This window comes from Rhodanobacter ginsenosidimutans (assembly GCF_042655685.1).
Taxonomy (GTDB): Bacteria; Pseudomonadota; Gammaproteobacteria; order Xanthomonadales; family Rhodanobacteraceae; genus Rhodanobacter; species Rhodanobacter ginsenosidimutans.
In genome coordinates this window covers 559,069-616,739 of record NZ_JBHSMM010000002.1, presented here as the reverse complement: position 1 = coordinate 616,739, position 57,671 = coordinate 559,069, and the positions used below count along the sequence as shown (strand labels likewise).

The following is a 57,671-nucleotide window of genomic DNA, read 5'->3' as shown; positions in this document are numbered from 1 at the left end:
CATGGACGGCGTGGCTTGGTATCGCACCAGCTTCACCCTCGATGCGGCTGAAGCCGCGCATGGCGTGCAGCTGGGCCTGGGCAAGTTCGACGACACCGCGCAGGCATGGGTCAACGGCAAGCGCGTTACCGCGGAAAGCGACGAATGGAACGTCGCCCGCGTCTACCACGTGGCACCGGCGCTGCTGCATGCGGGGCGCAACACCATCGCGTTGCAGGTCACCGATGAAGGCGGTTACGGCGGCATCTATGGCGACGCCGACATGCTCTACGTGCAGGCGCAAGGCGGCAAGCGCCACCCGCTGGCCGGCGACTGGCAGTTCCGCCCGGTACCGGCGACGGTGACCATCACCACGCTGGACGACAAGAACCAGCTGGCCACGCTGCTCTACAACAAGATGATCCACCCGCTGATCCGCTACCCGCTGCGCGGCGTGCTGTGGTACCAGGGCGAGGCGAACGCCGGCCCCGGCGATGCGAGCCGTTATCGCGACCAGTTCGCCACCATGATCAAGGCGTGGCGCGCGGACTGGCAGCAACCGCGGCTGCCGTTCCTGTGGGTGCAACTGGCCAACTGGATTTCCGGCCAGGACACCGCGCAATCGAGTCCGTGGGCACAACTGCGCGCCTCGCAATCGGCTGCGTTGAGCCTGCCGGCCACGGGGCAGGCGGTGACCATCGACATCGGCAATCCCGACGACATCCACCCGGTCGACAAGCAGGACGTCGGCCATCGGCTGGCGCTGGCGGCGCGGCACGTGGTGTACGGCGACACGCTGGTGTATGCCGGGCCGCGCTACACCGCGATCCGCATCGATGGCCCGCGCGCCATCCTCTCGTTCGACACGCAAGGCAGCACGCTGGCCGCGCGCGGCGGCAAGCTGGGCGGCTTTCAGGTGGCCGGCGCCGATCGCCAGTTCCACCCCGCCCAGGCACTCATCGAGGGCGACACCGTGGTGGTATCCAGCGCCGACGTCAGCGTGCCGATCGCCGTGCGCTACGGCTGGAGCGACAACCCGGTGCACGCCACCCTGATCAATCGCGACGGCCTGCCGGCCTCGCCCTTTGAAACCCGACCCTGGTGAAACCATGATCATTTCCGCACGCCGATCCCTTCGTCACCTGCTGCTGCCGCTGCTCTGCATGGGCGTGGCCACGCTGGGCCTCGCCAGCCCGGTGCAGGCGGCGTCCACGCCGTTGCCGCGCGTGGTCACCGCCGATGGCCGCCACCAGCTGCAGGTGGATGGCAAGCCGTACCTGATCCTCGGCGCACAGGTGAACAACTCCAGCGGCTGGCCGCAGATGCTGCCGGCGGTGTGGCCGGCGATCGAGGCGCTGCACGCCAACACGGTGCAGGTGCCGATCGGCTGGGGCCAGGTGGAACCGACCCGGGGCCAGTTCGATTTCAGCTTCCTCGACACGCTGGTGACGCAGGCGCGCGAGCACGATGTGCGGCTGGTGCTGCTGTGGTTCGCCACCTGGAAAAACAACGGCCCGAACTACGCGCCCTCGTGGGTGAAGCTGGACAACAAGCGCTACCCGCGCGTGGTGAAGAAGGACGGCTCCACGCTGGGCTCGCTGTCGCCGCTGGGCACCGCCACGCTGGAGGCCGATCGCAACGCCTTCGTGGCGCTGATGAAGCACCTGCGCCAGATCGATGGCGACCGCCACACGGTGATCATGGTGCAGGTGGAAAACGAGTCGGGCACCTACGGCAGTGATCGCGATTACTCGGCCGCGGGCGACAAGCTGCTGCAGTCACCGGTGCCCGCCGCGGTGCTGAAGAAGACCGGCAAATCGGCCGGCAGCTGGAGCCAGGTGTTCGGCAAGGATGCGGCGGAATACTCCTACGCCTGGGCCATCGCGCACTACATCGAGCAAGTGGCGGCCGCGGGCAAGGCCGTCTACAACCTGCCGATGTACGCCAACGCGGCGCTGCGTGATCCGTTCAACCCCGGTCCGCCCGGCGGCTATTCCAGCGGTGGCCCCACCGACAACGTGATCGATATCTGGCGCGCCGCTGCGCCCTCGCTGGCTTTCGTGTCACCCGACATCTACATGCGCGAGTACAAGAAATACACCACCGTGCTCGATCGCTACAGCCGCCCCCACAACGCGTTGTTCGTGGCCGAGACCGGCAACGACACGGCCTATGCGCGCTACGTGTTCGCCACGCTGGGCCACCAGGGCATCGGCTTCTCGCCGTTCGGCATGGATTACACCAAGTACTCCAACTGGCCGCTGGGCGCCAAGGCGATCACGCCGGAAACCATCCAGCCGTTCGCCGCCAACTACGAGCTGCTGGCGCCGCTGGCCGGGCTGATCGCCAAGCAGAGTTTCGAGGGCAAGGTGTGGGGTGCTTCCGAGCCGGATGACACCCACGAGGAAGCCCTGGACCTGGGCGACTGGCGCGTGCAGGTGAGCTACGGCCGGCCGCAGTTCGGCATGGACCCGCCCAAGGGCAACGAGCAGAAGCTGGGCGGCGTGGTGATCGTGCAACTGGCCGACAACGAATACCTGGTGGCCGGCTATCACGCGCGGGTGAACTTCATGCCGCCCAAGGGCCACGACGGCCAGCATTTCCTGCTGGAAAAAGTGCAGGAAGGCCGCTACGACGAAAACGGCCAGTGGCATTTCATCCGCGAATGGAACGGCGACCAGACCGACTACGGCCTCAACCTCACCAGCCAGCCGCAGGTGTTGCGGGTGAAGTTGGCGACGTATTGAGCCCTGATCCGATGTCGCTTCCTGACATGCTGCCTAGCCCTCCACCGTTCGCGCTGAGCGTAGCCCGCGCAGCGGGCGGAGTCGAAGCGCCGCCAAGCGCGAGCAATCCATCGCCGGCGTGCCCTTCGACTCCGGCCTTCGGCCTACGCTCAGGGCGAACGGATTGAAGTCACCCACCACTCTCAACCGATTCACCGATTGGAGACTGACATGTACCGCATTCCCCTGAACCCGCTGGTCGGATGCCTGCTGATCGGACTCCTGTCCGGCTGCAGCAGCAACGCCGCGCCATCCGCTGACAGCAGCGCCGCATCGACCAAGGCCGCGTTCCAGCAGATCGCCGACGGCGTCATCGTGGACGTGGGCGCCGACGAGAAAGTGCGATTGCAGGTGGTGGACGATTCGATCATCCACGTCACCGCCGTACCCACCGGCGGCTTCGACCTGCCCAAGAGCCTGATGGCGCTGAAGACCGGTGGCGACAAGCAGTTCACCGTCGCCACCGATGCCGGCCACGTGCTGCTGAAAACGCCCAAGGTCACTGCTGAAGTGGCGACAAAAACCGGTGCGGTGCGCTTCCTCGACGCCAGCGGCAAGGTGATCCTGGCCGAGCAGCCGGACGGGCGCAGCTTCACGCCGGTGAAGGTGGACGGCAAGCCGTTCTACGCCGTGCGCCAGGAATTCGCCTCGCCCGACGACGAAGCGTTCTACGGTCTGGGCCAGCACCAGAAGGGCACGATGAACTACAAGGGCAAGGACGTGGAGCTGGCCCAGCACAACATCGACATCGCCATTCCGTTCGTGGTCTCCAGCCGCAACTACGGCGTGCTGTGGGACAACAACTCGATCACCCGTTTCGGCGACCCGCGCCCGTACCAGATGATCGACAAGCAGCTGAAGGTGTTCGACGCGGACGGCAGACCCGGCGGCCTCACCGCCAACTATTACGTGGACGGCAAGCTCAAGCTCAGCCGGGTCGAATCGCAGATCAATTACGAATACAACAAGGATCTGAAGAACTGGCCCAAGTCGCTGCAAGGTGTCGATTTCCAGGGCAACCCCCTCCCCGGCGGACCGGGTCAGACGGTGGAATGGAAAGGTTCGCTGGGCTCCGACGTGGCTGGCCTGCACAAGTTCCGGCTGTACGCCAGCGGCTATTTCAAGCTGTACATCGACGACAAGCTGGTGCTGGATGACTGGCGCCAGAACTGGAACCCCTGGTACCGCGACTTCACCGTGGCAATGAAACCCGGCGAGAAACACGCCATCCGCCTCGACTGGACGCCGCAATCGGGCTACATCGCGCTCGATCACCTGGACCCGCTGCCCGCTGCCGAGCAGAGCGAGCTGTCGCTGTTCTCCGAGCTGGGCCACGCGATCAATTACTACTTCATCGGCGGCGACAACCTCGACGACGTGATCGCCGGCTACCGCGACGTCACCGGCAAGGCGGTGATGCTGCCGCGCTGGGCGTATGGCTTCTGGCAGAGCCGCGAGCACTATGCCTCCAGCGATGATCTGATCAGCACGGTGAAGGAATATCGCAAGCTGGGCCTGCCGCTCGACAACATCGTGCAGGACTGGTTCTACTGGAAAGAGGACGCCTGGGGCTCGCAGCAGTTCGACCCCGCGCGCTATCCCGACCCGCAGAAACTGGTCGACACGCTGCACGGCCTGCATGCGCACTTCATGATCTCGGTGTGGCCGAAGTTCTACCCCACCACGGCCAATTACAAGGAGCTCGACGCCAAGGGCTACATGTACAAGCGCAATGTCGAGCTGGGCCAGAAGGACTGGGTCGGCAAGGGTTACCTCAACTCGTTCTACGACCCGTACAGCGAAGAGGCACGCGCGATCTACTGGCGCCAGATCAACGACAACCTGGGCAAGCTGGGCATGGACGCGTGGTGGATGGACGCCACCGAGCCGGACATCCAGTCCAACATCAGCATCGACGAGCGCAAGCTGCGCATGGGCCCGACCGCACAGGGGCCGGGTGCCGCGTTCTTCAACTCGTACCCGTTGATGACCACCACCGCGGTGTACCAGGGCAGCCGCAAGTCGTACCCGGACCAGCGCGTGTTCATCCTCACCCGCTCGGCGTTTGCCGGTCAGCAGCGCAACGGCGCGGCCAGTTGGAGCGGCGACGTGGTGTCGCGCTGGAGCAACCTGCTCGACCAGATTTCCGCAGGCGTCAACTTCTCGCTGTCGGGCATCCCCAACTGGACCACCGACATTGGCGGCTTCGCGCTGGAGCCGCGCTACGAAAAGCCGAACGCGAAGGATCTGCAGGAATGGCGCGAACTCAACGTGCGCTGGTTCCAGTTCGGCGCGTTCAGCCCGCTGTTCCGCTCGCACGGCCAGGCGCCGCTGCGTGAGATCTACAACATCGCCCCGGTCGGTTCGGACGTCTACAACACGCTGGCCTGGTACGACAAGCTGCGCTATCGCCTGATGCCGTACATCTACACGCTGGCGGCCGATACGTATTTCAAGGACGGCACCATCATGCGTGGCCTGGTGATGGATTTCCCGAATGATGCCAAGGTGCGCGAGATCAACGACGAGTACCTGTTCGGTCCGTCGTTCCTGGTGGCGCCCGTCACCGAATACCAGGCGCGTAGCCGCGACGTCTACCTGCCCCAGGGCAGCAACTGGTACGACTTCTACACGGGTAAACAGTACGAGGGTGGCCAGACGATCAAGGCGGAGGCGCCGCTGGATCGGATGCCGTTGTTCGTGCGCGCCGGCGCCATCGTGCCGGTGGGCCCGGCCATCCAGTACACCAACGAGAAGCCCGACGCGCCGATCACGCTGTTCGTCTACACCGGCGCCAACGGCACGTTCTCGATGTACAAGGACCAGGGCACCACTTACGACTACGAGCACGGCGCGTTCGCCCGCGTGCCGTTCAGCTATGACGAGGCCAGTGCTACGCTGACCATCGGCAAGCGCGAAGGCAGCTATCCGGGCATGCCCGCGCAGCGCACGTTCAACATCCGCTGGATATCCGGCCCCACGCCCACCGCCACCGATTTCGAGGCGAAGGCGGCGCAGAGCGTGAACTACGACGGCACCGCCATCACCGTACACAAGGACGCGTCGAAACAATGAACGAAAGTACGCCACGGCCGCGCTTGATCGGCCTCGACTGGGGCACCACCGGCCTGCGCGCCTACCTGATGGGCGAGGGTGGCCGCGTGCTGGAATCCCGCGAGCGTCCGTGGGGCATCCAGCACCTGCCTGTCGGCGGTTTCGATGCGGCACTGGACGGCATCGTGGCCGACTGGCCCGACCTGCCGGTGCTGGCCTCCGGCATGGTCGGCAGCCGTGGTGGCTGGCGTGAAGTGCCCTACGTGGAGCTGCCCGCCACCATCGACGCGGTGGTGGTGGCGCTGGGTTCCGTCGACAGCGTCAGCGGCCGTCGCGTGCATCTGGTGCCGGGTCTGCGCAATACGGTCGTCGCCGACGTGATGCGCGGCGAGGAGACGGAGATCTTCGGCGCGCTTGCCCTGCAGCCGGTGCTGGCGGGACGCTCGGCGCTGTTGCTGCCGGGCACCCACAGCAAATGGGTCAACGTGCTGCACGGGCGCGTGGTGGATTTCGCCACGGCGATGACCGGCGAGCTGTACACGGCGCTGCGTCACCACAGCATTCTGGGTGCGGGCCTCGGCGAGGACGACACGCCGTTCGACCAGGACGCCTTTCTGCGTGGCGCGCAAAGCGCGCGCGACAGCGGCGCGGCGGGTGCGCTGAGCCGGCTGTTTTCCAGCCGCGTGCTGGTGCTCACCGGCGAGCTGGCATTGCCGGCCGTACCCGATTACCTCTCCGGCCTGCTGATCGGCGAGGAGTTGCGCAGCGCGATCGCCGCCGGCCGCGTCAACACCTCCACCCCGCTGCAACTTATCGGCAACCCCGCCCTGTGCCGGCGCTACGCGGTGGCCGCCTCCTGCTTCGAACTGGGCATGGCGTTGCCGCCGCGCGGCGCCGCCGCGCTGGGTCTGTGGCAGATCGCGCGCGCCGCGGGGTTGATGCCGCCGTACGTCGAGTCTAGCCAGGCAGGCTGGTCGTGAAAGCTGTTCCTTCTCCCGCTTGCGGGAGAAGGTGCCCGAAGGGCGGAAGAGGGCGCGCGCACCGCACGCGCGATAGAAGAAACCCCCAGCACGTGGCTTTCTTCGCAAGTTTGGAGTGATCACATGCTCATACCCAACCCGCCCGCGCGCCGCCGTGGCAAGGCGCGCGTCTACTTGATGCTGGCGGTCGTCGCCGTCGTGCTTGGCTTGTTTTCCGGTGCGTCGCTCGCCGCCCAGAACCTGCAGCTGCACTACGACGCGCCGGCCAACACCTTCAACGAAGCGCTGCCGCTGGGCAACGGGCGCATGGGGGTGATGGTCTATGGCGGCGTGCAGCAAGCGCGCTATTCGCTCAGCGAAATCACCATGTTTTCCGGCTCGCGCTACGACGGCGCCGATCGCAAGGATGCGGTGAACTACCTGCCGAAGATCCGCCAATTGCTGCTGGAAGGCCGCAACGTCGACGCCGAGCAACTGACCAACCAGCACTTCACCTGGAGCGGCGAGGGCGCCAACGCGCACTACGGCACCTATCAGGGCTTGGGCACGCTGACACTGGATTTCGCCGCGAACGCGGCACCGGTCAGCGATTACCGCCGCCGCCTGGACATCCTCAGCGCCACCAGCGAAGTGCGCTACACGCAAGACGGCGTGCGCTACCGGCGCGAGATGTTCGTCAGCGCACCCGACCAGGTGATGGTGCTGCACCTCAACGCCGATCGTACCGGTGCCTTGAACTTCGTGGCGAAGCTCGATCGTGCCGAACGCGCCACGGTTGAGGGTGACGGCGCGAATGGCCTGCTGATGCACGGCGAACTGGACAGCGGTGGCAGCGGCAAGGGCCTGACTTTCGCGGCGCGGGTGCGGGTGATCGCACCCGGCGCCAGCGTGCATGCGGATGCGCACGGCATACGCGTCGAACACGGCACCGACGTCACCGTGCTGATCAGCGAAGCCACCGACTACGACGGTTTCGCCGGACGCCACACGGCCGATCCCGTCGCCGCCAGCGCCACCGATCTGCAGCGGGTGGCGAATCGCTCCGTGGCGCAACTACATGCGGTGCACGTGGCCGATTTCCGTTCATGGTTCGACCGCTTCTCGCTGCAACTGGGCAGCGTCGACAGCGCGCGCGAAGCGATGTCCACGCGGGCGCGGCTCGATGCCTACGGCGATGGTGGCGACCCCGGTTTCGCCGCGCTGTATTTCCAATACGCGCGCTACCTGCTGATTTCCTCGTCTCGCCCCGGCGGGTTGCCCGCCAACCTGCAGGGACTGTGGGCCGAAGGCACCAGCACGCCGTGGAATGGCGACTACCACACCAACGTCAACATCGAGATGAACTACTGGCCGGCCGAACCCACCGGCCTGGGCGAGCTGGTGCAGCCGCTGTTCGCGCTGACCGCCTCGCTGCAACAGCCCGGCGCCAAAACCGCGCAGCGCTATTACGGCGCGCGCGGCTGGGTGGTGCACACGCTGACCAACCTGTGGGGCTTCACCGCGCCCGGCGCCGAGGCCAGCTGGGGCGTGTGGCAGGGCGCGCCCGCGTGGCTGGGCTTCCACATCTGGGATCACTACCGCTACACCGGCGACCGCGATTTCCTGCGCCGCTACTACCCCGTACTGCGCGGCGCCGCGCAGTTCTACGCCGACGTGCTGATCGAAGAGCCAAGCCATCACTGGCTGGTGACTGCACCCTCCAGCTCGCCGGAAAACACCGTCTACATGGACGACGGCCGCAAGGCCGCGATCGTGATGGGCCCGACGATGGACGAGCAGCTGATCCGCTTCCTGTTCGGCGCGGTGATCGAGGCCTCACAGGATCTGCATGTCGACACTGATTTCCGCCGCGAGCTGGAAACCAAACGGGCGCGACTGGCGCCGATCCAGATCAGCCTCGACGGTCGCATCCAGGAATACCTGAAACCCTATCGCGAGGTGGAGGTGCACCACCGCCACGTATCGCACCTGTGGGGCCTGTTCCCCGGCAACCAGATCGACCTCGCCGAAACCCCAAAACTTGCCGCCGCGGCAGCGCGCTCGCTGGACGTGCGCGGCGACGACTCCACCGGCTGGTCGGAAGCCTACAAGGTGAACCTGTGGGCGCACCTGGGCGACGGCAACCGCGCGCTGCACCTGCTGGATGTGTTGTTCAAGCCGGCGTCGCGCGACACGCGGCTGGGCCACGAATGGGCCGGCACCTACCCGAACCTGTTCAACGCCGGCCCACCGTTCCAGATCGACGGCAACTTCGGAGCCACCTCGGGCATGGTGGAAATGCTGATGCAAAGCGAGCCCGGCCAGCTCGACCTGCTACCCGCCTTGCCCGATGCGTGGTCGCAAGGCGAAGTGCGCGGCCTGCACGCGCGCGGCGGTTTCGTGATCGACATGCGCTGGGCGAAAGGCAAGCTGGTCGAAGCCAGCGTGCGCTCACTGCGTGGTGGCGATTGCGTGGTGCGCTATGGCAAGCGGCAAGTGTCGCTGTCGACGAAAGCCGGCCAGACCTACAAGCTTCATCCCGCCGATTTCCTGTAGGCCCGCGACTCCTGTAGGAGCGACTTCAGTCGCGACCGGGCTACGAGGCACACCCGGGTCGCGGCTGAAGCCGCTCCTACATGGGATGTCGGGAATCAGGCGCGCCCGTAAACATCGTCAAACCGCACGATGTCGTCTTCGCCCAGATAACTTCCCGACTGCACCTCGATCAACTCCAGCGGCAGCTTGCCGGGATTGCGCAATCGATGCTTGCTGCCCAGCGGAATATAGGTGCTCTGGTTTTCGCCCAGCAGAAACACCTTGTCGTCGCAAGTGACCTCGGCCGTGCCGGAAACCACGATCCAGTGTTCGGCGCGGTGGTGGTGTTTCTGCAGGCTGAGGCTGGCGCCGGGCTTGACCACGATGCGCTTCACCTGGAAGCGTTCGCCTTCCTCCAGCGAGTCGTACTTGCCCCACGGACGATGCACCACGCGGTGCAGCGAATGCTCGCTGCGACCGGCGGCCTTCAACTTCTCGACGATCTTCTTCACATCCTGCGCGGCATCGCGATGCGCCACCAGGGTGGCATCCGGCGTGGTCACCACGATCAGATCGTCCACACCGACGGTGGCCAGAAGGTGGCGGTCATGCGAGCGCAACAGCGAGTTGCGGGTATCGATCGCCAGCGTGTCGCCGTCGTGGGCATTGCCTTGCGCATCGTGCACCGAGGTCTGCCACAGCGCCGACCACGAACCGATGTCGCTCCACGCGCAGCTGACCGGGATCACCGCCGCGCGGCGGGTTTTTTCCATTACCGCGTAATCGATTGAATCGTCCGGCACGCGAGCAAACGCATCACGGTCGACACGCACGAAATCCAGATCGACCGAGGCCTTCGCATGCGCCTCGCGCACCGCGGCCAGCATCGCCGGCGCATGCGCCGCCAGTTCTTCCAGGTAGCGCGACGCCTTGAACAGGAACATGCCCGAGTTCCAGTCGTAGCCGCCGTCGTCAACATAGGATTTCGCGGTGGCGAGATCCGGTTTCTCGACGAACTGATCCACGTGGTAACCGTCGCCGACCGCCTCGCCATGGCGGATGTAGCCGAAGCCGGTTTCCGGCCGGTCGGGGCGGATGCCGAACGTCACCAGCCAACCTTGCCGGGCCAGTGGCAACGCCTTTTCCACCGCCGCGGCAAACGCGGCGGTGTCGCCGATGAGATGGTCGGCCGGCAGCACCAGCAACACCGCGTCGGCATCGCGATCGATCGCCTGCAGCGCGCCCAGCGCAATCGCCGGCGCGGTGTTGCGTGCCAGTGGCTCCAGCACGATGGTGGCGTCGTCGATGCCGGCTTCCAGCAACTGGTCGGCGGCAAGGAAGCGGTGGTCGTCGCTGGCCACCACGATCGGCGCCGCCACTTGCGGCAACTGCCGCGTGCGCGCGATCGCCTGCTGAAACAGCGTGCCTTGGCCGGCCAGGGCCAGGAATTGCTTGGGCAGGTTCTTGCGCGACACCGGCCAAAGCCGGGTACCGCTGCCGCCGCTGAGAATGAGGGGAATCAACATTCGGTGATCATAATGCCAACCCGGGCTGGCGCACCGCCTGTAGGAGCGACTTCAGTCGCGATGCTCCTGCCCTGAGGTCCGGCACAAGAGCATCGCGGCTGAAGCCGCTCCCACAGTCTTGCGGTGGGGCTTCACCCGCGCGCGGAGCGGGCCATTTCGCCGACCACATTACCCAGGCCATCGCGCCAGTCCGGCAACGTCAGGCCGAACCGCGTCTGCAGCAGTGTGTTGTCCAGCACCGACCATGCGGGCCGCGGGGCAGGGGTGGGGAATTCGCCACTGGCGATTGGCAGCACGTGCGGCGCGCGTGGCAGCAAGCCATGCGCCACGGCCTGTTCGAAAATCGCGGTGGCAAAGCCGTGCCAGGTGGTCGCGCCGCTGGCCACGAGGTGGTGCGTGCCGCGCAGCGTCTGGCGCTCGGTCGCGCTGGCCGGCTGCCAGCGTGCCAGCGCCGCCAGCGTGGCATTGACGATCAGGCCGGTATCGGTGGGCGCGCCATGCTGGTCGGCCACCACCCGCAACTCGTCGCGCTCCGCACCCAGACGCAGCATGGTGCGCAGGAAGTTGTGGCCATGCGCGGCGTACACCCACGCCGTGCGGAAGATCAGGTGATCGGTACCGCTGCGGCGCAGCGCTTCCTCGCCGGCCAGCTTGCTGCGGCCGTACGCGTTTACCGGCGCCGTCGGCGCATCCACCGCATAAGGCTGGGCCTGGCTGCCGTCGAAAACGTAGTCGGTGGAATAGTGGATTACCAGCGCGCCGTGGGCGGCGGCCCATTGCCCGAGCACGCCGACCGCCTCGCCATTGACGCGGGTGGCCAGCGCTTCTTCCTGCTCGGCGCGATCGACCGCGGTATAGGCGGCGGCGTTGACGATCACGTCCGGCTGCACGCGATCCAGCAGGGCGGGCAGCGATTCGGGCATCGACAGGTCGGCCACTTCGCCAGTGCCGCCGGCGGTCAACACACCGTCGCGGCTGGCGGAGACCAGATCGGTGCGAGCAGCCAGGGCCCCATGATCGAGGAAGGTACGGCCGAGCTGGCCGTTGGCACCCAGCAGCAGAGCCCTCACGGAGCGTAGACCGGTAGCCGCTCGGGTGGCACATCTTCGAGCAGCGGGGTCTTGCCGTCCTTGTCCGACAGCAGCGGCGTGCTGACCGGCCAGTCGATACCCAGCGCCGCATCGTTCCAGCGGATGCCGGCATCCGCCTTCGGTTCATACAGCGCGGTGCACTGATAGCTGAAGGTGGCGAACTCGGACAACACGCAGAAGCCGTGGGCAAAGCCTTCCGGCACCCAGAAATGACGGTGGTTCTCGGCGGTCAGCAGCACGCCCGCCGATTTGCCGAAATTGGGCGAGCCGCGGCGGATGTCCACCGCCACGTCGTACACCTCGCCCTCAAGCACGCTGACCAGCTTGCCCTGCGGATTCGGCCACTGGTAATGCAGCCCGCGCAACACGCCCTTGGCGGAACGCGAGACGTTGGATTGCACGAAACGGCGGTCGACGCCGGCGTCGCGGTACTTTGCCTCGTTGTAGCTCTCGTAGAAAAAGCCGCGGGCATCGCCGAACACCTGCGGTTCGAGGACAAGTGCGCCGGGCAGGGAGGTTTCGATCACTTTCATCGTGCCAGGCCCTGCGTCGGCAATTGCTGCAGGTATTGGCCGTAACCGGTCTTGGCCAGCGGTGCGGCCAGCGCCAGCAATTGATCGGTGTGGATCCAGCCGTTGAGATAGGCGATCTCCTCGGGGCAGCACACCTTGAGTCCTTGCCGATTCTCGATCGTCTGGATGTAGTTGCCCGCTTCCATCAGCGACTCGTGCGTGCCGGTATCGAGCCAGGCGAAGCCGCGGCCCAGTTGCTCCAGGTGCAGCGAGTTGTCGTCGAGGTAGCAGCGGTTGAGGTCGGTGATTTCCAGCTCGCCGCGCGGCGAGGGTTTCAGCGCCGCAGCGTAGTCGCAGACGCGCTCGTCGTAGAAATACAGGCCGGTCACCGCGTAGTGCGATTTCGGCTGGGCCGGCTTCTCCACCAGCCCGATCACCTTGCCGGCGGCATCGAACTCGGCCACCCCGTAGCGCTCCGGGTCCTTTACCCAATAACCGAACACCGTGGCGCCACGCTCGCGCGTCGCGGCGTGCTTGAGGCGGTCAGTAAAGCCGTGGCCATAGAAAATGTTGTCGCCCAGCACCAGGCAGCTCGGCTTGCCGTCGATGAAATCACGGCCGATGGTAAAGGCCTGGGCCAGCCCGTCCGGCGAGGGTTGCACGGCATAGCGAATGTCGATGCCCCACTGCGAACCGTCGCCGAGCAGGCGCTGGAACATTTCCTGCTCGTGCGGCGTGTTGATCACCAGCACTTCGCGAATACCGGCCAGCATCAGCGTGGCCAGCGGGTAGTAGATCATCGGCTTGTCGTACACCGGCAGCAGCTGCTTGCTGGTTGCGCGGGTGATCGGATGCAGCCGGGTACCGGAGCCGCCGGCCAGGATGATGCCTTTGGTGGTCGTCATGATCCGAGCCGCTCCATGCGATAGCTGCCGTCGAGCACGCGCTGGCTCCACGACTGGTTGGCGAGATACCAGTCCACCGTCTGCGCGATGCCGGTTTCGAAGGTTTGCGAGGGCCGCCAGCCCAGTTCGCCCTGCAGCTTGCTGGAGTCGATCGCATAGCGGCGATCGTGTCCGGGACGATCCTTCACATAGGTGATCAGCGATTCGCGCGCGCGCCCGTCGGCCAGCGGCTGGCGCGCGTCGAGCAGGGCGCAGATGGCTTTCACCACCTGGATGTTCTCGCGCTCGGCATTGCCGCCCACGTTGTAGGTTTCACCGACCCGGCCGGCGTCGAGAACGCGGCGGATGGCGCTGCAGTGATCGCCCACGAACAGCCAGTCGCGGATGTTCTTTCCGTCGCCGTACACCGGCAAGGCCTCACCGGCCAGCGCCTTCTGGATGATCAGCGGGATGAGCTTCTCGGGAAACTGGTATGGCCCGTAATTGTTCGAGCAGTTGGTGGTCAGCACCGGCAACCCGTAGGTGTGGTGGAACGCACGTACCAGGTGGTCGGAGGCCGCCTTGGAGGCGGAGTAGGGCGAGTTGGGCGCGTAAGCGGTCTGCTCGGTGAACTTGCCCTCGGCGCCCAGCGAGCCATAGACCTCGTCGGTCGACACGTGCAGGAAACGGAACGCGTCGCGCACCCCGTCGTCGAGGCCGCGCCAGTAGTCGCGGGCGGCTTCCAGCAAGGCCAGCGTGCCCACCACATTGGTCTGCACGAACTCGGCCGGGCCATCGATGGACCGGTCCACATGAGATTCGGCCGCAAAGTTGACGATGGCGTCGGGACGGTGTTCGGCCAGCAGTTTCGCCACCAGCTCCCGGTCACCAATGTCGCCCTGCACGAACACGTGGCGGGCGTTGCCGTCCAGCGAGGCCAGCGTGTCCGGGTTGCCGGCGTAGGTGAGCTTGTCCAGGTTGACGACGCGCAGGCCATCGGCGATGGCCTGCAGCACGAAGTTGGCGCCAATGAACCCGGCGCCGCCGGTGACAAGTAAGGTGGTGATCCTTGCGGATGAAGAAGTCATCAATACGTCCATGGTTCGACGGTGGATACGGCGACTTGCTTGCCGAGGGGATGGCAAATGATGCCTTTTCCCGCCTCGTCAACCAAGCGCGAAGGGTTGGGCGGCTTGGAACGGCGTTGAAAAGAGCGCAATTTTGCCGCCCCCTGGATGAACGTCGCGCATCCACACCAACCAGAACTACCCCCATAAGAAGGTAAGATGGCGGACTTCACAATGACGGGACCCGCCCCGCGGGTTGTTGAGGTCGATGAAAACTGGCACGAAGCAAAACGGACACGGCATGGGGACCCGGGCGATTCATGCCGGGCAGCACCCGGATCCTTCCACTGGCGCCATCATGACGCCGATCTACGCCACCTCGACCTACGTGCAGCAAAGCCCCGGCAAGCACAAGGGCTATGAGTACTCACGTTCGCAAAATCCGACCCGGATGGCCTACGAGCGCTGTGTGGCCGACCTCGAGGGCGGCGTAGCCGGCTTCGCGTTTGCATCCGGCCTGGCCGCGGCATCCACCGTGCTGGACCTGCTCGACTCGGGCAGCCACGTGATCGCGATGGACGACCTGTATGGCGGCAGCTATCGGTTGTTCGAGAAGGTGCGCCGCCGTTCGGCCGGGCTGGACTTCAGCTTCGTCGACCTGAACGACACCGCGGCGATGAAAGCCGCCCTGCAGCCAAACACGCGGATGATCTGGGCCGAGACGCCCACCAATCCCATGCTGAAGCTGGTCGACCTGGCCAAGGTGGCCGCATTCGCCAAGAAGCACGGTCTGATTCTGGTGGTCGACAATACGTTCTGCTCACCGATGGTCCAGCGCCCGCTGGAATACGGGGCGGACCTGGTGCTGCATTCAGCCACCAAGTACATCAATGGTCACTCCGACATGGTTGGCGGCATCGTGGTTGCCGGCAACAAGGATCTGGCCCAGCAGATGGGCTTTCTGCAGAATTCGGTGGGCGCCATCGCCGGTCCATTCGATGCTTTCCTGGCCATGCGTGGCCTGAAAACCCTCCACCTGCGCATGAAGGCGCACTGCGCCAGCGCGCTGGAGTTGGCGAAGTGGCTGGAAAAACACCCCGCGGTGGAGCGGGTGATCTATCCGGGCCTGAAGAGCCACCCGCAACACGCGCTGGCCAAGCGCCAGATGCACGGTTTCGGCGGCATCATCACCATCGAGGTCAAGGGCGGCCTGAGGAAGGCCAGGCGCATGCTGGAACGCTGCGAACTGTTTTCCCTGGCCGAATCCCTCGGTGGCGTCGAGAGCCTGATCGAGCATCCGGCAATCATGACCCACGCCTCGGTACCGGCCGCCAACCGCAAGCGGCTGGGCATCAGTGACGGGCTGATACGTCTGTCGGTGGGGGTGGAGGATATTGCTGATTTGCGCGCAGAGCTGGAGTACGCGCTGCGATGAGTTCGGCACCACAGCTGGGGCGCAGCGACGCCACGACGTTGCAGGATCGTCGGCGTTGGGAAAGCCCCTTTGCGTCGCTGATCCGTAATAAATCATTGGCTTGGGAACTCAGCAAGCGCGAGGTGCTGGGGCGTTACCGCGGTGCCAGTTTCGGATTGGCGTGGTCGGTCATCAGCCCCTTCATGATGTTGTGTGTCTATGCTTTTGCGTTCGGCACGGTAATGAAAAGTCGTTGGCCGCAAGAGGCGGGCGGGGACCATTCTTACGCGGTAATCCTGTTCGTCGGATTGATCGTCCACGGTTTCTTTGGCGAATGTGCGTCGCGTGCCACCACTCTTGTAGTGGGTAACCCCAACTTCGTGAAGCGGGTGGTATTCCCCCTCGACGTATTGCCATGGCCGATGATGTTTTCGGCGCTGTTCCACGCACTCATGAATGTCATTGTGCTCGCACTGCTCATGTTGGCCTTGGAACATCGGTTGCATCCGACGCTGCTGCTGCTGCCTCTGATCTTCATTCCGCTGCTGCTGTTGACGATGGGCTTGTGCTGGTTCCTGGCGTCGGTCGGTGTCTATTTTCGTGATATCAGCCAGGTAATGCCGGTATTTGTGACGGCCATGTTGTTTCTGTCGTCGGCAATCATTCCGGTCAGCATCCTGCCGCAGAATCTGCAGACGCTGTTTCATCTCAATCCGCTGACGTTCTTCATCGACGAGGCCCGTATGGTGGTGCTCATGGGCGAGTGGCCTAACTGGGGGGCGCTCGCGTTCGCGACGGTGGGTGGACTATTGGTGGCGTGGCTCGGGCATGCCTGGTTCGTGACGACGCAACGGGGGTTTGCCGATGTCCTCTGAGCCAGTCATTGAAGTGCGGGGCATGGGCAAGGTTTATCCGATATATAACAAGCCGCATCACCGACTGATGCAGATGCTGGTGGGTGGAAATCGACGCTGGTATCGCGAGTTCGAAGCCCTGCGCGACATCAATTTCACTGTTCAGCGCGGTGAGACGGTGGGCATTGTCGGTCGCAACGGCTCGGGCAAATCGACCTTGCTGCAGATTATTTGCGGCACTTTGGCGCCGTCGACCGGCGACGTTCGCGTGCGGGGGCGGGTTGCCGCATTGCTGGAACTTGGTGCGGGCTTCAATCCCGAGTTCACTGGCCGCGAAAACGTATATCTGAACGGGTCTGTGTTGGGCTTGTCGCGCAGCGAGATCGACAAGCGTTTTGACGAGATCACGGCATTTGCCGACATTGGTGATTTCATCGACCAACCCGTCAAGAACTACTCAAGCGGCATGGCCATGAGGTTGGCGTTTTCCGTGATGGCCCATGTCGATGCAGACATCCTGATTATCGATGAGGCGCTTGCGGTGGGTGATGCGTTCTTTACGCAGAAATGCATGCGTTACCTGCGCGAATTCAAGACGAAGGGCACCTTGCTTTTCGTCAGTCACGACAGTTCGGCAGTAACCGGGTTATGCGAGCGCGCCGTCTGGCTGGATCATGGGACGCAACAAGCGTGCGGTACGGCCAAGGAAGTGGTGCATGCGTATCTGGAGGCGTTCATGGCCGAGCGTCAGGGCGGAGCCTTGCGGCGCGAGACGGTTGGGGCTGCCAAACGAGTGCTGCCACCGCGACGCAAGGATGCCCGTCAGGAGCTGATTGACCGCTCCTCGCTTCGCAACGATATTCATATTTCACCGTTCCATCCTGAAGCCGGGAGCTTTGGCGAACTGAAGGCGCGCGTGACTGACGTGGCCATTCTTGACGAGAACGATGCGCAGTTGGCCTGGGTTGTTGGTGGTGAAAGTGTGGTGTTGGAGCTCACCGCCGAAGCGGATGAGCCGCTGGACAGTGTGATCGTGGGTTTCTATGTGAAAGACAGGCTCGGCCAGCTGCTGTTCGGCGACAACACCTATCTCAGTTATCTGGATGAAGGTTTTTCGGTGGCCGCCGGGGAAACCTTTCGTGCTCGATTCCACTTCGACATGCCACGCCTCCAGGCGGGCGATTATTTCATTACAGCCGGAGTCGCCGAGGGTAGCCAGGACGACCATGTCATCCAGAGCTGGGTTCATGAGGCTTTGATGTTCAAATCGCAGGGCACCCAGGCTCCCGCAGGCATTATTGGCCTGCCTATGCACGACATTACCCTTGACCGTGAATGATTTCATGAAACCATTTCGCCTTGACGATCATCCGGTCGCTTTTCTGCGGCCGCGGCTTTCGTTTCCATTCGCCTGGGCTGGACATATCCCGTTTGCGTATTTGCTGATCGACTTGCTGCGTCCACGCAGCCTGGTCGAGCTGGGTACCGATTCCGGCAATTCGTATCTGGCCTTCTGCCAGGCGATTCGTCACCTGGGTGCAGAAACCCATTGCACCGCAATCGATTCGTGGGAAGGCGATGCACATGCGCGAAAATACGCGGACGATGTGTATCTTGGCCTGAAGGCATATCACGACCCGCTGTATGGAAGTTTTTCGTATTTGAAGCGCGCGTTCTTCGAAGACGCAGTGGCTGATTTTGCTGATGGAAGTATCGATCTGCTTCATATTGATGGATTGCATTCCTATGAAGCCGTGCGGAATGATTTCGAGACCTGGCTCCCGAAGCTGAGCGACCGCGCCGTCGTGCTTTTTCATGACACCCAGGTGCGCGATCGCGGGTTCGGTGTTTACCGTCTGATCGAGGAGCTGGCCGAACACTACCCGACGTTCGACTTTGCCCACAGCAATGGATTGGGCGTAGTGCAGGTCGGCGCGCACGCGCCTGAGGAATTCAAGGCTTTCATGCAGGCTGCGCAGGCCGAACCCGAACGCATGCGTGAATGCTTCAGCCAGTTGGGTCAGACCATTGTCCATGCGGACGGTGGGGCGCCAACGCGCGTGGAGGTCACCACACCGGATCTGGTCTGCAGCCTTTTCTACCGGCAACGCGACGGACACTTCAGCGAAGAGCGGTTGCTCAGCGCGAAGCTTGATGTCACCACGGGCAAACGGGCGATCGAATTTCTGTTGCCATCGGGCGTGCGCCCGGACTTTATCCGGCTGGACCCAGGCGAAGCACCCGGCGTGTTTCGCCTGGGCGCGATCCGTCTGGCTATCGAAGGCGACGCTTCGCATGAGGTGGCGATGCCGGATATCCATGCCCGGCTGGGTTTTCTGCATTGCGACGTTTGCCCGGCGGAGGTGGCCAGCGAGCTGCGCATCGTCTCGCTTGAACGCGATCCCTACGTGGAGATCGAGATTGGCGATCTCGTGGCTGACCTGCCGTCGGCTGGCGCGCTGACCCTTCGTCTGGAGTTGACGATTGAGGTCGTGCTCAACGAGCCCGCTGCGTGGGAGTTGACTGCAACGCAGGCCAAGGCGTTAGGCGAGATCCGGCAAGCGGCTGCGGGGCAAATCGCCTTGCGTACCGTGGGTCGAAGCGTGGAACGGCTGGATCATGCCCAGCGGCACATGGCGCAGACCCTGGATGAGCGAATCATGCAGGGAGAGGCTGAATTGCAACGGCGGCTGAGCGCCATTGATCAGCATCTGACCGCTGTTGTCGGCCCTTTGCGACAAGGCTTGGCGGCACTGCAGAAACGTACGAACGATATCGATCAGCATGTGATTGTTGCTGTAGAGCCGCTGCTACAAGGGCTGGCCCGCCAGGAGGCGGTCTTGCGCAGCCTGCTTCAGCGGCGCAGTTTGCTGTCGCGGTTGCGCCTGCGGTTTTCGCGAACCGAGTTCCGGTTGATGCCCCTGCAGCACCTGGGTGCACTGGACCCCGCGGACAGGCGCTGGCAAGTGACGGGCAACGATCCGATGTTTGCCTGCGGGAGTGACAATTTTCCGCTTGCGCCGGGCTGGTACATGGTCAGTCTGGACATGCAGCAGCATGATGGCAGCCCCGTGCAGGCAGTGCTGTACCCGGACTACGGCCCCGGCGTACCGTCGGATATGCAAGGCATCAATCTGTCGTTCGTCAAACCGGGCCAGTCATCACATCGTGGTCTTGTGTGTTTTACCCATCCTCTGCATGGCTTGCGATTCGATCCGGCCACGTCTCCCTGTCAGTTGTCCGTGCGCCGACTCATCATCAAGCGTGTGAGCAAGTTGCGGGCGGGGTTGGCGTTGTTGCAGGCAACCCGAATTTCCACCAGTCAGCCGGGCGGGAAAGGGATCAGCCCGCGCATGGTGCTCAACAAGTTTCGTTCGGTCGGCTTCCGCGGCATGTGGAAGGCGCTCTACGCGTCATATACACGACCCGTCGGCATTGCGAATACGTATGACGCATGGTTGGAGAACTACGACAGCGTCACGCCACAGGCTGTCGAGCAGGCGCGTTCACTGAGTGCTGCCTGGGAATTCCAGCCGCTGGTTTCGGTTCTCGTGCCTGTTTACAACACCGAAGAGAAGTGGCTGCGCCGTTGCATCGAGAGTGTCCAGGCCCAGGCCTATCCGCATTGGGAGCTGTGTCTGGCGGACGACGCCTCCCCGGCATCGCATGTCATCCGGATATTGAATGAATATGCCGCAAAAGATGGCCGGATCCGGGTCGTGCGGCGCCCTCAGAATGGACATATCTCGGCCACCTCCAACAGCGCCCTGGCTTTAGCAACCGGCGAGTACGTTGCGCTGCTCGATCACGATGACGAGCTTCATCCGTTGGCCCTGTTCGAAGTGGTCAAGGCGTTGCAGTCTCATCGCTCGTGGAAGCTTGTCTACAGCGACGAAGACAAGATCGATCAGGATGGGCGACGTTACGACCCATACATGAAGCCGGACTGGAACTACGATCTGCTGCTTTCACAGAATTGCATCAGTCATCTCGGCATATACCAGCGCCAGCTCATGCTCGACGTGGGCGGTTTTCGTGAAGGTTACGAAGGTAGCCAGGACTGGGACCTTGCCCTGCGTTGTATCGAGCGGCTGACGCCGGCAGACATCGGGCATATCCCCCGCGTGCTCTACCACTGGCGTGCGATTCCGGGCTCCACCGCCGTGGCCGTTGACGAGAAGAGCTACGCGCGCACGGCCGGCATGAAGGCCATCGCCGAGCACCTTGAGCGTGTGAACGCCAACGCCGAGGTGAAGGAAATCGATGGGCGACCCGGAAATTTCCGTGTCAGTTACGCCTTGCCTGCACCGTCCCCAAAAATCAGCCTGATCATTCCAACTCGCGACGGGCTTCACTTGCTCCAGCGTTGCATCGATTCGATTCTCACGCTGACCACCTACGACAACTACGAAATCATCATCGTCGACAACCAGTCGAGTGATCCCGCCACGTTGCAGTACTTGCGCGACGTCGTGGCCGATCCTCGGGTGAGCGTGCTTGCGTACGATAAGCCGTTCAACTACTCGGCGCTGAACAATTACGCGGTTCGGCAGACCCGCGGTGAGCTTGTCGGGCTGGTCAACAACGACATCGAGGCGATTTCTCCTGATTGGCTGCAGGAGATGGCTGGGCATGCCATGAGGCCGGAGATCGGAGCCGTTGGCGCGATGCTGTACTACCCCAACGGCACCATCCAGCATGCCGGCGTCGTGCTTGGCGTGCATGGCGTGGCGGCACATGCGTACTGCGGCAAGCCACGTGGTTACCCCGGACAGATGGGGCGAGCCAGACTTGTCCAGAACATGAGCGCGGTGACCGCTGCTTGTCTGCTTATCCGGCGTGCGGTATTCGACGAAGTGAACGGCCTGGACGAGTCCTTGCAGGTGGCGTTCAACGATATTGACTTCTGCCTGCGCGTACAACAGCGGGGCTATCGCAATTTGTGGACCCCTTTTGCGGAGCTGTATCACCACGAATCGGCCACTCGCGGCTACGAAGATTCACCTGAAAAGAAGGCCCGCTTTGCGAGTGAGGTCGAATCGATGCAGCAGAAATGGCCGCGTGAACTGTCCGCTGATCCGGTTTACAGTCATAACCTTGCGCTAACGGGGACACCGTTCGAATTGGCGTTCCCCCCACGATCCATATCCACCAGCCAGGATCAAGTTCGGTAGCGGAAGCCGGCTTTCCCATGGCGCTGATCGCGCGTTGTTCCAATAAGCTGACCGGATGATTTACCGGGTATGGCGGGGAGTTCAAGTTGGTTGGGGCCGCTCACGAAAGACCTCCAGCTGATGGTATCGATCTTCAACTTCCTTCCGCGGCGCACCTCAACGGGCGCCATCAAATCCAGCGCCAAACAGTTTCTGACGACGGCGGGAGTAGTTATGGATCGTAGAGAAAAACTTCTGTGCGACATTGATGTTGCAGGGCGTGTTGGGGTGGAAATTGGCGCGCTCTGCAGGCCTCTCGTCACACGTCAGGATGGTCGTGTGTTCTATGTCGATCATGCCGATACCGCGACATTGCGTGAGAAATACCGAGTTGATCCCGATGTGGATCTGGATGCGCTGGTTGATGTCGACGCGGTGTGGGGAGAGCGGCCATTGGCCGAGGCGCTGGAAGAGCGCGTCGATTACGTAGTGGCATCCCACGTGGTCGAACATGTGCCCGATCTCATTTCATGGCTCGGTGAGCTGGCGTCCATTTTGAGGCCGGGTGGTGAGATACGGCTGGCAATTCCGGATCGGCGCTTCACGTTCGACTATCTGCGCAGGGAAACGCGATTGAACGATGTGGTCTATGCGCACATGATGCGCGCGCGCACGCCTTTGCCCCACATCGTGCTCGATTATGTGTTGAACGTAGTCAAGGTCGATGGAGGTGCAGCGTGGAGGGGCGCGTTGCAGGCCGAGACGCTTGAGCGTCACCATTCTCTGGCGCATGCCATGGCCTGCGCGGCACAGGCCATGGATGGCATCTACCACGACGTGCATTGTTGGGTTTTTACCCCATCCACCTTTGCCGATCTCATGGTCGATCTCGCGAGCCACGGGCTAGCCGTTTTTGAATGCACGCAATTTTTCGATACCGCATCAATGACCATCGAGTTCTTTGTTGGCCTAAGGCCCACGGCTGATCGAGATGCCGCAGTAATGAGCTGGAAGGCTATGCGAAAGGCTTGTGCCAAATAGGCGTGTTATTTGGTCAGCGCCCAACTTCAGTCAGTCAGGGCACCAAGGTCGCCCGCTTTGCTGCGACCGGCACGACACTCGCGCTGATCGCGAACGAGAGGAGTCAGGCCGCTATAACTTCCATATGCAGGGTGTTGCTGTCGAATCTGGAACGCCCCATCGGTGACGGATATAGTGCTTTAAAGCGCTCGCCCAAAGCTACCGGCGGAGGGCTCTTGCCGTTTCAATGGTCGTCTCCTCTAGCAATGACCGAGGGTGATTAGCGAACGTGCGAAGCGGTGCTTTGGCGAGCGGGTCACAAGATTGTGATCCTTCGTTTAGTTCATGAACTATTGGGGAACAAAAGATGCTGAAGTATCGGCCGGAGATCGACGGCCTGCGCGCGATTGCGGTATTGCTGGTCGTGATCTTCCACGCCGCGCCGGAGTTGGCGCCCGGCGGCTACGTCGGTGTCGACATATTTTTTGTCATCTCCGGCTTTCTGATTACCGGGATCATCTGGGAGGCGCTGGAGGCGAAGAAATTCTCTCTCGGATGGTTTTACAGCAGGCGAGTCAAGCGCATATTTCCTGCATTGTTCCTGGTTCTGCTGTTCGTGTGCGTGGTCGGCTGGTTCATGCTTCTTCCAGATGAATACGAACGTCTAGGCGAACACGTCACGGGCGGTGCCGCTTTCGTCTCGAACCTGTTGTTGTGGAGGGAGGCGGGTTACTTCGACGTCGTCGCAGAAACGAAACCTTTGCTGCATTTGTGGTCGCTGGGTATCGAAGAGCAGTTTTATATCGTATGGCCATTAGGCCTCTATGTACTGCACAGGCTGCGCCTGAACTTATATCCCGCGTTGCTAGTGGTCATCCTTCTCTCGTTTGCATTGAACGTGTACCAAGTTGGTAGTGATCCGGTAGCGGCTTTTTACTCGCCATTTGCCCGATTCTGGGAACTGGCACTCGGCGGCTTGCTGGCATGTCATGGCATGAAGCAGGCGGACGCGGTCACTTCGCGTGGGCTTGCTGAAGCCAAGGCATGGCTCGGGTTGCTATTGATCGCTGGTGCGGTCGTTCTGTTGAGGAAGGACAGCCAATTCCCCGGCTGGTGGGCTTTGATGCCGACTTTCGGCGCAGCACTGTTGATTTCGGCGGGATCGCAGTCCTGGATTTGCCGCAACGTGCTTTCGCTGCGCGGCATGGTGTTGGTGGGATTGATCAGCTATCCGCTCTATCTTTGGCATTGGCCGCTACTCGTTTTTTCGCGCATACACGAAAGTGGCCAACCATCCGTCGGCATTCGCTTATTCGCGGTGTTGTCGAGCGCCGTACTGGCATGGCTGACCTATCGTTTTGTCGAGAAGCCCATCCGCTTCGGTGCGGGAAGGAATAGCGTTTCGAGGGTCGTATTGGTTTGCGTGCCGCTCGCATTGATCCTTGTCGCCGGGATCGTGATCCATCTCAATAGAGGCTTCTCCTCCCGTTTTCCTAATGAAATACAAGCGTTGGCGAGCTTCAAATACGATCCGTCCATTCCATATCGGTCGCGTAGTTGTTTTCTGTTGGCTGTCCAGCCGGCATCCAGCTTGGCAACCTGCGCCGATGGGCCGAAGAGTGCGCCGAAGGACACAATGTTGTTATGGGGCGATTCGTATGCGGCGGCCCTGTACCCCGGATACAAGTATGTGCTGGCGGGTAAGAGCCGGCTTTTGCAAGTTACTGCCGTGGGTTGCCCACCAGCGGTCGGGTTTACTCCTGGTGGCCGGCGCTGCGAAGACATTGTCAATGAAGTCATGCGCCGGGTCGCTGCCGAAAAGGTGGGTCACGTGGTGATCGCTGCACGGTGGTCGGGTCAAGGCTGGCCTGGTATTGCACCGGAGGTTACTGCCGCGATTGCGGAGCTCCGCAAGCTGGGCGTGCAGCGTATTGATCTTGTCGGCCAATTGCCTGAGTGGAGCGATACCCTGCCGACCAGCCTGTTCGAGGCTTACCAGCGAGACAAGCAGTTCCACCAACGTATGACGTTCGGTTTGGCTGGCGGCGGCGAGGAGCTTGATGCCTCACTTAGGAAGTTTTCGGAGCAAGTCGGTGTCAATTACTTGTCCCCGCGCCAGGTTCTATGCAACAAGCAGGGCTGCCTTACCATGATCGGTGGTCGACTTGACGCGCTCACCAGTTTCGACCGTGGTCATTTAACCGTGCCGGCGTCGGAGTTCGTGGTCCAGCAGTTTGTGCGGTAAGTATTTCTCTGCGGTGCGCTGTATTTCGTGCGGTATCGCCCGCAGGTTCCCTTTTGCCGACCGTCACTAGCATTCGAAGCATTCCATGAATGGTGACAGGTCCGAGGGGACACCTGATCTGCAACAATCACGCATGCCGCCAACGACCGGTCGTTACAGATGGGGGCGTTGGCATGCATTCGAAGACAGAGAGGCCCAATGAATTCCATTTCCTGGTCAGGTATGCGTTTAGGCGCAAAGCTCTTGCCGATATTGGGCTACCTTGCTCTTGCGGTCACCGTGATCGGCACCAACCCCTTCGCGGGGGAGACCGTTGGGCCCTTCGACCTGCTCGTGGCACAAGCTGGCTGGACGGTGCCCGATGAGCCGGTGACAGTGCGGAGCCGGGAGCGCTCGGATGTGCTCGATAGCCTGCTACCGAGTTGGGTCTACCAACGGGATGAAATCCGCAAGGGGCATTTATCCGCCTGGAATCCGCTTCCGGCAGGAGGGCGGCCCGGCATTCAAGATCTCTCAAACGCGGAGTTGACTCCCGCGTTTGCAATATTTTCCATGGCGCCGAATGCGGCACTCGGCTTCTATCTGGCAACGCTTTTCAATCTGGCCATGGCGGGTTGGGGGGCTCATCTCTGGTTACGCCGTCGAGCAGCCCTGCTGCCGTCGATCTTCGGTGCCGTCACCATCATGCTTTGTGGCTTTCATACAGCATGGCTGTACTGGCCACATACCCTGACCTCCATCTGGATATGTTGGCTGCTTTGGTCGATTGACCGTTGGTGGAAGACCCCAAGTTATGGGCGTTTCATATTGATGGTGGGTTTCAGCGGCCTGCTTCTGCTTGGTGGGTTTCCATTCGTTGTCTTGCTCGGCGCGGGAAGCGCGGCGCTTTATCTTCTCTGCTTGTGTGTCGTGGACAAACAGCCCCGTGCGCTCATGCGCGTCGTTGGATTCGGCGTGGCCTGGATCGTGGCGATGTTGCTCTGCGCCATACCGCTCATTTCATTTCTTACCTGGTTCGCCGGATTTGACGTCAGCTATCGTTCCGGTGGTAGTTCGCTGCACTTGCCCGACGATGCCAGGTTTTTGCTGCCCCATTTCGCGAAGCTGATGCCACGCGTCGAATCCACCATGTATGTAGGTCTGCTTGGACTCGTGCTTGGCTTATTGGCGTTCGGTTTCATATTGTGGCGACGCGGTAAGGTCAGCGTCCTCGGGCTCTATTCACTGTTGCTGGGGGCTGTGGCAGCAACACTGGTGTTTGAAATTATTCCGGCTCCCTATCTGAGCTGGGTGCCCGGCTTGGCACACAATCCTTGGTCCCGAAGCATCATTATTCTCGATATTGCGTTGGCTGTTGCTTCGGCGTTTCTCCTCAATGAAATGTTGACGAGAATACGGTGGAAGCTTCTCGTTCAGTCCATATTCGTTTCCTTGATTGCTTACCAGGCAGTGGATCTGGCGTCACTCTTTCGACAGTTCAACGGTCCTGTCCCGGTAACCTTTTTTTATCCTGAAAATACGTTGCTGACGAAAATAAATAAAAACATCCGGCCATTCCAAAGTGTAATAACGGACAGGAATTTTCTGATATCGGGAACGCTTGGCTACTATGGCATCCCGGAGTGGTTCGCACATGCCTTCAAGAGCACCGCAATAAAATCGGTGCTGGATAGGGTTATTGACGATCCATTTACCACGCCAACAGCGACTCTCGTAATGGCGAAAGACATACGGATGAATAGTCCGGCCATGTCCGCGTTGGGGGTGCGCTATGTATTGGGTGGCGCTGAAGTGGCGTTTGCTGGCCTGCGACCCAACTTTGGTCAGGACGTAGAGATTCCCGTGCACAAACCGCTTCCGCCCATGCCGGGCCACGAATGGGTGCAGTCGCTCAATCTGGTCAGCAGCTATCATCCACAGGCGATGCTGGTACGTCTGGCTACTTATTCGAGGGCGGACCTGGTTGGCGAGGTTGTGATGACCTTGTACAGGGACGGTGAGGCTGAACCGATAGCTCGTAGTGTTGTTGATGCATCAACAGTGTTGGATAACCACATGGCGGTTTTCCAGCTTCCAAAGACACTTGTCCTTGCACCGGGGAATTATCGGTTCATATTTTCCTATCAACATGCGGGCGCCACAGACCGTATCACTGCGTGGTATACGCCAGCGGCCGCAGAAAATTGCTCGCTGCGGGTGGATGGCAATCCAATATCAGGTTGTATCGAGTTTGACCTGGCTGCGCCCCGCGATGACGCCGGGACATTCGTGCCGGTTGCCTCGGACAACGGCATGCACCTGATGGAAAATACCAACGTCCCGTCCGGGCCCTATTTTCTGCCAACGCTAAGTGCGTGGCCAGGTCGCGAGAGCTCAAATGAGGTGCGACTGCTCGGTCGAGACGAAACGGATTTCACATTGGAATACCTCGGCACCAGTCCCGGCTTTGTCGTGGTGCCAATGAACTTTCCGAAGAAAGACTGGCTGGTTCGCATGGATGGCACCGAAGTCTTTCCCGAATGGTATCTCGATGGATTACCAGCATTCTCCGTGAATGGGCCGACCACGCTGGAATTCAGCTATCGCCCGAATTCACTACGCTATGGCACCTGGATATCCCTGATCACTCTGTTGGGACTTTTGTCGGGGTGGGCTTTTTTTGCAAGGCGTCGCAGGGGGGCGTCTCCGAACACCAACGTTTGATCGGGTTATGGTGTGGAATCGTTTTGACGCGAATCACGCTTGAGTTCGAGTTGCCTGACGCGGAGAAGAATGCGCTCCGAGAGCTTTCGATTGGTGGCAATCAGGTCGCCGATCAAACCCATCATGTACAAAAGCATGCCTAGCGTGATGCATAGCGAGGCAAGAATCACCGATTGGATATGGCCCGCACCGCTACCGTCGAAGTAGTGGTACAGAAAACGTCCGCCCGCGGCCAATCCGATCAGCCAGAAAACCGAGCCAACATAGAAAAACAGTGCAAGCGGCCGATAGATCACGAATACGCGAAGAATCGTCACCAACGAGCGCTTCACGTAGCTGGATATGCTTTTGACCAACCGTGACGGCCGAAGGTCGCCGTTGGTACGGATTGGAACAGAGAGAATGGTCAGGTTGCTCTGGCCGGCCTGAATGATTGTTTCCAGGGTGTAGGTATAGGCGTTGAACACATTCAGGCGCAGCGCCGCTTCGCGCGACATGGCGCGGAAGCCGCTGGGAGCGTCGGCAACGTCGGTCTTGCTCGCTACCCGCACCGCCCAACTGCCGAGGCGCTGCAGTTTCTTCTTGATCCAGGAAAAGTGCTCCGTGTCGTCGATCGGCCGCGTACCGATGACAATGTCCGCCTCATGCGCCAATACCGGTGCAGTGAGCTTGGGGATGTCGGCGCCGCAGTATTGATTGTCTGCATCAGTGTTGACGATGACATCGGCGCCCAACCGCAGGCACGCATCGAGTCCGGACATGAAGCCAACCGCCAGGCCGCGGTTCACCGGATGGCGCACCACATGGTGAACGCCGTTCTGGCGTGCGACCTCCGCCGTGTTGTCGGTCGAGCCGTCGTCGATGATCAGCCATTCCACCGTGTCGAAGCCAGCGACTTCACGAGGCAGATCAGCCAGTGCGATAGCCAGTGTCTCTGACTCATTGAGGCATGGGATCTGGATGATGAGTTTCATGGGTTCACCTTGGTGCTTGAGTGTCGTTCGGTTCGAAACAGGTTCTGCATAGTTCTGTTGTTGGATGGCGTGCTCTTCGCGCCTCCCGTAGTTCTCTGCCTGCCGCTGATCGTCTTGTGATATTGCGGCGGTTGCTGGGCAACCGGCGAGTCTGGTCCTGGTAATTGATCCTTCGCCTCAAGCGGACTTGGACGAATGGGTTTTCCGGTTATGCATGCAGTTCCGTGATTCGATTAGTTGCCGGCTCGGCGCAGCATGAACACGCTGCCCAACGCAAAGTTCAACAGATCACCCAGTGTGGTGGCGATGCGCAACGTCACCACGACTAGTACTACGTCGACAGGTGCCATGACGCCGCTTAGCCAGGCACTGAGCAGGGCTTCACGGATGCCCAATCCCGCCGGTGCACCTGGTGCGACAAAGCCAAGTATCCAACTGCTCGCAAATGCGCCTACGAAAAACAGTACGCCAGGAACCTGCGAAGTCGGATCGGCCAGTGTGTGCGCGACCAGCCACAGGCCGGCTCCGATCATCACGAAGCTGCTGGCATAAAGCGCATAGCAGGCGACGACCGTAGTGGGGTCGAGGTGAAGGCGCGTGAGTCCGGATTCTTCCTCCGGGCGTTGACCTCCCCTCAGGCGGCCCAACAAGACAGCGAAACGTGGCGCCAGCCACAGGGCTGCCACTGCAAAGGCGGTGACGGCCGCCAGCAGTGGCAGCCGATATTCGGTGATTCTCCACGTCAGCAGGGCTGCGGGTGGCGACCACAGGAGCGTAAGAGCGCCGATGTGTGCGCTTGCGACGAGCGCCAGCAGCAGTTCGTAAGCTACGGAAAAGACAGCTGCGGGGAGCTGCACGTTGGCCCCTCGTGCGAGCGCGATACGGCCAATATGCTGAGCCACGTTACCTGGAAGGTATTTGCCGAATTGCGTCGTAGCGAGAATGGGGAGCAGGCGGCCGAACCTGGCTTGCTGATTCATGGATCGAAGCAGCAGTGTCCAGGCAATCGCCGTCGTAATGATGGACGAAGCGTAGAGCAGTGTCAGGGAGGCTCCCGCAAGCATCACCTTGCCATCGAGCAGGGCGGATAAATCCTTGCCGGCAAGCGCCTGATGGGCGTACAGCACGAAATACGCGCCGGCCGCGAGCGCCAGCAGAATACCGAGGGCCTTGAAGATGTGTTTCATCATCGGGTGCGTTGCTGCCGACTCGCATGAGATCGAGCCGCAACAGGAGCGCCCGCGATTGGACAATCGGTAACACGATGCTCAGTGGGTCGCACGGCGGAAGTGCTCCCATGTTTGCCTGATCCCGGCTTCCAGCGATGTTCCGTGTTGCCACCCGTATGCCTGTGCCGCCAAGGTGGGATCCATGGCGATGCATGAGGCATCAACCACCCGTCCAGGTTCGTAACTGCGTTGCAGAGGCTGGCCGGCAACTGATTCCATGATGCCAAAGAGTTCGTTGAGGCTGACGCTTGTTCCACTGCAGGCGTTGAAGGTACGCACCCCTGCCGGCATCGGGTTGGTCAGCACAAGTGCGCACAGCTCGACCAGGTCATCAATGTAGACGTAGTCGCGTTGTGCGGATCCGTCGCCCCACACATGCAGTGTCTCGCCGCGCAACATCGTGCCGAACGCTGCAGGGATCACACCGAATCCCTTGCGTTCCGGCTGGCCTGGGCCATAGACATTGGATGGGCGCAGGATGGTCGCCTTGCCGCCAGACTGGCTGCACCAGGCCGCGATGAATGTCTCGGAGGCCAGCTTGGTTGCGCCATGGTAAGAGCGCGGCTGAAGCCGCGCCGATTCGCTGGACGGCTGCGTGGTCGTATCGGCGTACAGCGATCCTCCTGAAGACATGTACAGCAAGTCGACCTGCGGATGCTCGTGGAGAGCCTGTAACAAGGCGGCAGTGAGATGGAGGTTGGTCTCGACCTCATGCAATGGTCGTGCGGCAGAGGTACCGGGCGTGGACGTCGTCGCCAGATGCACGACGGCCCGACTGCGTTGAAGCAGCAAGTCGAGTTGTTCGGGCTCGCGTAAGTCGCCGATCACCTGCTCGATCAGCGCATGGTGGGGGACGTCGCCGCTTCGGCTTACCGCGATCACCGGTATCCCTCGTTCCGCCAAGGATCGGGTGAGGTTGCGGCCAATGAACCCGCTGGCCCCGAGAACCAGAATGGAATCAGCCACCGTGCATCTCTCCGCGCAGGCGGTTGTAAACCCGGATATAGCGTTGCGCGCAGTCGTCCCATGTACCCAATTCGTCGTTCACTCGACGACGAGCGGCTTCTCCGAATTGCTGATTGGTCGCGGCATCCTCCAGGCGTGCCAACGCATCGCCATAGCTTTGCGTTGAGTCGCACAACAAGCCGGTTTCCCCATCGATGACCACCGTGGCGTGCGCAGGCATCCGCGATGCGATGATCGGCATACCCGCAGCCATCGCTTCCAGCATGACCTGGGGGCGCCCTTCCGCATGGCGGCTCAGCGTGATGAGTCCGCAGGCTTGCGGAAACCATTCCCTGGCGAGCTGTTCCGGCGCGGCCGGACCGTGATAGTGCACCCACGACGGCACGTCGATGGCCTGTTCCATGGGACCAAAGAGGTGTAGTTCCCGCGACCCATCTTCAAAGAGTGATCGGGACCATTCGAACAGGGGCCCCATTTTTTCCGCCGTGAGTCGGGCGACGACCAACCACCGTTTCGGGCTCTGGTCCAAAGGCTTGCGCTGGATTGCGTACCAGACCGGATCAATGCCGAACGAGATCGGCTGGATCTCGGCAATATCGCCAAAGGCCTGCTGCAATGGTTCGCACATCCATTCGGCATTGGGACAGATGGCTACCCGTCTGTGGCGCATCACGCGTCTCAACAGCGGCCGCATGAATGGAAGCCCGAGCAAACGGAGATCATTGCCTAGAACAGTGATCAGTGCGGGCTTCCCATCGCGCGGCAACGGCAGGGCCGATTGCAACCAGTTGATGTGGTAGACATCGACATCGCGCTGCCGCCTGTATGCCGCGGCCAGTATCCGCAACAAGCGAACGGGCGAAAGCAGGGCGCGCACGCCGCCGCTGCGCATCATGTGCGAGATGCCGCCGAGATCGACGAGCTTGCCCAGCCAATCACTGTCCGACGGCGTGGTCGCTTTCGCAACACCTTCTGGCAATTCGCCGGGGGGCGCCCATACGCTCAGCTCGATCGAAGGGGCGCGAGCAAGACCGAACACCATGTTCCTGATGAACACGCCGCGGTATCCGGCTGCATCGCGCGGATACATGGTGCTGACGAAAAAAACCTTCATGTTGCGGGCCCATCGCCAGTTGACGGTTCCGCGCCCTTGCGGAGTTCCAGAAAATGCCCGGTGGCAATGTTTTTCCAGTCCGGCCATAGCTGCGACATCAACCAGGTCACCGCATTGGTAAGAACGATCGCCAGCAATGCGATGGGTAACAGAAGAATTTTCAGAACCCCCTTCTTGGCATCCACGCCACCTGCGATAGCGAGACACATGATCAAGCCGGCGGCGCGGATCGCATGTCCGGATCGGTGCAGCGAAACGACTTCCAAAGACGCACGTGCCGCATCGCGGCGCAGACCGAATTCCGTAAATCGCTGGAAGTCGAAAGGCTCGTTGTGCAGAGGGTATAGAAACGGCATGGAGATCCAGGCCCGGCCACCGGGCCTGAGCACGCGCGCGATTTCCTTCAGCGCAAGCGCCGGATCGGGGACGTGCTCAATGACTTCAAGGCAGACCACGCCATCGACGCATTGGTCGGCGATGGGAAGAGTACAGGCGTCGGCAAAAATATCCGGGCGGGCATCGTAGAACTCGTTACCGGTTGCCGGATAATCCAAGGCAATGTAATTGACTGCCTTCGGCAGATGGGCCGCAATCCACCGGTCGGCGGCGCCTATATCGAGAATTACGCCTGTGGCGCTGGTCAGACCTTGTGGTACCTGACGTTTACCCAATAGCCACTGGGGGTGAATGGGGGTGCGCCTGAGTATCCGTGCGCATTCATGTAGCAAGCCCATCAGAGGATCTCCTTTGGGAGGTCCGCTGCGGCGCCTGCCCGAACTGGCACGGTAAGGACACGCAAAGAAGTTGATCCTCGCGGTACGAGACCGTGTTGCTCCATTGATAATTCCCGAACCTGGATGGAATGAGCGCTAATGCTAAACCATCACCCGGCCCGAGGCGTGACCGGCCGCCTGGAGTGCTGAAGCGGCCTCGACCGCTCAGCCTAACGCCACTTCCAGCTCCGGAATGATCTTGAACAAATCCCCCACCAACCCGAAGTCCGCCACCTCGAAGATCGGCGCCTCACCATCCTTGTTGATCGCCACGATGGTGCCGGCGTCCTTGATGCCGGTGAGGTGCTGGATAGCGCCGGAGATGCCGATGGCCATGTACAGCTCGGGGGCGATGATCTTGCCGGTCTGGCCGACCTGCATTTCGTTGGGGCAGTAGCCGGCGTCGACGGCGGCACGCGAGGCGCCGACGGCAGCGCCGATCTTGTCCGCGAATTTGTAGATGATGTCGAAGTTTTCCGTCGAGCCGACACCACGGCCACCAGAGACAACTTTGGCGGCGCTTTGCAGGTCGGGGCGGTCGCTGCTGCCCTGGTTCAGTTTCACGAAGCGGGTGTGGGTGGGCAGCGGAACGTCGATGGTCAGTGCTTCGACCGGCGCGGCATTGGCGCCCGAGGCGGCGGCCGACCACGAGGCGGTGCGGATGGTGGCGACCACGGTGTGATTGGCATCGGCCTCGACGGTGATGATGGCGTTGCCGGCGTAGATGGGACGCTTGAACGTGTGCGCTGCCTCGACGGTCATCACGTCGCTGACTTGGGCCACACCCAGCAGCGCAGCCACGCGCGGGGCGATGTCCTTGCCGAACGTGGTGGAAGGCGCGAACACATAGCTGTAGCCGTCGGCGGCCTTGGCGATCTGCGGTGCCAATACAGCAGCCAGCGGATGCGCGTTTTCCGGTTTGGTGACGGTCAGCACGCGGCTCACGCCTTCGATCTTTGCAGCTTCCGCGGCGATGGCGTCGGGGGCGTCGGACAGCACCAGCACGTCGATGGCATCGCCCTTGATGGCGGCGGCAGCGCTGACGGCGCGCGCGGTGGATGAGTTCAGCTTGCCGCCGAGGTGTTCGGCGATGACGAGAATCTTGCTCATGGCAGGATGTTCCTTGATGGCGATCCTGTAGGAGGGACTTCAGTCCCGACGCTCTTGGGTTGTGGCGAATCAAAAGCGTCGCGGCTGAAGCCGCTCCTACAGGTTCAGGCGAGGGGGTTACAGCAGGCCTTTCTGCTTCAGTGCGGCGACCAGTTCGGCGGCGTCCTTCACCATCACGCCCTTGCTGCGTTTGGCGGGCGCGGCGTAATGCGTGGTTTTCAGGTGGTCGTGCGCCTCAACGCCGAGTGAGCCGAATTCGATTACGTCGATCGGCTTGGACTTGGCCTTCATGATGTCGGGCAGCTTGATGAAGCGCGGCTCGTTGAGGCGCAGGTCGGTGGTGATCACGGCGGGCAGGTCGGCCTCGATCACTTCCAGGCCGGCGTCGACTTCGCGCGTTACCGTGGCCTTGCCGTCGGCGATCTCCACCTTGCCGGCAAACGTGGCCTGCGGGCGATCCCACAGGGCCGCCAGCATCTGGCCGGTCTGGTTGGCGTCGTCGTCGATGGCCTGCTTGCCCAGGATCACCAGGCCAGGCTGCTCTTTCTCGATCAGCTTCAGGAAGACGCGAGCGGCGGTCAGCGGCTGCACCGCGTCTTCGGTGGTCACGTGGATGGCGCGGTTGGCGCCCATCGCCAGGCCATTGCGCAGGTGGGCGGTGAGGTTGGCCGGGCCGATGCCGACCACGATCACTTCCTCGGCCACGCCTTTCTCGCGCAGGCGCAGGGCTTCTTCCAGCGCGATGTCGTCGAACGGGTTGGCGGACAGCTTGACGCCATCGGTCACCACACCACTGCCGTCGGGTTTGACCTGGATGCGCACGTTGTAATCCACGACGCGCTTGTAGCCGACCAGAATTTTCATCGGAGATTCCTACTTCGTTGGCTGCCCCTGTCGGGACGCGTGAACACCCATTCTAACCGGCATCAAACCGTCGTACGAAATGAATCCGCGGGGACTTCCGTGGCTGTGGGGGAATCAGCCGCTGCGCTGCGCGTACGGGTAGGTGGTCGCCCTGCCTTCTTCCAGGCCAATCAGCGAGGCAATGCTCCTGGTGGCAAATCCGCTTTCGGAGGCGGCGAGGTTGAACGTGCGCTCCACCGCGTGCGCTAGGGTGCCGTCGCGCTGGGCCGCCTCGGCTTCGAAATCCAGCACGTCGAGATGGGCGTCGAGCAACAGCCGTAGTGCAGCGGGGCGCAACCAGAACATGGTGCCAGCCACGAAACTGCCGTACCCGGCTTCGGGTATCGGTATGCCGGCGCGGCGACAGAGGTAATCCACGTTGGCCCGGTTCTGGCCCCAGTAGTGGTCCAGCGGCTGCAGGTGGCCCTCGGCGTGGACAATGCCCAGGGCTGGATCGTCGGCAAACGCGGAGAGAATGCGGCCGACCCGCTCAGGCGCCAGCAGCTTGCCGAGCAGGTCGGTGCGCCACGCGTCGCCGTTTTCGCGATGGGTCGAGCGCTTGCTGTGCAGTTTCAGCACCACGTCCACGCCTTCGTCGAGCAGGCGGTTGGCGACGTGAAGGAAGGGCAGGATGTCGCGCCCGCGGTTCTCGAAGACCTCGATCTCCGCATCGATGCCGAGCTGCGCGGCGCGCTCGCGAACTTGCTGCTCGCGTTCGTGGGCAGTGGTGATGACGATGCGCCAGTCGACGTGGCTGGCGCGCAAGGCGGCGGCCAGTTCGTCCAGCAAGTCCGGATACCAGATGTGGAGCACGGCGCAGGGTCGTGTCTCCGTGGCCGGCACCGGGCGCAGCGCCGTGCGGGTGGCGTCGAGCCAGGCGTGGCCGAGCCGGGTATCCGGTTCCAGTACGGCGCCTTCCGCCCATTCGTTCCACGCGTTGACGAAGACCATCGGCTGCGTGGGAAACCGTCGCTGCGCAGTGTCGACAGCGTGGCGCAACCAGTCGCGATAGCCGCGTGGCGAGGCGTGCGCGAACACGCGGCCGCGGCCGCTGCCGCGCGGTTCGTTGTCCCAGCCCGGATTGACTGCGGGATAGCGCGGATAGGCGGGATCGGCTTGCGCGACGGATTGCCGCACCAGTTCGCGCCAGTCGTGTACGTCACCGCTGTAGTCGGGATTGAGCAGGTGCTGGCGCGCGGTGATGGGCGAGGGCGAGATGTTGTTGGGCGGGAATTCGACCGCGGCATCGAAGCCGATGTCGCGCGGATCGACGCGGTCGAAACTCTGCACGTAGGCGAGCCGGATCTCGCCGATACCGTGGCTGCGGCACCACTCGCGCCAACGTTCCGCCGTCTTGCGCGGCTCCGGCAGCAGGCCGGGCCGGTAGATCAGCAGCAGCGGCTGGCCATCCACGCGCAGGTAGCGTGGGTCGGCGAGATAGGGCGCGATGTATTCGATGAAGGCGAGGTCGTCGTCGGCGCTGTGCTGCTGGCCGATCAGGATGTCGTCGGCGCGGCCATCCCAGCGTCGCGACCAGTTTTCGTTGGCCCAGCACAGGCACAGCGGCAGGTCGAGCGATGGGTCGGCCAGCCATTGCCGCAGCGGTTGTTCGAGCAGGGTCTTGCCGGCGAACCAGTAGAAATAGCTGCAGAACGCGCCGACGCCGTACTCGCGCGCCAGTTGCATCTGCCGGCGCATCGCGTCGGGCAGGCGCAGGTCGTAGAAACCCAGCTCGCCGGGCAGGCGCGGTTGCGCGTGGCCTTCGAATTGCGGCAGCGCCCGAGTCACGTTATGCCATTCGGTGAAGCCAGCGCCCCACCACGCGTCGTTCTCCGGGATCGGATGGAACTGCGGCAGGTAGAACGCCACCACGGTGGCGGGCAGCGGTGCGGGCAGGGTGCCGACGCGATGGGGCATGTAACCGATCGCGCGTCCCGCGGCGTGACGACGAGGCCGACGCGCGGCCAGCGACGCATCGGCGATCTGTCCACGCGGCCCTTGCGGCACCAGTTCGGCATGCCGTTCCAGGAAACGCTGGCGCAGCCGGTCACGTGTGGCGACAGGCATCGGGGTCAGCCGAAAACCCGTGCGCAGCACGGTGAACAGATAGCGTTTGGCAAGGTCGCGGGGTGACATGACGGCCTATCGGGAGTGATGCCGGAGCATCGCGGTTGAGGTGGCCGGGGTCAATCCAGCACGCGATGCAGGGCGGCGTCGGCGGCGTCGGCGGAGAAGTGCTGGCGCACGTTGTCCAGCCCTTGTTCGGACAATTGCCGCCACAGCGCTTCGTCGTGCGCGAGCCGTTGCACGGCGTCGGCGAAGGCGGCGGCATCGTCAGCCACCAGCACGTTGGTGCCGTCGCCCAGCTGCATGCCTTCCACGGCGATGGTGGTGGCGATCACCGGCAGGCCGTGGCTCATCGACAGGTTGATCTTGCCCTTGACGCCGGCGCCGAAACGCAGCGGTGCCAGCGAAGCCAGGCAGCTGTCCATCCACGGTGTCAGGTCGGCGACGCGCCCGTGCAGTTCGAGGCCGGGTGTGTCGAGCTCGCGTCGCGCGGTATCCGGCATGTCGCCGAAAACGTGCAGGCGGATGTCGGGCATGGCCTGGCGCAGTCGCGGCAGGATCTCGCTGGCGATCCAGCGGATGGCGTCGCTGTTGGGCGGGTGGCCGTAACCGCCGATGAAAAGCAGGTCGGCGCGCCCGGCGAAAGGCTGCCCGCAACCGTGAACCGGGTGGATGTTGGACAGCAGCTCGACCTGCGCCTGCGGCACCAGCTCTGCCAGCAGCGCCTTCTCGTGCGGGCTGACCACGAAGCTGACATCACTGCGCGCGATCAGGGCGAGCTCGCTGCGCTGCGAGGCGGCGGCCTGGTGCGCCAGCATGCTGCTGCCGCCGTGTTCGGCCGCGCGCTGCTCGCGCAGAAAATGCAGATCCACGGTGTCGAACAGCAACTTCGCTTTCGGCGCATCGCGACGCACCAGCTCCGCATACTGGCCGGCCACGGTGTGCCGACACAGGATCACGGCGTGCAGTTCGTGGCCATGCCGGCGCAGCCAGGCGGGCACGCTCTCCAGCGAGGTTTCACAGCCGAGTTCGCCGAGGGCGGCGATTTCACGGCTGCTTGCGCGGCCGTCGTCGGGAATGAAGCTGGTGCTCCAGCCTTGCGCGTCCAGCAGTTGCAGGATCGCGTGCAGGCGCAACGACCCGGAATCGCGGGTGGGCTCCGGTGTCATCGAATCCACCACCAGCACGCGACCGCGCTTGCGCCAGCGGATCGCGCGCTCCAGCGCGGTGCCGGCGGGTGGCTGCGCTGCCAGGTCGGTCGCCCACTTGTCGATGAACTTCGCCTGGTTGATCGACTGGTACCGCTTCATGCCGCTGCCGAGGTCGGTGCCCGCACTGATGCCTTCGCAGTGGATCACCAGGCTGGCGGGTTCGTAATACACGCGCAGGCCGATGTGGCGCACGGCGAAGGCGAGATCGGTGTCTTCGTAGTAAGCCGGTGCGTAGCGCGCGTCGAAGCCGCCGAGGCGCTGGAACACCTCGCGCCGGATCATCAATGAGGCACCGGAGACATAGTCGGTCTCACGACGGTAGCGGAATGCCGATGCATCGCGCGGCTCGAAACGGCCGGTGGTCCAGCAACTGCCGTCGGCGAACACCAGGCCGCCGGCTTCCTGCAGGCGGCCATCGGGGTAGACCAGCCGGCTGCCGGCGATACCGCAATCCGCGCGCTCGGCGAAGCAACGCAGCAGCGCATCCAGCCAGTCCGGCGTGACCTGCGTGTCGTTGTTGAGGAACAGCAGGAATTCGCCGCGCGCCTGCGCCGCGCCCGCGTTGCTGCTGCCGATGAAGCCGAGATTCGTCCGGTTGCGCAGCAGCTGTACGCCATCGATCTGCGCCAGTGTGGTGGCGCTGTCGTCGGGAGAGGCGTCGTCGACCACGATGACTTCGAAGGGCGCCTGTGCGCCGTGGCGCGCCAGCGAGCGCAGGCAGGCCAGGGTATAGGCGAGCTTGCCGTGGACCGGAATGATCACCGATACCTGCGGCTGGTTGCTGACCGGCAGGGCGAAGGGGGTGAACGGTTCGTCCAGCGGCAGCAGTGCCAGTGCCTCATCGCGCTCGGGGCGTGACTCGAATTCCTGGCGCATGCGCGCCAGCGTGCCGCGTATGCCGCGCAGCGCGAAGCTGCCGCGCGTGCGCTGCAGCAGGTACCCGAGGCGTTTTAGTCGCCATGACAATTGGCCGATCAGCGGATTGCCCTCGGCCACTCAGAGATTCTGGTAATTCGGCCCCGAACCACCCTCGGGCGTGACCCAGGTGATGATCTCGTACGGGTCCTTGATGTCGCAGGTCTTGCAGTGCACGCAGTTGGCTGAGTTGATCTGCAGGCGCTTGCCGTGTGGCTGGGTTTCGTCGGCCACCATCTCGTAGACGTTGGCCGGGCAGAAGCGGGTGCAGGGGTTGTCGTATTCCTCGACGCACTTGGTCGCGCAGATGTCGGTGTCGGCCACGTGCAGGTGGATGGGCTGGTCTTCGTCGTGTTCGGTGGCGGCGAAGTAGACGCTGGCCAGGCGGTCGCGCGGGGGCAGGGTGCGTTGCACGTAGTCGCGCTCGGGCTCGTCGTATTCGCCGAGCTTGTGCAGCGATGACCAGTCCGCCTTGTTCTTCAGCGTCCACGGCGAGGCGCCGCCGGTGACGGTTTCCCATGCCGCATTGGCCATGCCGAACCACAGGCCTTTCTTGAAGCCGGGCTTCACGTTGCGCACTTTTTTCAGTTCGGCCATCACGTCCGAGGCGCGCAGGCGCGCGTCGAAACCGCGGACGTCGAGCGTCTCGGCCACGTGTTCGGCGGCCAGCATGCCGCTCTTGATGGCCTGGTGCGTGCCCTTGATCTTGGGCACGTTGAGCAGGCCGGCGGTATCGCCGATCAATAGCGCGCCGGGCATTTCCACCTTGGGCAGGGACTGGAAGCCGCCGGTGGCCATCGCGCGCGCGCCGGCGGAGAGGATGCTGCCGCCTTCCAGCAGGGGCTTGATCAGCGGGTGGTGCTTCCATTGCTGGAACGCTTCCCACGGCTTGTATTCGGGGTCGCTGTAGTCGAGGCCGCTGACGTAACCCAGCGCGATGCGGTCGCCATCGAGGTGGTAGATGAAGCCGCCGCCATAGGTGCGCGTGTCGGCCGGCCAGCCGAAGCTGTGCACGATCTTGCCGGGCGTGGCGCGGCCGGCGGGTACCTGCCACAGCTCCTTGATGCCGATGGAATAGCCCTGCGGGTCGCTGTCCGCATCCAGCTTGAAGCGCTTGACGAGCTGCTTGGTGAGGCTGCCGCGCGCGCCCTCGGCCAGTACGGTGACCTTGGCCTTGATGTCGATGCCTTCGGTGTAGCCGGGCTTGTGCGTGCCGTCCTTGGCCACGCCCATGTCACCGATGCGCACGCCGGCGACCGAGCCATCCTCATTGTAGATGTTGTCGGCGGCGGCGAAGCCGGGGAAAACGTCGACACCCAGCGCCTCGGCCTGCGGCGCCAGCCAGGCGCACAGCGCGCCCAGCGACACGATGAAGTTGCCGTGGTTGTGCATGCCCGGCGGCAGCGGCAGCTTGCGCGCGCCGGTCTTGCTGAGCAGGAAAAACTGGTCCTCACCGGCCGGGATGCAGATCGGCGGCGGGTTTTCGCGCCAGCCCGGCAGCAGCGCATCCAGCGGCTGCGGCTCGATCACGGCGCCGGACAGGATGTGCGCGCCGATGGTCGAGGCCTTCTCGATCACGCAGACGTTGACGTCGGGCTTGAGCTGCTTCAGCCGGATGGCAAACGACAGCCCGGCCGGCCCCGCGCCGACCACGACAACGTCGTATTCCATGGTTTCGCGTTCGCTCATCGCGGACTCCGGCAGCAGGTAGGAAGGGCGGCATGGCGCCAAGGATGCGCGATACCACTGCGTATTGTCAGGTTTCGCGTGCTGCGCGGCAACGCAGGCGGAAACATGCGACCGTTGGCGGCGTCGTGATATGCGTGTGAAGACGCACCGGCGCTTGCAATCGACTTGCGTTCAATGGCGATAATCAGGGCACGATCCGAAGGGAATGCTCATGAATCAAACGCCACCGATCGCCGATTTCGAACTGCGCCGCGCCAGTCTGTGTCAATTGCTGCACTGGCTGGCCGTCGGCAGGGTCCAGCCGCAGGCGCTGGCCGATGCCTACCTGAGCGCGATCGAGCGGATCGACCCGCAACTCAACAGTTACGTGGATGTGCGCGCCGGTTTGCTGCACGACCAGGCGCAAATGGCGGATCGCCGCCGCCGCGACGGCGTGATCGGCCGGCTCGACGGGATTCCGCTGGCGGTGAAAGACAACTTCGACGTTGCTGGCTGGCCGACCCGGGCGGGCCTGCCCGATCGCAACACGCCGGTACAGGACGATGCCCATGTCACCGCCCGGTTGCGCGCGGCCGGCGCCTTGCTGATCGGCAAGACCAATATGGATGAAGGCGCGCTGGGCGCCGCCACCGACAACCCGCATTTTGGCGCCACCCACAATCCGCACCGGCACGGTTACACCGCGGGCGGTTCGTCCGGCGGCGCGGCGGCTGCTGTGGCGGCGGGGCTGGCGGTGGCTGCGGTGGCGTCGGACAGCCTGGGGTCGGTGCGTATCCCGGCCAGTTATTGCGGCGTCTACGGGCTCAAGCCCACCCATGGCGAAATCTCCGCCCGCGGTATGGTGACGGCCGCGCGCCGGCTCGATGCGGTCGGCCTGCTGGCGCGTAGCGCCGACGACCTCACCGTGCTGCTGCAGGTGCTGGCCGGCTACGACGCCGACGATGCACGCTCGCGCCGCCGCCGGGTGGCGTTCGCCTTGCCGGACTGGGAGCCGGGCCACCTGCGCGTGGGCCTGCTGCCGAACCTGGCCGCAGTGGGCGTGGAGCCCGAGGTGATCGAGGTCTTCGAGGCGGCGATGGCGAAACTGCCGCACGCGCTCAGCGACCGTCGCACCGTCGATTTCGCCGACTGGAATTTCAGCCGCACCCGCCGCGCCGGCCTGCTATTGATGGAGGCCGAGATGCTGGGCACGTTCGCCAGCGACCTGGCCCATACCGACAAGCCGGTATCCGCGCGCTTCCGCGGCATGCTCGACTTTGCCGCGAAGAAGAGTGCCGCCGACTACGCCATCGCCGACCGCGTGCTCGATGCCGCCACGTTGAAGATGCGCCGCCTGTTCGCCCAGGTCGACGTGCTGGTGCTGCCCACCACGCCACAGGGTGCTTTCCCGCTGGATGGCCCGGTACCCGATTCCCAGGCCGATCTCACCAGTTTTGCCAGCCTGGCCGGCTGCCCGGCCGTGAGCCTGCCGATGGGCCATCTGCCCAACGGGCTGCCGGTGGGTTTGCAACTGGTAGGCGCCAGGGGTTCGGATCTGCGGCTGCTGGAACTGGCATCCGTGTGCGCGGCTACGCTGGATACGGCGCCGACGTACCCGGTGATTGCCTAGCGTTGGCGGGCGGTGGCCCTTCGGCTCCGCTGCGCTACGCTCAGGGCGATCGGTTCAGGGGGCTTGTGTTCGGCGGAGTTGGCCGGGGTCCCGTCCAACCGGTCACCCCGAGCGTAGGCCGCAGGCCGGAGTCGAAAGGCGCCCCCGTGGCGGCTGTCCATATGGCCGCGTGTTATTAAGATATGAAAAGACGTCTGGACGTCTATTCATGAAATTGGCCTAAGATGAGTGCCCCGGGACGCGTATCAGTTGGGTCTGTTGGCGTGTTTCCCGATGCCACCCGATGTCGAGCTTCCCACTGATGACCATCCCCGCAGCACCGCGTACGCACCTCGATGACCTCGAGGCGGAAAGCATCCACATTTTTCGCGAGGTGATGGCCAGCTTCCAGAAGCCGGTCATGCTGTATTCGATCGGCAAGGATTCGTCGGTATTGCTGCATCTGCTGCGCAAGGCCTTCTATCCGGGCAAGTCGCCGATCCCGCTGCTGCACGTGGATACCACCTGGAAGTTCCGCGAGATGATCGCTTTCCGCAACGAGGTGGCGGCAGCAGGTGATGTAGACGTGCTGGTGCATATCAATGAGGAAGGCGTGCGCCAGGGCATTTCCCCGCTGACGCATGGCGCCACCGTGCATACCGATGTGATGAAAACCCAGGCGTTGAAGCAGGCACTGGACAAGTACGGCTTCGATGCGGCCATCGGCGGGGCGCGGCGCGATGAGGAAAAGTCGCGCGCGAAGGAGCGCGTCTTCTCGTTCCGCAACGCGCAGCATCGCTGGGACCCGAAGAACCAGCGTCCCGAGTTGTGGCACACCTACAACACGCATATCCGCAAGGGCGAAAGCGTGCGGGTGTTCCCGATGTCCAACTGGACCGAAATGGATGTGTGGCTGTACATCCAGCGCGAGAACATCCCGGTGGTGCCGCTGTATTTCGCCAAGCCGCGGCCGATTGTCGAGCGCGATGGTGCGTTGATCATGGTCGACGACGAGCGCTTCACCCTGCGCGAGGGTGAAACCGTGCAGATGCGGGAGGTGCGCTTCCGCACGCTGGGCTGTTACCCGCTGACCGGGGCGGTGGAATCCTCCGCCACCACGCTGGAAAGCATCATCGAGGAGATGGCCACCTCGCGCAGTTCCGAGCGACAGGGGCGGGTGATTGACCAGGACCCCACCGCCTCGATGGAACGCAAGAAGCAGGAGGGTTATTTCTGATGAATGCACAACCTGACATCGTCGTCGATACGGCCGCCGTGGCCGCGGCCACGGCTTCCAAGAGCCTGCTGCGTTTCATCACCTGCGGCAGCGTGGACGACGGCAAGAGCACCTTGCTGGGTCGCCTGCTGTATGACGCCGGCATGCTGTCGGACGACCAGCTCGACACCCTGGCGCGCGAAAGCAAGCGCCAGCGCGGTGACGGCAGCGACGTACTGGACTTCTCCCTGCTCACCGACGGCCTGGATGCCGAGCGCCAGCAGGGCATCACCATCGACGTGGCGTACCGCTACTTCCACACCGCGCGGCGCAGCCTGATCGTGGCCGATTGCCCCGGACACGAGCAGTACACCCGCAACATGGCCACCGGCGCCTCCAATGCCGAGCTGGCCGTGGTGCTGGTCGATGCGCGCAAGGGCCTGCTGCCGCAGACGCGCCGTCACACTTATATATGTGGCCTGCTGGGCATCCGCCACGTGGTGCTGGCGGTGAACAAGATGGATCTGGTCGATTACGACCAGGCCACCTACGAAACCATCGCCACCCAGTACCGGCAACTGGCGCAGGACCTGGGCATCACCGATGTGCATTGCCTGCCGGTGGCGGCGCTTACCGGTGACAACGTGGGCAGCCGTTCGCCGCGCATGCCGTGGTACCAGGGCGAAAGCCTGCTGGAAGTGCTGGAAACGGTCGACGTGGCGGCGGTGCGTGCCGACGATTTCCGCATGCCGGTGCAATGGGTCAATCGCCCGGATCAATCGTTTCGCGGTTACGCCGGCACCATCAGTGGTGGCCGCGTTTCGTGCGGTGACGAGATCGTGGTGCAGCCGGGCGTGCAGCGTGCGCGCATCGATCGCATCGTCACCGCCGATGGTGATCTGGACAGCGCCGTCGAAGGGCAGGCAGTCACGCTTTGCTTCGACCGCGAGATCGACGCCAGCCGCGGCGACGTGATCGCCGATGCGCTGCGCCCGGCACCGGTGGCCGACCAGTTCACCTGCCACCTGCTGTGGATGGGCGACACCACCCTGCTGCCCAACCGCACCTACTGGATGAAGATCGGCACCCGCACCGTCAATGCGCGGGTGATGTCGATCAAGCACAAGGTGGATGTGAACAGCCAGGCCAAGCTGGCTGCGCGCCACCTGGATCTCAACGAGGTGGGCTATTGCACGGTGGGTCTGGACGACGCTATCGCTTTCGAGGCCTATACCGCCAACCGCACGCTGGGCGGCTTCATCCTGATCGATCGGCAGACCAACGCCACGGTCGCCTGCGGCATGCTGGATTTCGCGCTGGACCGTTCGTCCAACGTGCATTGGCAGCACATGGATATCGACAAATCCGTGCGTGGCTCCAGCAAGGGCCAGCAGCCGACGTGCCTGTGGTTCACCGGCTTGTCCGGCGCTGGCAAATCCACCATCGCGAACCTGGTGGAGCGGCGCTTGCACGTGCTCGGCTATCACACCTACCTGCTGGATGGCGACAACGTGCGCCACGGCATCAACAAGGACCTGGGCTTCACCCCGGAGGCCCGCGTGGAGAACATCCGCCGCGTGGCCGAGGTGGCGCACCTGATGGTGGACGCCGGATTGATCGTGCTGGTCAGCGTGATCTCGCCGTACCAGAGCGAGCGCCGCTCGGCACGCGAACTGTTCGACACCGGCGAATTCCTGGAAGTGTTCGTGGACACCACGCTGGCCGAATGCGAAGCGCGCGATCCGAAGGGCCTCTACCAGAAGGCGCGTGCGGGCGAGATCCGCAACTTCACCGGTATCGACTCGCCGTACGAAAAACCCGAGGCGCCGGATATCCACCTGGTCACGGCCGGCCAACGCGCCGAGGAGCTGGCCGAGCAGGTCACCCGGCAGCTGCTGGCGCGGCTGAACGCTCCCGTCCTCGACTGATCCGCCATCCTTTTGTAGGAGCGACTTCAGTCGCGACGCTTCTGCTCTGAGCTCCAGAGAAAGAGCGTCGCGACTGAAGTCGCTCCTACAGTTGAAGCGTCGCGCGTCGGATAATCACGCCATGACGATGACCGGATGGCAGCGGGTGGATCTGGAGGCAGGCGCCGACGTGGCACTGCTGCCGCAGTGGTTGCCGGCCGAAGAAGCCGAAGCGACTTTCACCGCGTTGTACGCGGCCGTCCCGTGGGAGACCCATCGCCTGCGCCTGTTCGGCCGTGAGGTGGATGCACCGCGGTTGAGCTGCTGGATCGGCGATCCGCACACCAGCTACGTCTATTCCGGCACCCGCTTCGAACCGCACCCATGGCCGCCGCTGCTGGCCGACCTGCGCGAACGCCTGCAGCGCGTCTGCGGCGCCCGCTTCAACAGCGTGCTGGCCAACCTCTACCGCGATGGCCGCGATTCGATGGGCTGGCACAGTGACGACGAGCCCGAACTTGGTGACCAGCCGCTGATCGCCTCGTTGAGCCTGGGTGCCGAACGGCGCTTTCGATTGCGCCGGCGCTTGCCGCGCACGGTCAAATCCTCGCCGGCCGATACGGTGAACCTGCTGCTGCCGCCGGGCAGCGTGCTGCGCATGGCTGGCGCCACCCAGCGGCTGTATCGGCACGATCTGCCGAAGACGCGCGTCGCCGTGGGCCCGCGCATCAACCTCACCTTCCGCTGGATCGAACCGCGCTGATACTCCGTGCATGGCGCGCGTTGTGGCGGAAGTCCAGTGCCAGAGGCGCGCTTGGATTGCGTGCCTGCGCTGGGGATAATGCAGCCACTTCCTTTCAAGCCGTTTCCCCATGACCGAAAAGACCGTACTCAACGCCACGCATCGCGCACTTGGCGCGCGCATGGTCGACTTCGGCGGCTGGGACATGCCGATCAACTACGGCTCGCAGATCGAGGAGCACCACGCGGTGCGCCGCGACGCGGGCATGTTCGACGTGTCGCACATGACCGTGATCGACCTGCACGGCCCGCGCACGCGCGAGTTCCTGCGCCACCTGCTGGCCAACAACGTCGACAAGCTGAAGAAACAGGGCAAGGCGCTGTACTCGTGCATGCTCAACGAACGCGGCGGCGTGATCGATGACCTGATCGTGTACTTCTTCGATGAAGCGCATTTCCGCCTGGTGGTGAACGCCGGCACCCGCGCCAAGGACCTGGCGTGGATCACGCAGCAGGCTCAGGACTTCGCGGTGGAAGTGAAGGAGCGTCCCGACTTCGCCATGATCGCGGTGCAAGGCCCCAACGCGCGCGGCAAGGTGCTCGACCTGCTCAACGACATGGATCGCCCGCGCATCGAAGCGCTGGGCAAGTTCACCGCGGCCGCGGCGCAGGGCCCGCACGGCATGCCGCTGTTCATCGCGCGCACCGGCTACACCGGCGAGGACGGCTTCGAGATCATGCTGCCGAATGACGATGCCGTTGCGTTGTGGCAGGCATTGAGCGAGGCGGGCGTCGCCCCGGCCGGCCTGGGTGCACGCGATACCTTGCGCCTGGAGGCCGGCATGAACCTCTACGGCCAGGACATGGATGACGATGTGTCGCCGTGGGAGGCCAACCTCGGCTGGACGATCGCCCTGGACGAAGGCCGCGACTTCATCGGCCGAGGTCCGCTGGAGGCGATGAGGGCCGCCGGCGTGCCCCGCGTGATGATCGGCCTGGTGCTGGATGAGAAAGGCGTGCTGCGCCACGGCCAGCGCGTAACGACCGCCAACGGCAGCGGGGAAATCCTCTCCGGAAGCTTCGCCCCGACCTTGAACAAGGCGGTGGCCTTCGCGCGCATCCCGGCCGGCGATCCGGGCGAGATCAGCGTGGACATTCGCGGTCGCGAGCTGCCGGTGCGGCAGGTGAAGTATCCATTTGTCCGCGATGGTCAGCCGTGCGCTGGCATATGAGCGTTTTCACCGCGCCCATGGCACGGTTTGTACACAACGGTTGCGTCTAGAATTGCCGCCGTTACTCTGCCCAACCTCTTACTGACTGGATCCGACCATGAGCGAAATACCCGGTGATCTGAAGTTCCTGAAGTCCCACGAATGGGCACGCGCCGAAGACGATGGTCTGGTCCGCGTGGGCATCTCCGAGCACGCGCAGGAGCAGCTCGGCGACTTGGTCTATGTGGAATTGCCGGAGGTCGGCGCCAGCGTCGTGGCCGGTGCCGGCACGGCCGTGGTCGAATCGGTGAAGGCCGCATCGGATATCTATTCGCCGATCTCCGGCGAGGTGGTCGAGATCAATGAGCTGCTCGGCGACAAGCCCGAGACGATCAACGAAGACGCCTACGGCGATGGATGGATGTTCCTGGTGCGTCCCAGCGACCGCGCCGAACTCGACGAACTGCTCGACGCCCACGACTACGAAGCACTGATCGAAAACGAAGATCATTGAGCGCGACGTGTCCGGAACGAATGACGGCCGCCTATGCGGCCGTCGTTTTTTTGACTCGTCGATGATGCAGATCGACGATCGGTGTGTGCGAAAACGCGGTCGACGAGGACGCGTTGCGCTTCGCCTTCTGCGTGCCGAACAACCCGCTTCGTCGCGTTTTCGTCACGCCAGGATCGACCAGGCAGAATTATTTTTCAGCTTGTGATCGACGCCGCGACGAACTTTCAGTGGCGTTCTGTTCATATGCGCAGCACCAAAAAAAGCGGTTGCCCGCCATGCTTGTCACAACGGCAGGCACGGCGGTCGAATTTCTTTTATTGCGCTGTATTGCGCGTATCCAGCGCAATACAGCGCTTTTTTGCAATTTCAGTGAAATATGTAATGGACGTATAGACGTCCATGACATGCAAGGGTACTTGGCGGGGCGACCATGGCTGCAACGGGTTTTCAGTCCTTCCAGGTGCCTTTCAACCGAATGGATTTCATGCCTAAAATCCATTGACAGGTGAAATCTTCGGGGCTAGCTTTCGCATCAGATAACGGGGAACGTTGCCATGGCGACATCAAAATTTATCAAGCCTTATGTAGAGCACGGTGAGAAGGCGGCAGCCGTACGCAAGATCACCGTCTCGATTCCGCTTCACGTACTGCACAAGCTGTCCGATCTGCGCACGTATCGCCAGGTCAACAATCTTCGGCACGCTACCAACAGCGACTTGTTGGTCGAAGCGTTCCTTCACGCTTTTACTGGGCAACCACTGCCAACTGATGAGGAGCTGAGACGAACCATGGCCACTGCCAAAAAACCTGCTGCAAAGAAACCGGCCGCCAAGAAGGCCGCCAAGAAATCCACCGCGAAGAAGGTTGCTGCCAAGAAGCCGGTAGCGAAGAAGCCGGTCGCGAAGAAAGCCGCTGCCAAGAAGGTTGCGGTGAAGAAGGTTGCCGCGAAGAAGGCGGCTCCGAAGAAAGCTGCCGCCAAGAAACCGGCGGCCGCCAAGAAAGCCGCCGTGAAGAAGGTTGCGGTGAAGAAGGTTGCCGCGAAGAAAGCGGCGCCGAAGAAAGCCGCCGTCAAGAAAGCTGCACCGGCTCGGGTGGTCAAGGCCACCAAGACCGCCAAGGCAAAAGCGAAGAAATAAGCACCCAAGAAACACGCTGTACGTTGTCGCATTCATCGTTGTTTTCTCTCCCCGCGGTGCCCAGCGCGGGGAGAGCACTTCGAAAGTCTTCGTCCCGGCCTGGCCGGGACGCTTCGTTTCCGGCTCCCGGTTTTATGCGCGGGACGCAAAACTGCCGGACCGCCGTTCTCTCCGGATTGCCTTCGCCGCACGGCTCGTTCGCAGGACGTCGCCGTCCACGCCGGCCCTGCCGCCGCCCGCGCAAACGATACGTTGAACGTTGATTTGCCGTGCCACTTCGTTTGGGGTTACCTTGTCGCACATCCGCGCTGCGGCCTGTCAGGGGACCGGTCGCTCCTGGATCTACAGGGGGAAAAAAGCGCGGGTATCTATCGACACTCAGCGAGAGACTATGGATACCCGAAATACACTTCATTCGCGCCGGCGTTCGCGCGGTGCGTTCAGGCCCGTGGCCATTGCCATTCTGGTCGTCATCGGTTTGCTGGCCATTGCCGCATGGTTCCTGATCGTGCGCCCGTACCAGGCGCAAGTGCTGGCTGATGCGGGTGGTCATCCTTCCACACCGGTGGCAGCCACCACGTCCAACGCCGCGCCACCGCCAGCCAACGTGCAGGCGATGGGTACCAGCGAGCTCCTTTCCGAAGCGGGCAAGGCGGTAAGGGAGCAACGATTGCTGGCGCCGGCCGGCAACAATGCGTTCGAGTTCTACTTGCGCGTGCTTGAGAAGCAGCCGGGCAACCAGGTGGCGACCGATGCGCTGCGTGAGACGTTTCCGTTCGCGGCCACGTCGGCGGAGCAGGTCATCAACCGAAGTGACTTCGGTGAAGCACAGCGGCAGATCGACTTGCTCGCCAAGGCGGACCCGACGAATTTCACCCTGACCATCCTGCGCTCGAAACTCGATGCGCAGCGCAAGGTGCTGGACAAGCAGCAGCAACTGGTGCTCGACCAGCAGAAGGCGCAGGAGCTTGCGCAGCAGAAAGAGGCGGCGGACAAGCTGGCGGCCGAGCAGCAGGCGGCCCAGGCCGCGCAGGTGGCGGCTCAGCAGAAAGCGCAGCCGACACGTACGCCGCAAAGGACGACAGCGGCTGATACCGCGCCGGCCCCGAGTGCGCAAGACAATGCCGCAATCACCGAGGCCGTGCTGGTCAAGGGCGCGTCGGCGCGCTATCCCCCATCGGCGATGCGGGCACAGCAGGAAGGCTGGGTCATCGTGTCCTTCATGATCGATCCCGATGGCAGGACCAGCCACATCGACGTGGTGAGTTCGGAACCTCGTCGTGTCTTCGACCGTGCCGCGATAGAAGCCGTGAGCCGTTACGTGTTCACTCCGGCGACGCGAGGTGGCGTGCCGACGGCCAGCAAGCAGCAGCAGCGTATCGAGTTCAAGTTGCGCTGAGTGAAGCCCCGGGGCATGCAGGTTCGTTGAGCTTGCATGTCCTTCAACCTTGCATCACCGACGCGCGGTACCGCGTGTCCGCGCTTCCGGCTCAATGATGGCTGGGCTTCCGGTGCCTGGCGGCTTTCTTGTGCTTCGGCGCCGCCTTGCGCACCGGGCGGGAAGGTGGCGGTGCGTGTTCGAGACCGGCCCAGTCGACGTGCGGCAATCCCAGCAGGCCGTCCAGCACCATCGGCATCAGGCCGCTGGGCGTGGGTCCGGTGGAATTCCACAAGGTGACCACACCGACCTGATACTTGGGGAAGAAGCCGATCATGGTGCGGTAACCAGCCACTGCGCCGGCGTGGTAGATCAGCGTTTCGCCGCCGTAGTCGTACACGCGCCAGCCCAGTGCGTAATGCGCCGCGGTGAGTCGGCCGCGACGCCACGGCGTGGCATGCAGTTCACTCGGGGTGGCCACGCCGGGGGCGTGCAGCACCTTGAGCAAGGAGGGCGACAGCACATCGGGACGGCCGCCCATTTGTGCGACCAGCCATTTCTCCATGTCGCGCAGGCTGGCGTTGACGCCGGCTGCCGGCGCCACGCGGTAATAGGTTTCGTTGGGCGTGAACGGGATCCAGCCGCGGCGGCTGGCGTGATGCGGGCGCGCCCAGCTCTTGCTGGTTTCGAGCGCCGCCAGTCCGTAGCTGGCCGTGGTCATGCCCAGCGGGTAGAACAACCGCTTGTCCACCAGGTGATAGAAGAAGTCGCCCGTGCGCGCGAACAGCACATCGCCGATCATGCCGAACGCCACGTTCTGGTAGCCGTAGCACTGGCCGATGCCGCAGGTCATGTCGACTTCGTCCAGCTTGCGCACCAGCTCCTGGTACGGCACGTCGCCTTCGAGCAGGTTGTCGTAGGTGTTGCGTGGCAACCCCAGCCGCTGGCCGAGGATGTCGCCGACCGTGGCCTGATCGGAAGCGTGCGCATCCTTCAGCTTGAAGTACGGCAGCACATCGATGAGCCGGGTATCCCAGCCGAGCTTGCCGTCGTCGACCAGCAAGCCGGTGATCGCGGTGGCGAAGGCCTTTGACAATGACGCCAGCCGGAAGACCGTCTTCGGTGTGACCGGCTCCTTCGTCGCCGCGTCGGCGTAGCCGACCGTCCCCTCGAACACCACCTTGTCGCCGATCACGACGGCCGTGGCCAGGCCGGCCACGGCATCACGCTTGCCCAGCGTATTCAGCCATTGGCGATAGTCGTCGAGCGTGGCCTTGACGCGCGCCGGCGGCAGCTTCTGCACGCCGGGGGCGGGGGCGGCCGAAGCCGGGGCGACGGGCGCGGCGTTACTTGTGTCAAGCGGTACGCAAGCCAGGGAGAGTGCACCGGCGGCGACCAAAAATATCTTTCGAAACGGCATGTTATTCTGATTTCGTTGCGGCGCGAACACGTGCTGGGGAGAGGAGGCGATACCGATGAGCCTGATTATTTTGCTGGTAGTAGTCGTTTTGATTGTCTTGTACTTCGTGGCGATCTACAACGGACTGGTTACCTCGCGCAACAGCTACAAGAACGCTTTCGCGCAGATAGACGTGCAGCTTACGCGCCGACACGATCTGATTCCCAACCTTGTGGAAACGGCCAAGGGCTACCTTGCCCACGAACGCGGCACGCTGGAGGCCGTGGTGCAGGCGCGCAATGCGGCCGTGAACGGTTTGGCCGGCGCCAAGGCCAACCCCGGCGACCCCGCCGCGATGCAGCAGTTGGCCGGCAGCGAGAACGCGTTGACGCAGACCCTGGGGCATCTGTTCGCGTTGCAGGAAGCGTACCCCGACCTGAAGGCCAACCAGACCATGATGCAGTTGTCCGAGGAGCTCACCTCCACGGAAAACCGTGTGGCCTTCGCGCGGCAGGCGTTCAACGATTCGGTGCTGACCTACAACAACAAGCGCGAAGTCTTTCCGGCGTCGATCGTGGCCAACGGCTTCGGCTTCGTGGCGGCCGAGCCGTTGAAGATCGAAGACCCGGCCGTGCGCGACGTGCCGAAGGTTTCCTTCAGCTGATCGTCATCGCGTCGCGGCACCCGCCGTGACGCGCCAGGTTCGGAGTGCCCATGGATTTCTTTGCGCAACAGGCGCGCGTGCGCGGCAGCAGCCGTCGACTGGTCGTGCTGTTCGCGCTGGCGGTGGTCGCCATCGTGGTGGCGATCGACGCAGTGGTGTGGGTCGCCATGGGGCAGCGCCCGGTCGATGGCGGCCCCGCGCCGTCGAACCTGCCCTTGCTGGCGACGACCACGGTGGTGGTGCTGATGGGCATCGGCCTCAGCTCGCTGTTCCGCATCATGAGCCTGATTGGTGGCGGCAAGAAGGTGGCCGAAAGCCTCGGCGCGGTGCCGGTGCCGCCGGATACGCGCGAGCCCATGCTGCGCCAGCTGCGCAACGTGATCGAAGAGGTGGCGATCGCCGCGGGCGTGCCGGTACCGGACATCTACCTGATGCCCGACGAGCCCGGTATCAACGCGTTCGCCGCCGGTTACTCGGCCTCCGACGCCGCGATATGCGTGACCCGTGGCTGCCTGGAGCAATTGAGCCGCGACGAACTGCAGGGCGTGATCGCGCATGAGTTCAGTCATGTGTTGAACGGCGACATGCGGCTCAACATCCGCCTCATGGGGCTGCTGTTCGGCATCATGGTGCTGGCCATCGTGGGCCAGCGCGTGATCTGGTTCGGCGGCGGACGCAGCAGCCGTCGCGACGGTGGTGGCAACCAGGTCTGGATGATCGGGCTGGCGCTGATCGTGGTGGGCTACATCGGTTACTTTTTCGCGCGCCTGATCCAGGCGGCGGTGGCGCGTTCGCGTGAATCGCTGGCGGATGCCTCGGCCGTGCAGTTCACCCGGCAAACGGATGGCATTGCCGGTGCGCTGAAAAAGATCGCCGTGCTCAGCGAAGGCTCCACCCTGCAGGCAGCGAACAAGCAGGAAGTGGCGCACATGCTGTTCGGCGAGGCGGGTCGGTTCAATGCGTTGTTCGCCACCCACCCACCGCTGCTCGATCGCATCCGGGCGCTGCAACCCGGCTTTCGTGAAGAGGAGCTGGCCCGATTGGCCAGCGCGATGGAAGCGGCCACCGCGCCACCGCTGGCCACGCCGCCACCAGCGCCTGCCACCGCTGCGCCGGGTATGAGCATGCCACCTCTGCCCGTGCTGATGGGCGCCGCGCTGGCTGCGGGCCAGCCGGGTTTCCAGCGCGCAGGCGCGGTGCGGCGAAGTCTGCCGCAGGTCTTGGTCGATGCGACGCGGCAGCCGGAGTCCGCGTTGGCTGTGGTGCTCGCGCTGGCGATGTCCGTGCAGGCGGAGATTCGGCGTTTGCAACAGCGGCAAGTGGCCGACGCCTTCGGTGACGATGTGCTCGACACGGTCACCGCGCTGACGCACGAGGTCGCGTCGCTGGCGCCGGAGTCGCGCCTGCCGTTGGCGGCGCTGGCCTTCCCGGCCCTGAAGCAGCTTTCCGAAGGGCGGCAGAAAACCCTGCTGGATACCTTGGGCGCGCTGGTTCGCGCGGACGGCCAGGTCGATCTGAACGAATATGGCCTGACCCGGCTTTTGCGGATGCAACTGCAGGAAGCGCAACGTCCGCGCCAGGCACCGCTGGACGGCTCGGGAAAACTGACGCCGCGCCGCGACAGCGTGGCGCTGGTGTGCGCGGTGGTGGCGCTTTATGGCAATGCCGACGAAACCGCGGCGCGTCGTGCCTGGTTGCTGGCGATGCAGTCATGTTTCCCCAACCAGGCCGTGACCTGGCAGGCACCGCCCGCGGCATGGCAGACACCATTCGACAACGCGCTGGATCAGCTGGACGAACTGTCACCGCCGGCGAAGGAGTTGTTGATACAAGGCCTGGTCCACGCGATCCGTGCCGACGACGTGATCACCACCGCGGAAGCGGAGTTGCTGCGCGTTATCTGCGCCAGCCTGCATTGCCCGCTGCCGCTGTAGGGACGCTCGCGCGCGGCCGTTCGACACGCACCGCAGCGGTGCTGGTTGATGACGTTGATGGGGCGGGTTCCATGCTGCACTGACCCGGCCAGGCGCCATGCTAGGCTTGCCGCGCCCCACGCTGGATGTATCCGTGAGTTTGTCCCGCCAACCCGCTGTCGACTCGACCACCGCGCCGTTATGGTCCGCGCTGGCGTTCTTCTTCGTGATGGCGTCGTACTACATCATCCGGCCGGTCAGGGACCAGTTGATCGGCGCGCTGGGTTCGGCATCGCTGCCGCTGATCTACGGCGTCGTGTTCCTGGTGATGTTGTTGCTGACGCCGGTGTTCGGCGTGCTGGTGGCGCGTTTCCAGCGGCGCCACCTGCTTGGCTGGAGCTACAGCTTTTTCATCCTGTGCCTGCTGGCCTTCGTGCCGGCCTTTCTGGCGCAGCAGCAGATCGGCGCTCGCTCGCTGGGGCTGGTGTTCTACGTCTGGGCCAGCGTGTTCAACCTGTTCGTGGTGTCGCTGTTCTGGAGCTTCATGGCCGACATCTTCGACAGCGGCCAGGCGCGGCGGGTGTTTTCGCTGATCGCGCTGGGCGGCATGGCGGGCGCGGTTTTCGGGCCGCTGGTGACCAAGCTGCTGGTGCAGTTGATCGGTGTGGCGCCCTTGCTGCTGGTGTCGGCGCTGGCGCTGGGCATTGCCCTGGCGCTGCTGCTGCGCCTGTCGGCCCGGCACGACCAGCTGCCCGGGGATCCTGGCAACGTCGCCATCGGCGGCTCGCTGTGGGCTGGCATCAAGGAGCTGTGGTCGCGACCGTTCCTGCGCTACATGGCGTTGCTGATGCTGTTTGGCGACGGTATCGGCACGCTGGCCTATGCGATGGTGGCCGACTACGCGAAGGCGCATTTCTCCGATGCCGTGGCGCGCACCGCGTTCTACAACGACCTGGATCTGGCCACCAATCTGCTCGGCGCGGTGATGCAGCTGACACTCACGCGCTGGTTGCTGATACGCCGCGGTGCAGGCTGGGGGCTGGTGGTGCCGACGGTGGTGAACACGGTGTTGCTGGCCGGCGTGGCATGGATGGGCGGCGGTTCACTGATGCTGTTCGGCGCGGTGGTGCCGATGCTGTCGGTGATGCTGGTGGTCACTCGCGGCTTCGCCTACGGCATGACAAAGCCGGCGGTGGATGCGTTGTATACGCGCGTCCCGCGGGAGACGCGCTACAAGGGCAAGAACTTCGTCGAGACCGCGGTGTGGCGTTTCGGCGATGTGTTGGTGACCAGTGCCGTGAGTGGCCTGCGCACGCTCGGCTGGGGTATCGGTGGCCTCGCCCTGCTGGGCACTGGCGTGGCCGCCATGGCGACCGTGGTGGCTCGTCGTGCGGGGTGGTCGCCCGACCTTGCGCCGGAGAATCCTGCCGGGCGCGACAACAGGCCGACGTGACCCGCGCGAGTCCGGTCGCTACGGCTTGCCGATTCCCCATTCCCCGCTAACTGGTGATATAGCGCTGCAGATGCTCGATCTCTTCGGCCTGCGCGTCGATCACCGCCTTCACCAGATCGCCGATCGAGATCACACCCACGACCTGCTCACCGTCCACTACCGGCAGATGGCGGATGCGGCTGTCGGTGCAAAGGCGCATGCAGTCGAACACGTCGGTATCCGGGCTCACCGTGATCGGAGTGCCGCTCATGATGTCCGATACTGCCGTTTGCGAGGACGAGCGGCCCTGCAGCAGTACCTTGCGCGCGTAGTCACGCTCGGACATCACGCCGACCAGCGCGCTGCCACGCATCACCATCAGGGCGCCGATGCGGTATTCGGCCATACGCTTGATCGCTTCGAGCACCGGTACATCGGGCTCGATGGAGAAGATCTTGTTGCCTTTGCCTTCCAGCAGATGTTTGACCTGGCGCATGCGTGAAATCTCCTGCCGGTCCCGGCGGGCCGGTTGGGTTGAGTCTAGCGTCCGCGGATGCGTCGCGTGTAGCGGTTGTGTGAACCTCAGTGGGGCGGCCGTTCCGGTGCATCGCCATCGATGTAACCGGGCCCGCCCAGCTGCCGCATCTGTTGCTGGATCCATTGCGCGCGACGCAACACGTAGGCGCTGGGGCGGTCGGCGTGCAACCGGCGCGGGCTGGGCAACACCGCTGCCAGCCGGGCCGATTGCGCGGCCGAGAGCCGGGCAGGCGTCACGTGGAAAAAGGCTGTGCTGGCAGCGCCCACGCCGTAGATGCCGTTGCCCAGCTCGGCGATGTTCATGTACACCTCGAGAATGCGCTGCTTGGGCCAGGTCAGCTCGATCAGCACGGTGAAATACGCCTCAAGCCCCTTGCGCACGAAGCTGCGACCGTTCCACAGGAAAAGATTCTTGGCGGTCTGCTGGCTGATCGTGCTGGCGCCGCGCAGCCGCTTGCCGTCGTCGTGGGCATCGAGTGCGGTCTGGATGGCGTCGAAATCGAAACCGTGGTGGTACGGAAAGCGCTGATCCTCACCGGCCACCATGGCCAGCGGTACCTGTGGCGATGTCTTCTCCCACGACACCCAGTGGTAGTGCAGGGTGAAGTCCTTTTCGCCATGCAGCCAGGCGCCCACCTGGCGCTCCAGCATCATGGCGGAAGTCAGCGGCGGGACGAAGCGCAAAAGCAGGACCGCCAGCCAGCTGAGGGCGATCCATCCTGCGACGAACAGGGCCAGCCAGCGCAGCAGTGTCTTCAGTGACGGGCGATGAAACATCTTGTGCATGTGGTGTGCGGAACCCCAAATCAGAACGGTCAGCGGCCGCGATGCCGGGCGGCGGCGTTGGCGGCTCCCCGACCCACCGTGCGAAAACCGGTTTCTTTCAGTATACGGGCGTTGCTCCCGCGCGCTTGCGTCCCCATCTGAAGCGCTTGACCACCAAGAGATGCGCCATCCATGGAAACCGCTTTCACTGACGACGTGCTTCACCGTTTCCTGCTTGAGCGTGCCGGCGTACGCGGCGTGCTGGTGCGGCTGGGGCCGGCGTGGCGCGAGGTGGCCGCGCGTGCCGACTATCCGGCGCCATTGCGCGAGTTGCTGGGCCACACGCTGGCGGCGAGCGCGCTGCTGACCGGCAACATCAAGCTTGATGGCGCCTTGTCGATCGAACTGAAAAGCCAGGACGCCCTGCGCCTGCTGTTTGCCGAATGCACCGATCAGGGGCGTTTGCGTGGCCTGGCCCGCTGGAGCGATCCGCTGCCGCGCACGCTGGCGCTGGATGCACTGCGCGACGCGGTGCTG

42 protein-coding genes (2 of these 42 only partly in view) are annotated in these 57,671 nt (G+C 63.4%); 24 read left to right on the top strand and 18 right to left on the bottom strand.

What is annotated here, in order from left to right; all coding sequences use genetic code 11:
• From ACFPK0_RS12640 to ACFPK0_RS12620, 5 genes are all read left to right on the top strand, one after another.
• Window positions 1-1,084: the 3' portion of a sialate O-acetylesterase gene (locus ACFPK0_RS12640; protein WP_377341182.1), read on the top strand. 869 nt of this gene lie to the left of the window's left edge; only the last 1,084 of its 1,953 coding nucleotides appear in the window; its start codon lies off the left edge, out of view; its stop codon occupies window positions 1,082-1,084.
• A 4-nt stretch (window positions 1,085-1,088) separates the two neighbouring features.
• A complete protein-coding gene (locus ACFPK0_RS12635; RefSeq protein ID WP_377341180.1) occupies window positions 1,089-2,726 on the top strand; it encodes a GH35 family beta-galactosidase in 1,638 nt (545 codons plus the stop codon).
• Window positions 2,727-2,936: 210 nt separating this feature from the next.
• Window positions 2,937-5,840, top strand: a complete 2,904-nt coding sequence (locus ACFPK0_RS12630; RefSeq protein WP_377341178.1) for a TIM-barrel domain-containing protein — start codon at window positions 2,937-2,939, stop codon at window positions 5,838-5,840.
• Complete coding sequence (locus tag ACFPK0_RS12625) at window positions 5,837-6,799, top strand: 2-dehydro-3-deoxygalactonokinase (protein WP_377341176.1); 963 nt, start codon at window positions 5,837-5,839, stop codon at window positions 6,797-6,799. Before ACFPK0_RS12630 ends, ACFPK0_RS12625 begins: the two co-directional genes overlap by 4 nt.
• 123 nt (window positions 6,800-6,922) lie before the next feature.
• Window positions 6,923-9,334: a glycoside hydrolase family 95 protein gene (locus ACFPK0_RS12620; RefSeq protein WP_377341174.1), complete on the top strand. Its 2,412-nt coding sequence runs from the start codon at window positions 6,923-6,925 to the stop codon at window positions 9,332-9,334.
• Window positions 9,335-9,429: 95 nt separating this feature from the next.
• On the opposite strand, the gene ACFPK0_RS12615 is transcribed toward ACFPK0_RS12620, so the two are convergent.
• The 5 genes from ACFPK0_RS12615 to rfbB all read right to left on the bottom strand — a co-directional run bounded on the left by ACFPK0_RS12615 (window position 9,430) and on the right by rfbB (window position 14,414).
• Window positions 9,430-10,839 carry a mannose-1-phosphate guanylyltransferase/mannose-6-phosphate isomerase gene (locus ACFPK0_RS12615; RefSeq protein ID WP_377341172.1) on the bottom strand — a complete coding sequence of 470 codons (1,410 nt, stop codon included), beginning with the start codon at window positions 10,837-10,839 and terminating at the stop codon, window positions 9,430-9,432.
• Between the two features lie 131 nt (window positions 10,840-10,970).
• Window positions 10,971-11,909, bottom strand: a complete 939-nt coding sequence (gene rfbD / locus ACFPK0_RS12610; protein ID WP_377341170.1) for a dTDP-4-dehydrorhamnose reductase — start codon at window positions 11,907-11,909, stop codon at window positions 10,971-10,973.
• A complete protein-coding gene (rfbC, locus tag ACFPK0_RS12605; protein ID WP_377341168.1) occupies window positions 11,906-12,463 on the bottom strand; it encodes a dTDP-4-dehydrorhamnose 3,5-epimerase in 558 nt (185 codons plus the stop codon). Before rfbC ends, rfbD begins: the two co-directional genes overlap by 4 nt.
• On the bottom strand, window positions 12,460-13,347 hold the full coding sequence (rfbA, locus tag ACFPK0_RS12600; RefSeq protein ID WP_377341166.1) for a glucose-1-phosphate thymidylyltransferase RfbA: 888 nt from the start codon (window positions 13,345-13,347) through the stop codon (window positions 12,460-12,462). The genes rfbC and rfbA overlap by 4 nt, the downstream gene beginning before the upstream one ends.
• The gene (gene rfbB, locus ACFPK0_RS12595; RefSeq protein ID WP_377341164.1) at window positions 13,344-14,414 is read right to left on the bottom strand and encodes a dTDP-glucose 4,6-dehydratase; all 1,071 of its coding nucleotides are present in this window, start codon (window positions 14,412-14,414) and stop codon (window positions 13,344-13,346) included. Before rfbB ends, rfbA begins: the two co-directional genes overlap by 4 nt.
• Before the next feature lie 247 nt (window positions 14,415-14,661).
• On the opposite strand from rfbB, the gene ACFPK0_RS12590 reads away from it, so the two are divergent.
• The 7 genes from ACFPK0_RS12590 to ACFPK0_RS12560 all read left to right on the top strand — a co-directional run bounded on the left by ACFPK0_RS12590 (window position 14,662) and on the right by ACFPK0_RS12560 (window position 27,782).
• On the top strand, window positions 14,662-15,828 hold the full coding sequence (locus ACFPK0_RS12590) for a trans-sulfuration enzyme family protein (protein ID WP_056085439.1): 1,167 nt from the start codon (window positions 14,662-14,664) through the stop codon (window positions 15,826-15,828).
• Complete coding sequence (locus ACFPK0_RS12585) at window positions 15,825-16,682, top strand: ABC transporter permease (protein ID WP_082520299.1); 858 nt, start codon at window positions 15,825-15,827, stop codon at window positions 16,680-16,682. Before ACFPK0_RS12590 ends, ACFPK0_RS12585 begins: the two co-directional genes overlap by 4 nt.
• Before the next feature lie 22 nt (window positions 16,683-16,704).
• Window positions 16,705-18,000, top strand: a complete 1,296-nt coding sequence (locus ACFPK0_RS12580; protein ID WP_377341161.1) for an ABC transporter ATP-binding protein — start codon at window positions 16,705-16,707, stop codon at window positions 17,998-18,000.
• Window positions 18,001-18,004: 4 nt separating this feature from the next.
• Window positions 18,005-21,835 carry a glycosyltransferase family 2 protein gene (locus ACFPK0_RS12575; protein ID WP_377341159.1) on the top strand — a complete coding sequence of 1,277 codons (3,831 nt, stop codon included), beginning with the start codon at window positions 18,005-18,007 and terminating at the stop codon, window positions 21,833-21,835.
• A 120-nt stretch (window positions 21,836-21,955) separates the two neighbouring features.
• Window positions 21,956-22,855 carry a methyltransferase domain-containing protein gene (locus ACFPK0_RS12570; RefSeq protein WP_377341157.1) on the top strand — a complete coding sequence of 300 codons (900 nt, stop codon included), beginning with the start codon at window positions 21,956-21,958 and terminating at the stop codon, window positions 22,853-22,855.
• A gap of 346 nt (window positions 22,856-23,201) precedes the next feature.
• A complete protein-coding gene (locus ACFPK0_RS12565) occupies window positions 23,202-25,079 on the top strand; it encodes an acyltransferase family protein (protein ID WP_377341155.1) in 1,878 nt (625 codons plus the stop codon).
• Between the two features lie 198 nt (window positions 25,080-25,277).
• On the top strand, window positions 25,278-27,782 hold the full coding sequence (locus ACFPK0_RS12560; protein WP_377341153.1) for a glycosyltransferase family protein: 2,505 nt from the start codon (window positions 25,278-25,280) through the stop codon (window positions 27,780-27,782).
• Between the two features lie 5 nt (window positions 27,783-27,787).
• Here ACFPK0_RS12560 and ACFPK0_RS12555 read toward each other — a convergent pair whose 3' ends face one another.
• The 10 genes from ACFPK0_RS12555 to ACFPK0_RS12510 all read right to left on the bottom strand — a co-directional run bounded on the left by ACFPK0_RS12555 (window position 27,788) and on the right by ACFPK0_RS12510 (window position 40,733).
• Entirely contained in the window at window positions 27,788-28,756 is a 969-nt protein-coding gene (locus tag ACFPK0_RS12555) for a glycosyltransferase family 2 protein (RefSeq protein WP_377341151.1), read from the bottom strand.
• Window positions 28,757-28,989: 233 nt separating this feature from the next.
• Window positions 28,990-29,946, bottom strand: coding sequence for a lysylphosphatidylglycerol synthase domain-containing protein (locus tag ACFPK0_RS12550; protein WP_377341149.1), 957 nt, complete (start codon window positions 29,944-29,946; stop codon window positions 28,990-28,992).
• 78 nt (window positions 29,947-30,024) lie between these two features.
• Window positions 30,025-30,951 (bottom strand): NAD-dependent epimerase/dehydratase family protein, encoded by a 927-nt coding sequence (locus ACFPK0_RS12545; RefSeq protein WP_377341147.1) that lies wholly within the window; start codon window positions 30,949-30,951, stop codon window positions 30,025-30,027.
• Window positions 30,944-32,065 carry a glycosyltransferase family 4 protein gene (locus ACFPK0_RS12540; protein WP_377341145.1) on the bottom strand — a complete coding sequence of 374 codons (1,122 nt, stop codon included), beginning with the start codon at window positions 32,063-32,065 and terminating at the stop codon, window positions 30,944-30,946. Before ACFPK0_RS12540 ends, ACFPK0_RS12545 begins: the two co-directional genes overlap by 8 nt.
• Window positions 32,062-32,799, bottom strand: coding sequence for a class I SAM-dependent methyltransferase (locus tag ACFPK0_RS12535; RefSeq protein ID WP_377341143.1), 738 nt, complete (start codon window positions 32,797-32,799; stop codon window positions 32,062-32,064). Before ACFPK0_RS12535 ends, ACFPK0_RS12540 begins: the two co-directional genes overlap by 4 nt.
• Before the next feature lie 204 nt (window positions 32,800-33,003).
• On the bottom strand, window positions 33,004-33,948 hold the full coding sequence (locus ACFPK0_RS12530; RefSeq protein ID WP_377341141.1) for an electron transfer flavoprotein subunit alpha/FixB family protein: 945 nt from the start codon (window positions 33,946-33,948) through the stop codon (window positions 33,004-33,006).
• A 117-nt stretch (window positions 33,949-34,065) separates the two neighbouring features.
• Complete coding sequence (locus tag ACFPK0_RS12525) at window positions 34,066-34,812, bottom strand: electron transfer flavoprotein subunit beta/FixA family protein (protein ID WP_056085416.1); 747 nt, start codon at window positions 34,810-34,812, stop codon at window positions 34,066-34,068.
• A 114-nt stretch (window positions 34,813-34,926) separates the two neighbouring features.
• On the bottom strand, window positions 34,927-36,987 hold the full coding sequence (locus ACFPK0_RS12520) for a glycoside hydrolase family 99-like domain-containing protein (RefSeq protein WP_377341138.1): 2,061 nt from the start codon (window positions 36,985-36,987) through the stop codon (window positions 34,927-34,929).
• A gap of 50 nt (window positions 36,988-37,037) precedes the next feature.
• Entirely contained in the window at window positions 37,038-39,125 is a 2,088-nt protein-coding gene (locus ACFPK0_RS12515) for a glycosyltransferase (RefSeq protein WP_377341136.1), read from the bottom strand.
• Window positions 39,126-40,733, bottom strand: coding sequence for an electron transfer flavoprotein-ubiquinone oxidoreductase (locus tag ACFPK0_RS12510; protein ID WP_377341134.1), 1,608 nt, complete (start codon window positions 40,731-40,733; stop codon window positions 39,126-39,128). It lies immediately after the preceding gene.
• Between the two features lie 211 nt (window positions 40,734-40,944).
• Here ACFPK0_RS12510 and ACFPK0_RS12505 point away from each other — a divergent pair, with 211 nt between their 5' ends.
• The 8 genes from ACFPK0_RS12505 to ACFPK0_RS12470 all read left to right on the top strand — a co-directional run bounded on the left by ACFPK0_RS12505 (window position 40,945) and on the right by ACFPK0_RS12470 (window position 50,445).
• Entirely contained in the window at window positions 40,945-42,342 is a 1,398-nt protein-coding gene (locus ACFPK0_RS12505) for an amidase (protein WP_377341132.1), read from the top strand.
• Between the two features lie 301 nt (window positions 42,343-42,643).
• Window positions 42,644-43,558, top strand: a complete 915-nt coding sequence (cysD, locus tag ACFPK0_RS12500; RefSeq protein ID WP_377341222.1) for a sulfate adenylyltransferase subunit CysD — start codon at window positions 42,644-42,646, stop codon at window positions 43,556-43,558.
• Window positions 43,558-45,465, top strand: a complete 1,908-nt coding sequence (gene cysN / locus ACFPK0_RS12495) for a sulfate adenylyltransferase subunit CysN (protein ID WP_377341130.1) — start codon at window positions 43,558-43,560, stop codon at window positions 45,463-45,465. The genes cysD and cysN overlap by 1 nt, the downstream gene beginning before the upstream one ends.
• Before the next feature lie 121 nt (window positions 45,466-45,586).
• Window positions 45,587-46,207, top strand: coding sequence for an alpha-ketoglutarate-dependent dioxygenase AlkB family protein (locus tag ACFPK0_RS12490; RefSeq protein WP_377341128.1), 621 nt, complete (start codon window positions 45,587-45,589; stop codon window positions 46,205-46,207).
• Between the two features lie 109 nt (window positions 46,208-46,316).
• Window positions 46,317-47,417 (top strand): glycine cleavage system aminomethyltransferase GcvT, encoded by a 1,101-nt coding sequence (gcvT, locus tag ACFPK0_RS12485; RefSeq protein WP_377341126.1) that lies wholly within the window; start codon window positions 46,317-46,319, stop codon window positions 47,415-47,417.
• Between the two features lie 97 nt (window positions 47,418-47,514).
• Window positions 47,515-47,910: a glycine cleavage system protein GcvH gene (gcvH, locus tag ACFPK0_RS12480; RefSeq protein ID WP_007080625.1), complete on the top strand. Its 396-nt coding sequence runs from the start codon at window positions 47,515-47,517 to the stop codon at window positions 47,908-47,910.
• A gap of 554 nt (window positions 47,911-48,464) precedes the next feature.
• A complete protein-coding gene (gene metJ, locus ACFPK0_RS12475) occupies window positions 48,465-49,046 on the top strand; it encodes a met regulon transcriptional regulator MetJ (RefSeq protein WP_082520294.1) in 582 nt (193 codons plus the stop codon).
• Window positions 49,047-49,437: 391 nt separating this feature from the next.
• Window positions 49,438-50,445, top strand: a complete 1,008-nt coding sequence (locus tag ACFPK0_RS12470; protein ID WP_377341123.1) for an energy transducer TonB — start codon at window positions 49,438-49,440, stop codon at window positions 50,443-50,445.
• A 91-nt stretch (window positions 50,446-50,536) separates the two neighbouring features.
• Here the strand turns inward: ACFPK0_RS12470 and ACFPK0_RS12465 are convergent, their stop codons facing one another.
• Entirely contained in the window at window positions 50,537-51,844 is a 1,308-nt protein-coding gene (locus ACFPK0_RS12465) for a serine hydrolase domain-containing protein (protein ID WP_377341121.1), read from the bottom strand.
• Between the two features lie 55 nt (window positions 51,845-51,899).
• On the opposite strand from ACFPK0_RS12465, the gene ACFPK0_RS12460 reads away from it, so the two are divergent.
• From ACFPK0_RS12460 to ACFPK0_RS12450, 3 genes are all read left to right on the top strand, one after another.
• Window positions 51,900-52,487 (top strand): LemA family protein, encoded by a 588-nt coding sequence (locus ACFPK0_RS12460; protein ID WP_377341119.1) that lies wholly within the window; start codon window positions 51,900-51,902, stop codon window positions 52,485-52,487.
• A gap of 50 nt (window positions 52,488-52,537) precedes the next feature.
• Complete coding sequence (locus tag ACFPK0_RS12455) at window positions 52,538-54,421, top strand: M48 family metallopeptidase (protein WP_377341116.1); 1,884 nt, start codon at window positions 52,538-52,540, stop codon at window positions 54,419-54,421.
• Between the two features lie 133 nt (window positions 54,422-54,554).
• Window positions 54,555-55,853, top strand: coding sequence for an NTP/NDP exchange transporter (locus ACFPK0_RS12450; RefSeq protein ID WP_377341114.1), 1,299 nt, complete (start codon window positions 54,555-54,557; stop codon window positions 55,851-55,853).
• A 46-nt stretch (window positions 55,854-55,899) separates the two neighbouring features.
• On the opposite strand, the gene ACFPK0_RS12445 is transcribed toward ACFPK0_RS12450, so the two are convergent.
• Both ACFPK0_RS12445 and mtgA read right to left on the bottom strand, forming a co-directional pair.
• Window positions 55,900-56,328, bottom strand: coding sequence for a CBS domain-containing protein (locus tag ACFPK0_RS12445; RefSeq protein ID WP_007080632.1), 429 nt, complete (start codon window positions 56,326-56,328; stop codon window positions 55,900-55,902).
• 86 nt (window positions 56,329-56,414) lie between these two features.
• Window positions 56,415-57,155, bottom strand: coding sequence for a monofunctional biosynthetic peptidoglycan transglycosylase (mtgA, locus tag ACFPK0_RS12440; protein WP_377341111.1), 741 nt, complete (start codon window positions 57,153-57,155; stop codon window positions 56,415-56,417).
• Between the two features lie 171 nt (window positions 57,156-57,326).
• Here mtgA and hslO point away from each other — a divergent pair, with 171 nt between their 5' ends.
• A protein-coding gene (gene hslO, locus ACFPK0_RS12435; protein ID WP_056608309.1) for an Hsp33 family molecular chaperone HslO crosses the window boundary here: on the top strand, window positions 57,327-57,671 show its 5' end (the start). Its footprint extends 555 nt past the window's final position; 345 of the gene's 900 nt are visible here — the first part of the coding sequence; it begins with the start codon at window positions 57,327-57,329; its stop codon lies off the right edge, out of view.

What these genes read in the sequence shown, in the direction of transcription:
- ACFPK0_RS12635 (WP_377341180.1), top strand. Translation starts at nt 1,089, where the DNA reads ATGATCATTTCCGCACGCCGATCCCTTCGTCACCTGCTGCTGCCGCTG.
- ACFPK0_RS12630 (WP_377341178.1), top strand. Translation starts at nt 2,937, where the DNA reads ATGTACCGCATTCCCCTGAACCCGCTGGTCGGATGCCTGCTGATCGGA.
- ACFPK0_RS12625 (WP_377341176.1), top strand. Translation starts at nt 5,837, where the DNA reads ATGAACGAAAGTACGCCACGGCCGCGCTTGATCGGCCTCGACTGGGGC.
- ACFPK0_RS12620 (WP_377341174.1), top strand. Translation starts at nt 6,923, where the DNA reads ATGCTCATACCCAACCCGCCCGCGCGCCGCCGTGGCAAGGCGCGCGTC.
- ACFPK0_RS12615 (WP_377341172.1), bottom strand. Translation starts at nt 10,839, where the DNA reads ATGTTGATTCCCCTCATTCTCAGCGGCGGCAGCGGTACCCGGCTTTGG.
- rfbC (WP_377341168.1), bottom strand. Translation starts at nt 12,463, where the DNA reads ATGAAAGTGATCGAAACCTCCCTGCCCGGCGCACTTGTCCTCGAACCG.
- rfbA (WP_377341166.1), bottom strand. Translation starts at nt 13,347, where the DNA reads ATGACGACCACCAAAGGCATCATCCTGGCCGGCGGCTCCGGTACCCGG.
- rfbB (WP_377341164.1), bottom strand. Translation starts at nt 14,414, where the DNA reads ATGACTTCTTCATCCGCAAGGATCACCACCTTACTTGTCACCGGCGGC.
- ACFPK0_RS12590 (WP_056085439.1), top strand. Translation starts at nt 14,662, where the DNA reads ATGAAAACTGGCACGAAGCAAAACGGACACGGCATGGGGACCCGGGCG.
- ACFPK0_RS12585 (WP_082520299.1), top strand. Translation starts at nt 15,825, where the DNA reads ATGAGTTCGGCACCACAGCTGGGGCGCAGCGACGCCACGACGTTGCAG.
- ACFPK0_RS12580 (WP_377341161.1), top strand. Translation starts at nt 16,705, where the DNA reads ATGGGCAAGGTTTATCCGATATATAACAAGCCGCATCACCGACTGATG.
- ACFPK0_RS12575 (WP_377341159.1), top strand. Translation starts at nt 18,005, where the DNA reads ATGAAACCATTTCGCCTTGACGATCATCCGGTCGCTTTTCTGCGGCCG.
- ACFPK0_RS12570 (WP_377341157.1), top strand. Translation starts at nt 21,956, where the DNA reads ATGGTATCGATCTTCAACTTCCTTCCGCGGCGCACCTCAACGGGCGCC.
- ACFPK0_RS12565 (WP_377341155.1), top strand. Translation starts at nt 23,202, where the DNA reads ATGCTGAAGTATCGGCCGGAGATCGACGGCCTGCGCGCGATTGCGGTA.
- ACFPK0_RS12560 (WP_377341153.1), top strand. Translation starts at nt 25,278, where the DNA reads ATGAATTCCATTTCCTGGTCAGGTATGCGTTTAGGCGCAAAGCTCTTG.
- ACFPK0_RS12555 (WP_377341151.1), bottom strand. Translation starts at nt 28,756, where the DNA reads ATGAAACTCATCATCCAGATCCCATGCCTCAATGAGTCAGAGACACTG.
- ACFPK0_RS12550 (WP_377341149.1), bottom strand. Translation starts at nt 29,946, where the DNA reads ATGATGAAACACATCTTCAAGGCCCTCGGTATTCTGCTGGCGCTCGCG.
- ACFPK0_RS12540 (WP_377341145.1), bottom strand. Translation starts at nt 32,065, where the DNA reads ATGAAGGTTTTTTTCGTCAGCACCATGTATCCGCGCGATGCAGCCGGA.
- ACFPK0_RS12535 (WP_377341143.1), bottom strand. Translation starts at nt 32,799, where the DNA reads ATGGGCTTGCTACATGAATGCGCACGGATACTCAGGCGCACCCCCATT.
- ACFPK0_RS12530 (WP_377341141.1), bottom strand. Translation starts at nt 33,948, where the DNA reads ATGAGCAAGATTCTCGTCATCGCCGAACACCTCGGCGGCAAGCTGAAC.
- ACFPK0_RS12525 (WP_056085416.1), bottom strand. Translation starts at nt 34,812, where the DNA reads ATGAAAATTCTGGTCGGCTACAAGCGCGTCGTGGATTACAACGTGCGC.
- ACFPK0_RS12520 (WP_377341138.1), bottom strand. Translation starts at nt 36,987, where the DNA reads ATGTCACCCCGCGACCTTGCCAAACGCTATCTGTTCACCGTGCTGCGC.
- ACFPK0_RS12510 (WP_377341134.1), bottom strand. Translation starts at nt 40,733, where the DNA reads ATGAGCGAACGCGAAACCATGGAATACGACGTTGTCGTGGTCGGCGCG.
- ACFPK0_RS12505 (WP_377341132.1), top strand. Translation starts at nt 40,945, where the DNA reads ATGAATCAAACGCCACCGATCGCCGATTTCGAACTGCGCCGCGCCAGT.
- cysD (WP_377341222.1), top strand. Translation starts at nt 42,644, where the DNA reads ATGACCATCCCCGCAGCACCGCGTACGCACCTCGATGACCTCGAGGCG.
- cysN (WP_377341130.1), top strand. Translation starts at nt 43,558, where the DNA reads ATGAATGCACAACCTGACATCGTCGTCGATACGGCCGCCGTGGCCGCG.
- ACFPK0_RS12490 (WP_377341128.1), top strand. Translation starts at nt 45,587, where the DNA reads ATGACGATGACCGGATGGCAGCGGGTGGATCTGGAGGCAGGCGCCGAC.
- gcvT (WP_377341126.1), top strand. Translation starts at nt 46,317, where the DNA reads ATGACCGAAAAGACCGTACTCAACGCCACGCATCGCGCACTTGGCGCG.
- gcvH (WP_007080625.1), top strand. Translation starts at nt 47,515, where the DNA reads ATGAGCGAAATACCCGGTGATCTGAAGTTCCTGAAGTCCCACGAATGG.
- metJ (WP_082520294.1), top strand. Translation starts at nt 48,465, where the DNA reads ATGGCGACATCAAAATTTATCAAGCCTTATGTAGAGCACGGTGAGAAG.
- ACFPK0_RS12470 (WP_377341123.1), top strand. Translation starts at nt 49,438, where the DNA reads ATGGATACCCGAAATACACTTCATTCGCGCCGGCGTTCGCGCGGTGCG.
- ACFPK0_RS12465 (WP_377341121.1), bottom strand. Translation starts at nt 51,844, where the DNA reads ATGCCGTTTCGAAAGATATTTTTGGTCGCCGCCGGTGCACTCTCCCTG.
- ACFPK0_RS12460 (WP_377341119.1), top strand. Translation starts at nt 51,900, where the DNA reads ATGAGCCTGATTATTTTGCTGGTAGTAGTCGTTTTGATTGTCTTGTAC.
- ACFPK0_RS12455 (WP_377341116.1), top strand. Translation starts at nt 52,538, where the DNA reads ATGGATTTCTTTGCGCAACAGGCGCGCGTGCGCGGCAGCAGCCGTCGA.
- ACFPK0_RS12445 (WP_007080632.1), bottom strand. Translation starts at nt 56,328, where the DNA reads ATGCGCCAGGTCAAACATCTGCTGGAAGGCAAAGGCAACAAGATCTTC.
- mtgA (WP_377341111.1), bottom strand. Translation starts at nt 57,155, where the DNA reads ATGCACAAGATGTTTCATCGCCCGTCACTGAAGACACTGCTGCGCTGG.